This window comes from Kitasatospora sp. NPDC058406 (assembly GCF_042722765.1).
Taxonomy (GTDB): domain Bacteria; phylum Actinomycetota; class Actinomycetes; order Streptomycetales; family Streptomycetaceae; genus Kitasatospora.
In genome coordinates, this window is sequence record NZ_JBHXKE010000004.1 from 1 (window position 1) to 55,447 (window position 55,447).

The following is a 55,447-nucleotide window of genomic DNA, read 5'->3' on the forward strand; positions in this document are numbered from 1 at the left end:
TTCGAACTCGCGACCCTCACCTTGGCAAGGTGATGCTCTACCAACTGAGCCACGTCCGCACGGTACCTGGCCGCCGTGGCGCGGCCCGGCCGGGCCGGTCGGGTGCGCCGCCACTGGCCGAAGCTCGCGCTGGCGGCCTCGGTCGCCGTGGCCGCCACGCTCGGCGGGGTCGCCGTCCACCAGCACGACGAGGCGCGGCAGGCCCGGGCACGGGCCGACCGGCTGGTCGAGCAGCAGGCCGCCCTCGGCTCGCTGTTCACCGCGCCGGACGTCCGGACCACCTCGGCGACGGCGGGGACGGGCAAGGCCACCGTGGTCTGGTCGGAGAGCCGAGGCCGGGCCGGGCTGCTGGCGGCCGGCATGCCCGCGCTGCCGCCGGACCGGACGTACGAGCTCTGGTTCGACGACGCGGGCACCATGCGGCCGGCCGGGCTGTTGCCCGCGGGCACCGGCGCGGTGCTGCTCGACGGTCCGATCGCCGGGGCTGCCGGCGTCGGTGTGACGGTCGAACCCGCCGGTGGCTCGCCGCACCCGACCGGGGCCCCGGTCATGCTGCTGCCGTTCGTCTGACGACGGCCCGGGACCGCCGCCGCCCCGTTCGTCCACGCGGGGCGGCGGCCCTTCACCGCCGCCCGGCGGTCCGGTTCGGCTCCGGTCCCCGGCCGGGCCAATCCGGGCGGGCGGCGGCTCCGAAGCACGGGTGAACCCGACGTCCGGCCGGCCCGGACACGACGGGTGAGCCCGAGAGGACACCAGTGCACATGACCGGAGCAGTCACCCGCAGGACGGCCACCGTGGGACCGCCGCGAACCGGCGACCGCCGGCGGATCGCGGTCGTCGGCGCCGGGGTGGCCGGTCTCACCGCGGCGTACGAGCTCGGGCGCGGCGGCGCCCACGTCGAGCTGTTCGACGCGGCCGACCGGCTCGGCGGCCACGCCCACACCCAGCACGTCAAGGCCCTGGACGGCCGGACCGTGCCGCTCGACACCGGCTTCCTGGTGCACAACCGGCGCACCTACCCCGAGCTGACCCGGCTCTTCGCCGAACTCGGCGTCCGCACGCGCGAGAGCGACATGAGCATGTCCGTCCGGTGCGGGGGCTGCGGCCTGGAGTACGCCGGAGCGCGCGGCCCGGCCGGTCTGCTGGCCCAGCCCGGCAGCCTGCTGCGCGGCCGCTACCTGAGGATGCTCGCCGAGATCCCGCTCTTCCACCGCCGGGCCCGCCGCCTGCTCGCCGGCCCGCCCGGCGACGAGCCGACCCTCGCCGAGTTCCTCCACCGGGGCGGCTTCACCGGCTACTTCGCCGCCCACTTCATGCGCCCGCTGGTCTCGTCGGTCTGGTCCTGCGCCCCGGACCTCGCTGGCGACTACCCGGCCCGCTACCTCTTCACCTTCCTCGACAACCACGGCCTGCTCGGCGTCACCGGCTCCCCGACCTGGCGCACCGTCGTCGGCGGCTCGCACACCTACGTCGACCGGATCGCCGAACGCACCGCCGCCGTCCACCGCGGCGCGCCCGTCCGCGCCGTCCACCGCCACCCCGACGGCGTCACCGTCACCACCGAGGACGGACGCCGCACCGAGGCCGACGCCGTGGTCGTCGCCACCCACGCCGACCAGGCGCTGCGCCTGCTCGGCGACCCGACCCCGGCCGAGAGCCGCGTGCTCGGCGCGTTCCGCTACTCCCGCAACCCCACCGTGCTCCACCGCGACGCCGGGCACCTGCCCCGCGCCGTCTGGGCCCGCGCCTCCTGGAACTACCTGACGCCCGACTGCCACGGCCGCTCCGGGACGGCCCGGGTCAGCTACCACCTCAACCGCCTGCTCGGACTCGACACCCCCGAGGACTACCTGGTCACCCTCAACGAGGACCTGCACCAGCCCGTCCCGGAGGCCCTCGTCGTCTCCCGGACGGTCTACGAGCACCCCCTCTACACGACCGAAACCGTCGCCGCCCAGCGCCGGCTGCCCGAGCTCACCACCGCCCGCACCGCCTACGCCGGCGCCTACCACGGCTGGGGATTCCACGAGGACGGCTGCCGCTCCGGACTCGCCGCGGCCCGCGCCCTGCTCGGGGCGGCGGCGCCGTGACCGGGCCCGCCCGCACCCGCCCGGCGGAGCCCCGCCCCGGTGCCGCCGCCGTCCCGCTGCCCGGGCCCTGGGGCGCCGCCCTGTACGAGTGCCGCATCACCCACGTCCGGACCACCCCGCTCCGGCACGCCTTCCACCACCGGACCCGTCTGTGGCTCACCGACCTCGACCACCCGCCCCGGATCCCCGCACCGCTGCGCCTCCTGGCCGCGATCCGCGCCGCCGACCACCCCGGCGACCCCCGGCACGGCCTGCGCCGCACCCTGGACGCCTACCTCGCCGGCCGGGGGATCCACCTCGACGGCGGGCAGGTACTGATGCTCACCCAGGCCCGCTCGCTCGGCCACGTCTTCAACCCCCTCACCGTCTACTGGTGCCGTGACCGGACCGGCCGCCCGGTCTGCACCGTCGCCGAGGTGCGCAACACCTACGGGCAGGCCCACCGCTACCTGCTGCGCCCCGACCAGGACGGCACCGCGACCGCCGCCAAGGAGTTCCACGTCTCGCCGTTCTTCCCCGTCGACGGCGCCTACCGGCTGCACCTGCCGGAGCCGGACGAACGGCTCCGCCTCACCGTCCACCTCGATCTGCCCGCCGGCCGCGCGTTCACCGCCACCGTGCGGGGCACCCGCGTCCCCGCGACCGCGTGGACGGTCCTGCGCGCCGCCCTCCGGCACCCGCTGGCCACCTACGCGGTCAGCGCGCACATCCGGTTCCAGGGCATCCGGCTGCTGCTGCGGGGACTGCCCGTCCACCCGCGTCCGGACCGCCCCCGGCCGCCCGCCCACCGACCCGACCGACGAGAGGCGCACCTGCCGTGACCGCCCCTGCCCACCCACCCGCCGTCCGGCCCGCGGCCGTCGACCCGCTCCGCTGGCCGGACGTCGCCGCCCGCCCGCACAGCCCGGTGCGAGCCGCCGTCGCCGGCCGGCTGCTCCGCCGGGCCGCCCGGCTGCGCGGCGTGCGCGTCGACCTGCCCGGCGGCCGCCTGCCGGTCCCGGCGCCGCGGGACGCCCCGGTCCTGCGGCTGCACCACCCCGAGGCCTTCCTGCACCGGATCGGTGCCGCCGGGCTGATCGGCTTCGGCGAGTCCTACCAGGCCGGGGAGTGGGACTCGCCCGACCTGGTCCGGCTGCTCACGGCGCTCGCCGCCGACCCCGCCGCCCTGGTCCCGCCCGGCACCGCCCTGCTGCGGCCCCTGGTGTGCCGGCGCCGGCCGGCCCACGACCTCGGCACCGCCGACAACGCGCGGCAGAACGTCCACCGCCACTACGACCTCTCCAACGACCTCTTCGCGCTCTTCCTCGACCCGACCATGACCTACTCCTCGGCGCTCTTCCCCACCGGTCCCGACGGCGCCCCGCACGCCACCCGGCCGGACCTCCCGGCGGCCCAGCACCGGAAGATCGACCGGCTGCTCGACCTGGCGGCCGTCGGGCCGGGCAGCCGGGTCCTGGAGATCGGCACGGGCTGGGGCGAACTGGCCCTGCGCGCCGCCGCCCGCGGCGCCACGGTCGTCAGCCTGACCCTCTCCCGGGAACAGCTGGTGCTCGCCCGCCACCGGATCGCCGCGGCCGGGCTCGCCGACCGGGCCGAGGTGCGGCTGTGCGACTACCGCGAGGCCGAGGGCCGGTACGACGCGGTGGTCAGCGTCGAGATGGTCGAGGCGGTCGGGAGGCGGTTCTGGCCGGACTACTTCCGCGCCCTCGACCGCGCCCTCGTGCCGGGCGGCCGGGCCGCCGTCCAGTCGATCACCATGCCGCACGAGCGGATGACGGCCGCCGCCGACACCTACACCTGGATCCTCAAGTACGTCTTCCCCGGCGGGCTGATCCCCTCGGTCCGGGCCCTGGGCGAGGCGGCGGCCGGCCACAGCAGACTGCTGCTGGCCGACTCCGCGGGCTTCGGCCCGCACTACGCCGAGACGCTGCGGCTCTGGCGCGAGCGGTTCACGGACCGGGCCGCGGAGGTGGCCGACCTCGGCTTCGACGAGGTGTTCCGGCGGACGTGGGAGTTCTACCTGGCCTACTCGGAGGCCGGCTTCCGCAGCGGCTACCTCGACGTGCGGCAGCTGCTCTTCACCCGGCCCGGCGAGGTCCCGCCGCCGCGCCGGGAGGCCGGGGGCGACCGATGAACGCGGCGGCCTCCCAGGGCGCCGCCGGCCTCGGGGACCTGTCGGCCTTCGCGGTCGGTACCGCCGGCGCGGCCGGTGCGGCGCTCGCGGTCATGGCCGTCGCCGCCGCGGTCGGGATCCGGACCGGCCGGCACCGCGTGGTGGACGTCGCCTGGGGCCTCGCCTTCACCGCCGTCGCCCTCACCTGCTTCGGCCTCTCGGCCGGCCACGGCGATCCGGTACGGCGGGCTCTGGCGGCCGGACTCACCACCGTCTGGGGCGTCCGGCTGGCCGTCCACCTCGCCCGCCGCGCCCGTGGCGCACCGGAGGACCCGCGCTACGAGCGGATGCTCGGCCGGGTCCCGGCCGAGCGCCGCACCGGCTACGCGCTGCGCAAGGTCTACCTCCTCCAGGCGGCCCTGGTCTGGTTCGTCTCGTTGCCGGTGCAGGCGGCCGGGTACCTCCCGGGACCACCCGGGCCGGTGGTCTGGGCCGGCGCCGCCCTGTGGGCGGTCGGCCTGGCCTTCGAGGCGGTCGGTGACCACCAGCTCGCCCGGTTCCGCGCGGACCCCGCCAACCGCGGCCGGATCATGGACCGGGGACTGTGGGGCTGGACGAGGCACCCGAACTACTTCGGCGACGCGTGCGTCTGGTGGGGCCTGTTCCTGCTCGGCGCCGACACGGCCGTCGGCTGGGCGTTCACGGGCAGCCCGCTGCTGATGACCTGGCTGCTGGCCTACGGCAGCGGGCGGCCGATGCTGGAGCGCCAGCTCGGCGCCTCGAAGCCGGGCTGGGCCGCGTACGCCGCCCGGACCAGCTCCTTCCTGCCGCGCCCGCCGCGGCGGACCCGCCCGCCCGGACCGGCGCGCTGACGGATCCGGGCCGGAAGCAGGCCCCGCTTCCGGCCCGTTCGGGGTACGTTCGATGGCAGGGCCATTGGTCCCCGGCTGTCAGCCCCTTGGCCCCTGGCGGTTCCCCCTCCCGGGGGAGATGCTCCAGGTGTACCGGCCGGACGTCCGGCTGTCCGGCCGAACGACGCTCGTGGACGAGGTGAACCGGCGTGCACCACGCCAACGTCGCATCAGTGATGACCACCCCCGTGGTCCGGATCGCCCCCGAGACCGGCTTCCGGGAGATCGTCGCGCTGCTGACCGAGTACGACATCACCGGTGTGCCGGTGGTGGACGGGGACGGCCGGCCGCTCGGCATCGTCTCCGAGGCGGACCTGCTGCTCACCCTGGCCGCGCAGGAGGACCAGGGCAGCCTGCTGCCGCCCCCCGGGTTCTCCCGCACCGGTCCCGGCGGCGCGGTGACGGCCGTCGACCTGATGACCGGCCCCGCCGTCTGCACGACCCCCGACACCAGCGTGGTCGCGGCGGCCCGGCTGATGAGCCGGCACGGGGTGAAGCGCCTGCCGGTGCTGGACGAGGACGGCCGGGTCTTCGGGATGGTCAGCCGGGGCGACCTGCTCCGGGTCTTCCTGCGCGAGGACCGGGTGATCCGCCGGGAGATCGTCGAGGAGGTGCTGGGCGTGGTCGAGGGCGTCAGCCCGGCCGAGGTCGGCATCGAGGTGGACCAGGGCCGGGTGGTGCTCAGCGGCACCGTGCCGGAGCCCCACCTCATCCCGATCGTGCTGAACCTGTGCCGCTCGGTCGACGGCGTCGTCTCGGTCACCGACCGGTTGAGCGCCGAGACCTTCGGCGGCGAGCCGACGAACGGTGAATCCGCCGGGGACGAGCCCTCCGGGGAGCCGCCGGTCGGCGACGGGCCCTTCGGTGGCGGATCCGTGTCCGCCGGTAGGGGCGTGCGCGGTGGCAACGCGCGCGGTAGCGGTGCGCCCACGCCCGTCGGCTGATCCCGTGCGCCGGCGCACCCGGCCCGCCCCGCCCCGACCGGGGGGCGCCAGGTCTGGACCCGGAGCCTCCGGTTCGCATACTGCGCTTCGTGCCGGGTAAATCACTCTCCGTGTGCGGCGGTATCCGGCCGCCGCGCCGCCGGGGCACCGGGGAGGCAGCCGTGGCCGTCGTGTTCGACGCCGACTTCACATCGACCAGCCAGTGGATCGCGGGCCGCAGCAGCGCCTATCCCCGGATGGGGCCGACCAACCGGGGCGATCACAAACTCGACTTCCTCAGCCGCGCCCACTGCCCCGGAGGGGTGTTCGCCGCCACCCGGCGGCACGGCGGTGACCTGTGGACCTGCAACCTGCTGACCACCGAGGGGAGTCCGGAGGGTTTCCAGGCCCGCACCGGTGACACCCTCACCGCGCGGGTCACCCTGCCCGTCGAGCTGGGCGCCTGGCCCGCGATCTGGACCTGGCGGGAGGGTGGCAGCGAGGTGGACGTCTTCGAGTACCACCCGAACCACCCCGACCTGCTGGAGATCTCCAACCACGTCCGGGGCGGGTACCGGTACTGGCACGGCGCCGACGCCGGGATAGCCCCCGGCGCGACCTTCGACCTGCGGACCGTCTTCGGCGCCCACTCGGTGGACTGGTTCGTCGACGGCACGCTCATCCACGCCGACCGGCGCGGTGTCGGGCCGAACTGGCACGCCTTCCTGATCGTCAACCTCTCGGTCGCGGACGGGACCTACCACGACCGGCCGCCGGTCCTCGGGCCGGACCGGCTCAGCTGGGTCTGCCACAGCCTCCGCGTCGAGCGCTGAGCGGCGAGGCGGTGAAGCGGCGAGGCGGTGAAGCGGCGAGGCGGTGAAGCGGCGAGGCGGTGAAGCGGCGGGTGTCGAGCCGTGCCTCGAGCCGTCGGGCGGTGCCGTGAGGTGTCGGGAGGCGTCGTCCGCGGGTCAGGACTCGGGCGGGAACATCGCCGTGATCAGGCCGCGCGGGCCCGAGCGCTGGAACCAGACCACCCGGCGGTACGGGCCGATGTACGCCGGGTACGCGACGTACAGATCGTCCCGCGGGGCTCCCTCGTTGCCGGGCGCGAGCGCGGCGTCGACCGCGTCGGCGGCGATGGTGCGCAGCAGTGCGTGCGCCGTCGGGGCCGCCGCGGCGGGCGCGATGGCGAGGGCGGTGAGTTCGAACCAGAGCGCGGTGGAGACGTAGCTGACGGGGGAGTGGCGCAGGGTCGGGTGCGGCTGCGGGTCCTGGTAGCGGAGCAGCACCCCGGCCGCGACCTGGCGCTCGCGGTCGTCGGCCGGTGGGTGGTGGTTCATGGGTTGCCACGCTACCCCTCCGGGCCCAGGCGGGCAGCGCCCCGGCGGTGGCGGTGGCGGTGGGTGACGGGTGACGGCATGCCGACGGGCCCGCCGCACTCGCGTGCGGCGGGCCCGTCCCGTTCCCTGCGTCCCGTTCCCCGCGTCACCGCGTTTCGCGGCGGTGTGCCCCGGGGGCTGCGGCGCCTCTGGGTGTCGGCGCTCCGGGGCCCCGTTGCGGAGGCCCCGCCCGGCTACTCGACGACGAGCTCGACCGGGATGTTGCCGCGGGTGGCGCGGGAGTAGGGGCAGACCTCGTGCGCCTGCTTCACCAGCAGCTCGCCGGTCTCGCCCGCCAGCGAGTCGGGCAGCTCGACCCGGAGGACCACCGAGAGGCCGAACCCGGCGCCGTCCTTGCCGATGGAGACCTCGGCCGTCACCGAGACCTCGCCGGTGTCGACCCGCGACTGCCGGCCGACCAGGCCCAGCGCGCTCGCGAAGCAGGCGGCGTAGCCGGCGGCGAACAGCTGCTCCGGGTTGGTGCCCTCGCCGTTGCCGCCGAGCGCGGGCGGCATCGCCAGGGCGAGGTCCAGCCGGCCGTCGGAGCTGACGGTGCGGCCCTCCCGGCCGTTCGCGGTGGCGGCTGCGGTGTAGAGCGCGTCCATGGTCCGTTCCTTCCGTCCTGCTGTGGTCGGTGTCTTAGGTGTCCCGGTGTCGGGTCGGCTGCCGTTTCCGGGCGTCCCGACGAGGACAAGTAGAGCACGCAATTAAGTTGCGCACAACTCAATGGCGTGGGAGGCATCGCTACCATGGAGGCATGACCACGCTCCCCGACCGGCCGGACGCCGAGTTGCTCCGCCTCGACCAGCAGATCTGCTTCTCGCTGAACGCGGCCTCGCGCGCCTTCGGCGGCGTCTACCGGGTGCTGCTCAAGGACCTCGGGCTCACCTACCCGCAGTACCTGGTCATGCTCGTCCTCTGGGAACAGGGCGAGCTGCCCGTCAAACGGATCGGCGAGCGCCTCCGGCTGGACTCGGGCACCCTGTCCCCGCTCCTCAAGCGGCTGGAGGCGGCCGGCCTGGTGCGCCGCGAGCGCAGCCCGGAGGACGAGCGATCGGTCACCGTCAGCCTCACCGAGGACGGCGCCGCCCTGCGCGAGCAGGCCGGTCAGGTGCCGCGCCGCCTCCTCACCGCGACCGGCCTTCCGGTCGACGACCTCGCCGAACTCCGGGCCCTGCTCGACCGGGTCACCGTCGCCCTCGACGCGGCCGTCCCCGACCTGACCGAGGGGTGACCGAGGGCTGACCGGCACCGACGTCCGACACCGACGTCCGGCAGCGACGTCCGGCAGCGACGTCCGGCAGCGACGTCCGACCGGCCACCGCAGTCCGGCCGGGCTGCGGCGGCCGGTCGCCGCAGCCGGGCGCGGGCGCACGGCAGCGGTCCGCCCGCGGTGAGCTCCGGGCCCCCGCAGAGCGGCGGGGGTGCGGCGGCGGGTCGGCGCCCGGGGTCGCGGGCGCAGGCATGGCGTCCCCGGCCGGGGGGTGTCGGCCGGGGACCGCGGTCGGTGGGGACCCGTCAGGAGGCGGGCATCAGGACGGTGTCCACGATGTAGACCGTCGCGTTGGCGGTCTGCACGTCACCGCAGAGGACCTTGGCCGCGCCGTTGACGGTGAACTCCGGGACGGCGCCGGTCACCGTGACGTCGTGGGTCTCCAGGGTCTTGTGGCCGCCGGTCAGCGCGGTGGGGGCGAGGCGCTGCGGGACCACGTGGTACGTGAGGATCTTGGTGAGCTTCTCCTTGTCGGCGAGGACGGCGTCGAGGTCCTTCTTCGGGAGCTTGGCGAAGGCGTCGTTGGTCGGCGCGAACACGGTGATGTTCTTCGCCGAGTTGAGCGTGTCGACCAGGCCGGCCTGCTTCACCGCCGTGACGAGCGTGGACAGCAGCGGGTTGTTGGAGGCGGCGGTCGCGACCGGGTCCTGTGCCATCCCGTCGAAGGAGCCGGCGCCGTCCTTCGGCACGGCGGAACACGCGGCACCGAACGGCCGGCCGGCCGCCGCCTGGACGGCCGGGGATCCCATCCCCGGGTCGGGGCTGGTGGCGGCGGACGTGGAGCCGGCGGCGGTCGTCGCGGGCGCGGCGGACTTGGCCGTGTCGGACGCCTTGGTGCCGTCGTCGCTGCCGCAGGCGGAGAGGGCCGCGGCGAGGAGGCCGGCGGCGAGCAGGGCGGTGACGGGCTTGCGGCTCAGGATCGGGTTCATCGGACGGACTTTCTGTGAGGTGTGCCGGCCGGTTGCCGGCGACGGTCGAGGTGGTCCCGCAGGGGACCGGGTCCCGCAGGGGACCGGGGTTGGGACGGTGGGGGTCGGGTGGGGCCGCCGTTCGGGCGGCCGGGGAGTGGTTCAGACGACGGTGACGACCGTGCTGTGCCAGCCGGTCGCCCCCGACGGGTAGGGCGGTCGGCGGGCCTCGTCCTGGACGGCGCCGGCGGCGTCGGTGGCGCGCACCTCCAGGCGGTGCGTGCCGGGCGCGGCGCCCGTCCAGCGCAGGCTCCACTGCCGCCACACGTCGGGACCGGCGTCGACGGCGAGTGACGCCTGCCGCCACGGGCCACCGTCGACGCGGACCTCCACGGCGGCGACGCCCCGGTGGGTGGCCCAGGCGGTGCCGGCGACCGTGACGTCCCCGGCCGGGACGCGGGCGAAGGCGGCGGGAACGTCGATCCGCGAGGCCGTGCGCACCTCGCCGGTGCGGTCCCAGCCGCGCCGCACCCAGTACGGGTCGTGGGCGGCGAAGGTGGTGACCTCCAGGTCGACCAGCCACTTGGTGGCCGAGGCGTAGCCGTAGAAGCCCGGCACCACCGTCCGGCAGGGGAAGCCGTGCTCGACGGGCAGCGGCTCGCCGTCCATCGCGACCGCCAGCAGCGCCGTGCGGCCGTCCAGCACCGGGTCCAGCGGGGTGCCGATGGTCATGCCGTCCTTCGAGGTGCCCAGCAGCTGGTCCGCCCCGGCGCGCACACCGGCCCGGCGGAGGAGGCCGGGCAGGGAGGCGCCGAGCCAGCGGGTGGTGCCGACGTACGGGCCGCCCACCTCGTTGGAGACGCAGGACAGCGTGTGGTCGAACTCGTCCAGGGGCAGCGCGAGCAGGTCGTCGAAGTCGAGGAGAAGCGGTCGGTCGACGAGGCCGTGGATGCGCAGGGCCCAGTCGCGCGGGTCGATCCGGGGCAGTGCGAGCGCCGTGTCGACGCGGTAGAAGTCGGCGGTCCCGGTCCGGAAGCCCGGCATTCCGGGGAGCCGGAGGTCGGCGCCGGCCGGGAGCGGCGGCGCGGGGCGGGCCGGTGCCGGGAGCCGGACCGCGCGGCGGGCGGTGGTGACGTCGTTGCGGCGGTCGGACAGCGTCCGGCCCCCGGTTGCGAGTCCTGCGGAGACGGCGATCACGGCGCCGGCGGAGAGGACGGTCCGGCGGGTGGGTGGTGCGGGGTCGGGTCCGGCGGCCGTGGCGGTGTCGCGTGCCCGGTCGGGGCCGTGGCCGTCCGCCCTCTCCCGGTCCGTGTCCTGATCGGGGTCCGGTTCGGAGTCCTGCTCGGCGCCGGACCCCTCACGCGCCGTGCCGGTCCCTTCTCCGCCCCGCTCGCCGCCGCGTCCGTCGGTCCGTCCGTCGTCCGCTGCGTCTCCGCCGTCGTCTGCCCGGCCCTGTCCGTCGCCGGCCCGCGCTTGCGGGACGGACCGGACCGGCGGGGCGGGCCTGCGACGCAGGAGCGCGAGGAGTACGGCGGCCCCGGCCAGTGCGGCGGCCGACGACGGCAGCGCGTCGGCGGGTCCGGCGTCCGGCCGGGCGAGTGCCGCCCAGACCCCCAGGGCGCCGAAGCCGACCGGAAGGAGGATGCCGAGGGCGCGGCGGCGGGCCGCGACCGGTCCGAGCGCGGCGGCGAGCACGGCGAGCACGGTGAGGATCCCGGACAGCAGCACCGTCTTGTCGGCGGTGCCGAAGGACCGCACCGCCCACTCCTTGACCGCCGTGGGGGCGAGGTCGATGGCGGTGGAGCCGATCGCGAGCACGGGCGCCGCCGCCGGCCGGCCGAACGCGGCCACGGCCTCGCCGACCCCGACGGCGGCGGCTGCGGCGGCGAGGCCGCACAGCATCGGAACCGCTGTCCGGCCGGGGCCGCGCGTGCCTCCCTCCGCTCCGCCGGGCGCTCCGCCGTGCACCGCGTCGCGCGCCTCGCCGCTCGCGTCGCGGTCGCGGCCCGGCGGCCGGATCCCTCGGGTGCTCGTCGTGTTGCTCACACCGCGCATTCGGCCCAGCCGCCGTGGCGGATGGGTGAGATCGGCACACTCACCCGATCGGGTGAATCGGGACCTCTGGAGCGACCCCCGGGAACTCTGCGGCCCCAGGGGCCTCCTGAGGCTCCTGCAGCTTCTTGGCGCTGTGTGCCGGGCGGCTTCCGCTTCCGTCGGAGGCGCCGTTCAGGCATAATAAACGAACGTTCATTTACTAATGGTGGAGGTGGCCGGTGGCCGGTCGACCGAGAGGCGTCGACGACGCGGTGATCCTGCGTGCGGCGGTGGAGGTGATGGGCCGGGTCGGCCCCGCCGGGCTGACCCTGGCGGCCGTCGCGGGCGAGGTCGGGCTGGTGCCGGCCACCCTCGTCCAACGGTTCGGCTCCAAGCGCGGCCTGCTGGTCGCGCTGGCCGAGCACTCCGTCCGGGAGGCGGAGGCGCGCTACGGCGAACTGTCGGCCGAGCACACCTCACCGCTGGCCGCGCTGACGGCGCTGGCCGTGGACTCGACGGCCGCCATGGAGACGCCGGACGGCTACGCCAACCACCTGGCGTTCCTCTGTGCGGACCTCACCGACCCGACGCTCCGCGAGCACGCCCTGGCCGTCCACCGGAAGCAGCGCGAGGCGCTGGAGAGGCTCCTGGCCGAGGCCGTCGCCGCGGGCGAACTGCGCGCGGGGACCGACCCGGCGGCGCTGGCCGGATCCGTCCAGGCGGTCGTCGCCGGCGCCGGACTGGCCTGGGCCCTGGACCGCGAAGGCACGCTGCCGCAGCGGATCGAACGGGAGATCGACACCCTGCTGTCGCCCCGCACGCCGTCGTGGGGCGGCACCGAGACGGAGGGATCATGACGCACGACACGCAGCCGCTCGCGGGGAAGGTCGCCCTGGTCGCCGGAGGCACCCGGGGAGGCGGGCGGGGGATCGCCGTCGAACTGGGAGCGGCCGGGGCCACGGTCTACGTCACCGGGCGGTCCAGCTCTGCCGGACGGTCCGAGCTGGACCGCCCGGAGACCATCGAGGAGACCGCCCGCCGGGTCACCGAGGCCGGCGGCACCGGGATCCCGGTCCGCACCGACCACAGCCGCCCCGAGGAGGTCCGGGCCCTGGTCGACCGGATCGCCGCCGAGCAGGACGGTCGGCTCGACCTGCTCGTCAACTCCGTCTGGGGCGGCGATCCACTGACCGACTGGCAGCACCCGCTGTGGGAGCAGGACCTGGACACCGGCCTGCGGCTGGTCCGGCAGGCCGTGGAGACCCACGTCATCACCAGCCGGTACGCGCTCCCGCTGATGGTGGCGCGCGGCAGCGGCCTGGTCGTGGAGGTCACCGACGGCAACACCGCCCGCTACCGCGGCTCGTTCTTCTACGACCTCGCCAAGTCGTCGGTGATCCGGCTCGCCGTCGCCCAGGCGGCCGAGCTGAAGCCGCACGGGGTCGCAGCGGTCGCCCTCACCCCCGGCTTCCTCCGCTCGGAGGCGATGCTGGAGCACTTCGGCGTCCGCGAGGAGAACTGGCGCGACGGGGCCGCCGCCGACCCGGACTTCGCGCACTCCGAGACCCCCGCCTACCTGGGCCGGGCCGTCGTCGCGCTGGCCGCCGACCCGCACGTGATGGCCAGGACCGGCCGTGCCCTGGCCACTTGGGGCCTCTACCGGGAGTACGGGTTCACCGACGCCGACGGGACCACGCCGGACTTCGCCGCCCACTGGGCCGACGCCCTGGAGGCGGAGCACGGCCCGCTCGGCGAGCCGCTGTAGCGCCGGGCGCAGGCGGCGGCGGGGCGCCGGACATCCGGTCCCCCGCCCCCGGCCCGCTTCACCGGGCGGCGTCCCGCCCGTTCACCTCGGCCCGCCCTGCGTCGGCCCGCCCTGCGTCGGCCCGCCCTGCGTCGGCCCGCTTCACGTCCGCTCGTTCACGCAGAGGATGTTTCCTTCGCTGTCCTTGAACCAGGCGGCGCGCATGCCGTCGGCCTCCACCACGCCGTCGACCGTCTTCAGCCCCGGCAGGTCGTACTCCTCGAACGTGACGCCGCGGCTGCGCAGCGTCGACATCTCGGCATCGAGGTCCGCGACCTTGAAACTGGCCAGGGTGTGCGCGGCCTGCCCGGCGGTCGGGGTCTCGTAGAGGCCGAACTCCGTGCCGCCGCACTCGAATGTGACGTCGTGCGAGCCTTCCTCGCTGAGCTTCACGCCGAGGGTTTCGGTGTAGTAGCGCTTCGCCCGGTCCAGGTCGGCCGCCGGGATGATGGGGATCAGCGGTGCGTTTCCAAGCATGTCCATCGCCTCCTACTACCACCAGGCTAGTTCTCCGACCCGGCACGGCCACCCGGTCGTGCGGCGAGGTCCCGGCCGCCCCGGCACCGTGGACGTCCGGCCCCTGCCTCCGCCCCGACCTCCGCCCCCGGCTTCGGCGCGGCCGTGACCCCGGGGCGCGAGCGGTCGACGACCGCCGGTCACGATGCGCCGAGACGCCAGAGGGAGGTCACCTCGGCGGCGCGGGCGGCCCGGAGCGGGTCGCGCGCCCGGGTGCCGCCGGAGCCCCGGGCGGTCCCGGTGGGCTCGGTGGCCCCGGCGGCGCGGGCGGCCTCGACGGCCCGGCGGTGGCGGGGGCGGGTGTCGAGACGGCCGAGGACACGCAGACCGGCCTTGGCGAACGCCGCGTTCAACTCGTCACGGGAGCGCAGGCCCAGGTGCTCGGCGAGGTCGGAGAGGATCAGCCAGCCCTCCCCGCAGGGTACGAGCCGGTCCGCCAGGCCGTCGAGGAATCCGGTCAGCATGCGCCCGTCGGGATCGTAGACACCCTGGTCGAGGGGAGAGCTCTGCCGGGCGGGCAGCCAGGGCGGGTTGCAGACCACCAGGCCGGCCCGTTCACCCCCGGGTGGGTAGAGGCCGGTGCCGACCGGCCGGACGCGGTCGGCGAGCCCGAGCCGGTGCGCGTTGTCGAACGCGCAGGCGAGCGCGCGCGGGTTGACGTCGGTGGCGAGCACCCGGCCGATCCCGCGCCGGGCCAGCACGGCCGCCAGGACCCCGCTGCCGGTACCGAGGTCGAACGCCGTGCCGTGACCGGGGCCCGCAGCACGGACGGCGGAGGGCAGCGGAGCACGGGCGACCAGGTCGACGTACTCGCCGCGGACGGGGGAGAACACGCCGTAGTGCGGGTGGATGCGTGCGCCGAGCGCGGGCACGTCCACGCCCCGCTCGCGCCACTGCTGCGCGCCGAGGACGCCGAGCAGCTCGCGCAGCGCGACGACCCTGGGTCCGTCCGGCGGGCCGTAGGCCTCGCGGCAGGCCCTGCGCACATCCGGCGCGCGTCGCAGACGGAGTGAGTGATCGGCTTCCAGCAGCACCAGGAGCGAGCCGGCCACCCGGGCGGTCCGGGCGCGTTCCTCCCGGTGGAGCCGGAAGGCCTCGGCCGCGGTGGTCGGCGCCGTACCGCCGGGCACCTGCGGGCGGTGCGGGTCGGCGCCGGCCCGGCGAGCCAGGGCGGAACACAGCTGGCGGGCCCCGTGGTAGTCGCCCTGCCAGAGCACGGCGGTACCGCGCACCGCCCACGCGTGGGCGGCGTCGGCCCGCAGCCGGTCGTCGGCGACGATCACTCCGCCGGGCGGCGGCGCACCGTTCTCGGAATGCCAACCGGCGGGCAGGGCGGGCAGGGCGGGCAGGGCGGCGCCGGTGATGACGCCGGGGGTGTCGGTCCGGTCGAGCTCGGACACCGGTACTCCTCGTGGTCGAACGTGCGGATGGGCACGAAGAGCACTTCGACGAGGAGGGGGAGCTGACAGCAGGTCAGGACGGGCGCGGCTCCCCGGTCGAAGTGCGGACCGTGGAGTCGCCGAGCACCATGCCGGGCACCGCGCAGCCTGTCATGAGCAGCCCTTTCCGGAAACGGGTGGATCCCGCCGTGGGTGGGCGGAACGCGGCGAGGCTGTCACGTCGTCGGGCTGCTCCGCAAACGAATTGCCACCCGCCGCACCGGACACGCAGGCGCTCTCCGTCCGCCGGCCGGCCCTCGGGCGGCCGGGTGGAGGGGGCGCGGGGAGGAGAGACACGGTGCTCCACCTCCCCGCGCCCGTTCACCCGTCACGGTCGGCCACGCCCGTCATCCGGCGGTGAGGAAGTCGGCGACCAGGGCGGCGAAGTCCTCGGGCGAGAGGACGCGGATGCCGAGCTCCTCGGCCTTGGCCAGCTTGGAGCCGGCCTTCCCTCCGGCGACCAGCAGCGTGGTGCGCTTGGACACGGACGAGGACGCCTTGCCTCCCGCCCGTTCGATCAACTCGTTCATCTCGTTCCGGGACAGCGCGGTGAGGGGCCCGGTCATGCTTCCCGTCACGACGACGGCCTCGCCCGCCAGCGGTCCTTCGCCCTGCGTCCCCTGCGTCCCCTCGGTTCCCTCCGTTCCCTCCGTCTGCGCCGTGGCCGCGGCGGCCCGCACCGGCTCGGTCGTCGCGGTGCCGACGTTCTGCGCGATCAGCTTGTCCAGGACGGGCGCGAGTTCGACGAGCTCGGCGACGATCACCCGGGCCTTCTCCGGGCCGATGCCGTCGACGGTGGCCAGGGTCTCGGCGTCCGCACTGCGGATGGCGGCCATCGACCCGAAGTGGGCGGCGATGCGCCGGGACATGGTGCGTCCGGTGCCTCTCACTCCCAGGGCGCAGAAGACGCGGTTGAGCGGGCGGGCCCGGGCGGTCTCGATGGCGGCGAGGAGGTTGTCGGTGCTGGTGTCGCCCATGCGTTCCAGACCGAGGAACTGCTCGCGGGTCAGGGCGAACAGGTCCGCCACGTCGGTGACGAGCCCGGCTTCGACGAGCTGGACGGCGCGGGTGCCGCCGAGGCCCTCGATGTCCAGCTGGTCACGGCCTGCGGCGTAGCGGATCGAGGCGACCGCCTGGCAGTTGCGGCCGCGTGCGCAGCGCCAGCGCTGCTCGGTGGTGTCGATCGCGTCGCCGCAGCGCGGGCAGCTCTCCGGGAAGACGATCGGCTTCTCGTCTCCCGTGCGCTCGTCCACGAGCGGCGCCTCGACGCGGGGAATGACGTCGCCCGCGCGGTAGACGAAGACGCGGTCGCCGATCATCAGGTCGCGGCGGGTGATGTCGGCGGGGTTGTGGAGGGTCGCGTAGGTGACGGTGACGCCGTCGATGACGACGGGTTCGAGAACGGCGCGCGGGGCGATGATGCCGGTGCGGCCGACGTTCCACTCGACCTCCAGCAGACGCGTGACGCTGTGCTGGGCGGGGAGTTTGCGGGCGATCGCCCAGCGCGGGGCGCGCGAGCCGGAACCGGCCAGGGCCCGGTCGGCGGGGGAGTCGGCCTTGACCACGATGCCGTCGATGCCGAACGGCAGGGCGGCGCGCAGGGCGGCGATCTCCTCGACGCGCCGCTGGACCTCCTCGATCGTGGCACAGCGGGCGGGGCCGACGGCGGTGGAGGCCGCGGTGTTGGCGCCGAGGGCCGCCAGTCGCTCCAGGAGGGCGCTGTGGGTGAGCTCCTCGCCGAGGCCGGGGCCGAGGGCGTCGTAGGCGAAGAAGGTCAGCTCGACGCGGTAGGGGCGGTCCTTGGCCCGCAGGGTGCCCGCGGCGCCGTTGCGGGGGTTGGCGAACGGCGTCGCGCCGTGTGCGGTCCGGACCGTGTTGGCGTGCTCGAACTGCTCGGCGGTGAGCAGGACCTCACCGCGCAGTTCGACGTCGACGGGGGCCGCGAGTTCGGCGGGCAGACCGAGGATCGCGCCGGCGGCATGGGAGATGTCCTCCCCGGCGAGGCCGTCTCCACGGGTGAGGATCCGGTGCAGGCGGCCGGCGCGGTAGCGGGCGGCGACCGCGAGCCCGTCCAGCTTGGGCTCCACGCACCAGCCGTCGACGGGGTGGCCGAGGCGGCGCTCCAGCCCGGCCGCCCAGTCCGCGAGTTCCTCCGCGGTGAAGACGTTGTCGAGGGACAGCATCGGCACGCTGTGCGGGACGTCGCCGCCGACCGCGCCGCCGGCGACCTTCCCGGTGGGGGACTCCGGCAGGGCCTGGTCGGGGTGTGCGTCCTCGAACGCGGCGACGGCGCGGAGCAGTGCGTCGTACTCGTCGTCGCCGAGCGGTGTCGAGCCGTCCGTGTAGTACGCGGCGGAGGCGTGGAGGGCCGTCCGGACGGCGGTGGCGTAGTCGGCGGGGGAGAGCACTGCGTCTGTCATGTGGCCATCCTGACCTGTGCCACTGACATCGCCGGTCGGCGCCGCGGGCGGCCGTCCGCGCCGTCGGGGCGGGCCGGCGCAGTGCCCGGGACGGTGGCCGGGGACAGCGGCCGAGGGGGCGTCCGAGGAGGCCCGGAAAATTCCTCGCAACCGACCTGCAACCCGGGGCGCCGCCACACGTCTGTACGGATGAGAGGCGGGAAGCCGCCTCGGTGAGGGTTCGGGCCGAGCGCGGGCCCGCACCCGAAGCACCGCCACCCGGGGCCGGCCGGCGCAGCCGCGCACCCGTGGAACACCCACCCGCACCGCCGATCGCTGCTGACGCCTGCCCGCAGCCGGAAACCAGAGGACCCTGCCATGCTCTCCGCCGTCCGTCTCCCGCACCGCCTGCGCCGCTCCGTCGTGCGCACCGCCACCGCCGTCGTCCTGGGAACCGTCCTGGCCGCCGGGCCGGTCCTGCTGTCGGCGCCCGCGGCGTTCGCCGACGCGCCGCCGTCGGCCGTCCTCACCGTTCAGCCCCCGGCCTCGGTCGGCTTCGCGGGCCAGCCGGTCGAGTTCACCGAGACCGTCACCAACACGGGCACCGAGACCACCTCGTACGGCCTGTCCCTGAGCACCACCAGCGAGGCGGGCACGCCGACCCCGGACGCCATCACCATCGACTACCGGGACCCGGCCGACGGCGCCTGGAAGCCCGTACCGCTGGAGACCGGCACCACGGGCGGGCGGGTCGGCTACCAGGGCACGCTCCCCGGCGACCTGACCGTCGCGCCCGGGGCCACCGCCACCGTCCGGCTGCGCATCGGGGCCCCCATGGGCCGGCCCCACAACGGGTACAGCAACGGCGGGTTCCGGTCGATGGACCTGCGTTCCGCGGTGGCCGCCCTCGACGGGTCCTGGGTCGCGCTGGCCCAGGAGACCCGGACGATCGGCGTCGACTCGATCTCCGCCTCGCTGGGCCCGGCGGCGGCCACGGCCGTCGCGGGCGGCGAGCCGATCGAGTTCGACGCCGTCCTGGCCAACCCCACCCCCTCCGCGTACGCCAACCTCGGCCGCGTCCTGTTCACCGACCCGCACGCCACCGTCCAGGTCCGCCGGGCCGACGGTTCCTGGAACACCCTGGCGCCGGTCCGCGGGAGCGACCCCGACGGGAAGCCGGGTGTCTACCTGGAGGGCCGTGACTCCGGTATCGGCGCGGGTGCCACGACGACCACCCGCGTCCGGGTGTCCTACGACGCGACCACCCCGGTCGGTGCGACCCCGCTGACCCCCTGCACCTTCGTCAACGAGCCTGCGGCCCAGCCGTTCCAGGGGACGACCATGTGCGTCCGGGGCGCCGTCGTGGAGATCACCGCCCCGAAGGCGACCGCCTCACCCGAGCCGACCGCCACCGCCACGGCCACGGCCACGGCCACGGCCACCGCCACTGCGACGGCCACGCCCGTGCCGACCAAGCCCGTGCCGACCAAGCCCGTGCCGACCGCTCCGGCCCCGGCGACCAGCAGCGCCACTCCTGCGGCGGCCGTCCCGTCCGCCACGAGTTCCCCGGCCCCGGTCCGTGCTGTCGCCCCGGCCCCGGCGGTCCCGGTGGCGGTGGCCCCGGTGGCGGTGGCCGCCCCGGTCGGAGGTGAGCTCGCCAGCACCGGTTCCGACGGGTCCGCGGCTCTCCTGGGCACGGCCGGCGGCCTGTCCGTGATCGGCGGCGGCGCCCTCTGGCTGGCCCGCCGCCGACGCGCCTGAACCCCGGCGACACGGGGAGCGCCGGAACACGGCTCCCCGGTGGCCGGGCCCGCTGACGGCGCGCTCGGTCACCGGGGCCTCCCGGCGGTGGGCGCGGGCGGCTCCGCTGCCGATCGGTCGGGCGTGCCGCCGGATTCACCGGTTCCGTCCGTCAACCAGCCCACTTAATAGCCGAGTTGGCACCCGGTGTGCCGGTTCGGCCGGGCGCGGACACCATGGCGGCCAGGTGTTCGACGAACTCCTCCCGGCCGAAGAAGCAGTCACAGTCCTCGGACCGGAGGGATTCCTTGCCGGGATAGGAGGAGCCTGCCTCGTCGACCGGGCGCGCCTCCGGCCCCGTCGACCGGCTTGCCGTGCGAGGTCCGGGGTCCGCCGCTCGCGGCCTGCGGTCCGCCCTCAGGCGTCGATCCGCCGGACGACGACCTCGTACTGGTCGACCGAGCCGTCCCAGCGGGCCACCAACGGCCCGCCGTCCTGCTCCTCCTCCATCTCGTAGAGGCAGAGGGCGAGGTCGTGCGACTCCGGGTCGCAGAAGGCCGCCAGGTAGTCGCGCAGGCGGTCGTCCTCGACGGCCGCGATCCGGTCGTGGGCCTCGCCGTCCACCTCGTCGGCTGAGTCGCCGAGACCGGCGGGCACGTCGCCCGGGCCGGTGACGCCCAGGAGGCCCGTGGCGGCGCGCAGCGCGTCGAGGAGGGTGTCGGCGGAGGCTATCCGGCCCTCCCACAGCCTCCACGCCCCGCCTGGCAGGTCGGCCGAGGCGAGGTCGAGCCCGTGACGGTCCGCCAGCCGACCCAGGTCGGCTCCCAGGACCGCGCCGGTCCAGGACGGCGACAACGCGACGAGGTCGTCGGCGAAGGCGTCGGGAAACTTCGTCGGCTCGACCAGGAAATAGGAGCGGCTCGCGTCGAAGACCAGCTCCGTGGCGTCGAGGTCGCCGGGCGGGGTGAGCAGCAGGTGCGCCGTGACGACGGGTTCCCTCCCCGCCAGCGCGGCCCCGCCCACCCAGACCGGATCCCGGTCCAGCTCGCTCTCCAGGATGAAGTTGCCGCTGAAGTAGGCGCCGTAGCGGGCGGCGGGGTCGTGCGCGGAGAGCGGTCGGCCGAGGACCTGGCCGAAGGAGTGGGCGAGTACGGCCTCCCAGTCGTCGGGGGCGTCGGGGCGGGTGGTGTCCTGCGTCATGGTCGGGGCTCCAGGGGCAAGGCGGGGTAGCGGTGCGTCGGAGGAATTGAACCGCACGGGTCCGACAATCGGGCCGAGGAACCGGACGGGCCAACCGGCGTGCGGACGGGCGGCTTTGGATGATGTCCGGCACGGCAGGGGCTCGCCGGGAACCGGCGCGCGGACGGTCTCCTCGCGCCGAGAGAAGGGCGTTGTCGTCGACCGACGCACTGTGAGCGCGGCCCGGTGGGTGGTTGACTGGACCGTATGGACCACGCGCGAGCGCTTCCTGGACGCACCGCCCTCGTTCGACGGGGCGCCGCGTCATGACCGCCGGTGGTGTGCCGTCCCGTTCCGGCCCTGCTCCCGAGGCCGGCGGCGCTCCCCCTTTCGATCCCGAACTGAGCGCGGCCCTGGCGGCTTTGGGAGCCGGGGTGAAGGATCCGTTGACCCCGGAGAACCTGACGGCCCGGCAGGAGGCGGACGTGGCGGCGCGGCCCGCGCCGACGGACCGGGAGCTCGGCGCCGGCGGCCGCTTCGAGGTGGACGAGCTGCGTGTGCCGGGCGCGCCGGGCGGCCCGGACATCACGCTCGTGCGTGTGCGGCCCACCGGGGTCGCCGGGCCGCTGCCGTTCCTGTACTACATGCACGGCGGCGGGATGGTCATGGGCAACGCCCGGTCCGTGCTTCCTCCGCTGCTCGGTGAAGGGGCCCTCCCGCCGGAGCTGGCCGTCGTCTCGGTCGAGTACCGGCTGGCCCCGCGGACGCCGTACCCCGGGCCGGTGGAGGACTGTTACGCCGGATTCGCCTGGACGGTCGAGCACGCGGCCGAACTGGGCCTCGACGCGGACCGCGTGGTCGTCGGGGGCAAGAGCGCCGGCGGCGGGCTGGCTGCCGCGCTCGCCCTCCTCGCGCGCGACCGGGGCGGGCCCGTACCGATCGGGCAACTGCTGCTGTGCCCGATGCTGGACGACCGCAACGACACCTTCTCCGGCCACCAGATGGCCGGCATCGACACCTGGGACCGAACCTCCAACGCGACCGGGTGGCAGGCGCTGCTGGGGGACCGGTGCGGCGCCGCCGACGTGCCGCCCTACGCGGCTCCCGCCCGCGCCACCGATCTCTCCGGGCTGCCCCCGGCCTACCTCGAGGTCGGGTCGGCCGAGACCTTCAGGGACGAGGGCGTCGCCTACGCCGATGCCATCTGGCGGGCCGGCGGCCAGGCCGAACTCCACGTCTGGCCCGGTGCGTTCCACGGCTTCGACACCCTCGCTCCGCAGGCGGCGCTCAGCCAGGACGCCCGGAACGCCCGCGCCCGCTGGCTCCGGCGCATCCTGGCGCAGCCCCGTCCGGGCGGCGGATCCGGCGGCTGAGCAGGGTGGACGGCGGCCGGGCGGCCCGCCCCCGGAGGCCCCGACGGGCACCACCGGCCTCCTCCGCCGGAGGAGTGGACGTGACGGTGCAGGACCCGGCGCCCCGACCCGCGGAGGGCTCCGACCCGGCGGTCCGGCACGCGGCCGCCCTGGGGCGTTCCGTCGGGGAGGACGCGGTGCTGTCCGGCGAGCCCCGGCGGCCCGGGGTGTCCGGCGAACTCCCCCGGCCGACCGGTTGACGAGGCCGGCGGGCGGGCCGCGGTCACCAGCCGTGCGGCACGCGTTCCAGGACGCCGCCCGCGAACACGTCGTACAGCGGCAGGGTCTCCAGGTGCACGTATCCGATGTGGCAGTCGCAGACCGGGAGCGGGCAGGCGCGGGGGCCGAGCCGGGCCCGGTAGGAGTCGTCGTAGAGGTTGCCGAGCTCCTCACGGACGAAGTGGCAGCGGCGGACGGTGCCGTCGCCGTCCACCGAGAGGACGGACTCGCCGGTGCGGCAGGGGCGGCCGGCGCTGGGGTGGGCGTGCCGGCTGTAGCCGAAGTGCGGATCGACGGCGGCCCAGCGGGCGGCCTCGGCGTCGGTGTAGGTCAGGCCCTCGGCGGCGTTGATCCACAGGTAGACGGCCGGCGACAGCTCGGCGCGCAGCCGCCGGGCCGCCTCCAGGTGCTCGGGCTGCCCGACCACGCCGACGCTGTAGCGCACGCCCAGCGCGTCCAGTTCACGGCACTTGCCGAGGAAGCGGTCGTGGTCCGTCTGCCCGGGGTGGTAGGTGACCCAGAGTGCCAGGGTGGCGAGGTCGGCCTCGGCCAGCCAGCCGGTGCGGCAGCTGAGGTTGGTCTGGATCGCGACCCGTCGGACGTGCGGCAACCGGCTCAGCTCGACCAGCGTCCGCCGGTACCAGGACCGGACCAGCCCCTCGCCCCAGGGGGTGAACAGTACGGAGAGGGTGTCGCCGGTGCCGGCCCGGCCGGTGGCCCAGGCGCTGAACCGCTCCAACGCGGCGAGGTCGGAGCGCAGCTGTCCGGGGGTGTCGCGCCGCTTGGCGAACGGGCAGTAGGGGCAGTCGTAGTCGCAGGAGGAGAGCGGGCCGCGGTAGAGGAGGGTGAGGTCGAGCCCGGTCGCCGGCCCTGCTGAACTCCCGGCCGCCGGCTCGGGCTTGGGGCCGGTCGTCGGGCCGGTCGCCGGGCGGGCGGAGGGCATGCCGAGGAAGGTCATTTCGCCTCGTACGCGGCCATCAGCGTGCGGACCTCGGGCGAGAAGAGCATCGGACCGACCGCGTCCGAGTGCGCCAGCCCCTCGGGGGAGAGCGCCAGCCGGCCGGGGGCGTCCACGCCGGTGGAGAGCCAGCCGCGGGCCTCGAAGTCGGCCAGCTCGACCGGGAAGTCCTCGGCGGGGGTGCTGCCGAACCGGGCCCGGTACTCGGCCACCGGGAGGCCGTCGGCCTGGAGCAGCGACTGGACGAGGTGCCTCCGCCGTGCCTCGTCCGGGGTCATCGCCCGGCCGACCACGGCGTGCCGGAACTCCTCGGTGGCGACGTAGTCGTCGATGATGCGGCGGACCTCGGTGGCGTCGACCGCGTAGTCGAAGGAGTAGTGCAGCCGGGAGGTGTAGGAGCGGGCCCCGCAGCCGAGGCCGACCATGCCGTCGGTCTGGCAGGCGTACTCGCCGCTGCCGGCCTGCGGGGAGGCGGCGCGGCGGAACATCCGCATCGACACCTGCTGGTAGCCGTGGGCGAGCAGGTGGTCGCGGCCGGCCCGGTAGAGCGCGAGCCGCCGGGCGTCCCACTGGGCCGTGCTCTCCGGCTCCGCGCGTCGGGCCAGACCGGTCAGCGGGCGGACGTAGAGCGGGTAGAGGTACAGCTCCTCCGGCTGCCAGACGAGTGCGGCGTCCAGTGAGTGGAGCCAGCTGGCCTCGGTCTGACCGTCGATGCCGTAGATGAGGTCGATGTTGAGGACGGGGAATCCGGCGGCGCGGATCCGTCCGAGCGCGGCTTCGACGTCGGCGCGCTTCTGCGGGCGGACCGCCGAGCGGGCCTCGGCGTCGACGAAGGACTGCACGCCCAGACTGAGCCGGGTGGCGCCCCGGGCGGCGAGCACCTCCAGGCGGTCGGCGGTGGCGGTCGCGGGTGAGGCCTCCACCGAGAGCGGGATCGCCCGCAGGTCGGCGCCCATCCGGTGCTCGGCGATGTCGCAGAGCCGTTCCAGCTCCGCCGCGTCGAGGTAGGTGGGGGTGCCGCCGCCGAACGCGGCCAGCGCGAACCGGGCCCCGTCGTCGAGCGCCGCGCGGACGGCGTCGGCCTGGCGGTCGAGGGCGTCCAGGTAGGCGGTGGTCAGGCCGTCCGGGCCGCCGATCCGGGTGAAGAGGTTGCAGAAGCCGCAGCGCACCTCGCAGAACGGGATGTGGAGGTAGAGGGAGAGCGCGTGCTGGGGCTCGCCGGCCCACAGGTCACGCAGCGCGGGGCGGTCCGACAGCCTGCGGTACGCGGTCTTGTGCGGGTAGGCGTAGACGTAGGACCGGTACGGCGATTCGGGTGCCACGGGGCTCGAAGGAGTCGCGGGGGAGGCCCGGTGCGACGGTCCGGCGGGCCGGGCGGGGGCGGTGGTCATACGGTCTCCTCGGCGGCGTCGTCGTCGGTGGTGGCGGCCGTGGTGGCGGCGTCGGTGGCGTCGAGGCGGGCGTCGGCTGCCTCGGTGTGCGCGGGGAGCGTGAAGTGCGCGTACGGGACGGTCCAGACCACCTCGTGGCCGATCCGGTGCCCGGTGTAGCCGTCCTCGCCGTAGGCCGTGCCGTGGTCGGAGCAGACGATCGCGAAGCAGGGTCGTCGTGCGCTCATCGCCGCGAAGAGGCGGCCGATGTGGGCGTCCACGTAGGTGAGGGCGGCGGCGTGGCTCTCCCGGCTGTCGCCGTGTTCGCGCGTGGCGCCGGGCAGGTGGAACCAGTTCGGCTGGTGCAGTGCCGACACGTTGAGGAAGAGGAAGAGCGGCCGGTCGGCGGGCTGTTCGGCGGCCACCTGCTCGGCGCGGGCGACCTGTGCCTCGAAGGAGGTGGGCGAGGGGACTCCCATCTCCGGTGCCCAGTGGCTCTCCTGGAAGAGGCCGGGCAGTACCGAACCCAGCGGTCCCTGTTTGTTGAAGAAGCCGACCCCGCCGATGCAGACCGTCCGGTACCCGGCGGCGCCGAGCGCACCCGGAAGGTCCGCGGCGTCGAACACCCAGGTGAGCGGCGCGGTGGTCTCGGAGCCGGCGAACCGGGCGGCGAACAGACGCGGGTGCGGCCCGTCCGGCGAGGCCGGGGTCGGCAGGAACCCGGCCAGGATCGCCTGGTGGGAGGCGTAGGTGAAGCTGCCGGGGGAGTGCCGCTTCTCCCAGCGCCCCCCGGGGAGGTGGGCGGCCAGGTTCGGGAGCCGCCCCGCGGCGGCCAACTCCTCGGCGACGTCGAACCGCAGGGTGTCCAGGGTGACGAGGAGCAGGTCGTGGCTGCCCACGACGGCGTTCATGTCCGGGCCGCCCGCCGGAGCGTCTCCGGGCACGACGACGGGCGCGGGGGCGACGGGCGCGGGCATGGTGGGCGTGGGCGCGGTGGGCCGGGTGGTCCGGTGGTTCATCGGGGCTGTTCCGTACCTGGGTGGTGCGTCGGATCCTGCCCGGGGCCGGGCAGGAGGAGGGCGGCGAGCTGGGCGGCGTAGGTGTCCAGGCCCTCGGCCGGGCCGCCGGGCAGACCGGTGAGGTTGGGCAGCAGGTCACCGAAGGCGTTGACCTCGCCCACCAGTGCCCGCCGCCAGTCGGCGACGGGAAGCACGTCGACACCGACCATCGGGGAGTTCGGGAAGCACCGGGCCGCCCGCTCCGCCGTCTCCAGGAGCGCGGGCCACGCCGGTCCGGCGGCCTCCCGGGCCAGCGCCAGGCTGCCGCGGGAACCGCCGAGGTGCAGGTTGGTCATCGGCTGCGGGCTGGTGCGGACCACCACGTGGGTGGCCCGTCCGGCGATCACGACGACCCGGAGGTCGGCGGAGCGGCCCGACTGGGCGGCCTTCGGGACCCACTGCTCGACGTGCAGTCCGTCCGGGGCGAGCCGGTCGACCAGCTCGGCCACCACGGGCTCGTCCCGGTAGCGTCGGACCTGTAGCGAGTTGTGGAGCTCCCCGCCGGCCAGCTCCACCGAGGTGGTCGCCTGCACCTGGCCGCGGGGGCCGAACTCCAGCGCCACCACCCCCGAGGCGGAGGAGCCGTGGGAGGGCTTGAGGAAGACCCGCCGCAGCCCGGCGACCGCCAGCCGCTCGCGCAGGTCCTCCCAGCCGGTGACGGCGGCGCCGCCGAGCGCCCGGGGCACCGGTACGCCGGCCGCCGACAGCAGCGCGTGCGTGCGCCGCTTGTCGAACATCACGGCGATCTCCGCAGGGTCGCCGAGCAGCCGGACACCGGGTGCCTGCTCCAGCGCGCGCAGTGCGGTCGTCACCCGCGCGTACCAGGCCGCTCCGCCCTCGACCCTGGTCGGTGCGTAGCCGTCGCCGAGGGCAGGCCCGCGCAGCAGCGCGTCCACGGCCTCGTCCTCGCCGGGCGACTCGATCCGCACCAGGCTCCCCCCGGGCAGCCGGTGGGTACCGTGCAGCACGTCGATCCAGGGCAGCACGATGGGTTCCGGCAGCCCGGCGGCACGTGCGGCGGCGGCGAACAGCGTCACCCGGCGGTGGCCCGGGTTGCCGAGCACGGTCAGTCGCCCGGACGCCGGGAGCCGGTGGCCGCCCCGGGCGGGGCCGGTGGTGCCAGCCGGGCGGGTAGCCGTGGCGTCGATGCCCGTGCCCGTGGCGATGCCGCCGCCCGTGGCGGTGTCCGTGTGCGCGGTGGGGGCCGCGGCCGGAGGCGGGGGCCCGGGGCGGGAGGTCGTCATCGCCGCCCGCCTACTCGGCCACCGCGACGTAGCGCCACTCGCTGTCCGGATCCTCCGGCTCGGAGAGGTCGATCGCCACGCCGGGCAGGGAAGCGCGAATCCGTTCCTGCATCGCGTCGGTGAGGTAGTGGTGGTGCAGGTCGAGCGTCCTGAGGTGGGTGAGCGGCTGGCCGTCCAGGAGCGCGGCCGCGCCCTCGTCGGTCAGCGTCCCCATCGAGAGGCCGAGCGTCCTCAACCGGGCCACCACGGGGGCGTGGGCGACGGCGGCGGCGATCTCGTCCTGGAACATGCTGTTCTGCAGCCGGAGGTGGCGCAGCGCCGGCAGCCGGGTGCCGTCGAGGAACGGCGTCAGGTCGTCGACGTCGGAGCTGCCGCCGTGGTCGTCGACACCGAGCCAGAGCTCCAGCCCCTCCAGGGCCGGCAGCTCGCTCGCCGCGACCCCCCGGACCAGCTCGGCCGACAGGCCGCCGGCCTCGAAGCGGAGGTCCACCAGGCGGTCGTGCCGGACGGGGCTGAGCCGCAGCCCGTTGCCGCCGCGCACCACCAGCTCGGTCAGCTGCGGGAACGCCGTCACCACCGGAGTGATGTCCGACATCTCCAACCAGGAGATCTCGCAGTCCTCGTACGTCACGTCGGCGATGAAGAGCGCCTCCAGCGCGCTGAGCCGCGTGGCGTCACCGACCAGGGCGGCGAGCATCTGCTCAGCCGGTTCGTGGTCGTGCGGCCACCACGTACCGATGACCAGTGCGCGCACGGAGGCCGGGTCGACGGTGGCCAGGAAGTCCGCCCAGAGCGCGTCGAACCCGCCCTCCGCGGCGTACTCCACCGACAGCCGCCACGCGACGGCGCCGGGCTCCGGGAGGGCGTCCGGGCCGCTCCGGTCGGTGGGGAACCCGACGACCGGCAGACCGTGGAACTGCTCGTTGGTAGAGGTGATCATGGTGCCCCCCTGGGCTGTACGACTGACGGGTGGTGGGGAGGTGGTCCTTCCGCGGCCGGGCTACTCGGAGACCGCCACGTAACGCCACTGGTCGTCGGGCTTGCCGCCCCCGGAGAGGTCGACCGACACCCCGTGCAGCGCCTCGCGCAGCCGCTGCTGCATCGCGTCGGTGAGGTAGTGGTGGTGGAGGTCGAGCGTCTTGAGGTGGGTGAGCGGCTGGCCGTCCAGGAGCGCGGTGGCGCCCTGGTCGGTGAGCACGCCCATCGAGAGGTCGAGCGACTCCAACCGGGCCACCACGGGGGCGTGGGCGACGGCGGCGGCGATCTCGTCCTGGATCGCGCTGTTCTGGAGGCCGAGGTGGCGCAGCGCCGGGAACCGGGTGCCGTCGAGGAACGGCGCGAGGTCGTCGAGGGCGGTGTCGCCGCCGTAGTTCGGCACGCCGAGCCAGAACGCCAGCCGCTCCAGCGCGGGCAGCTCGCTCGCCGCCACCGCCCGCGGCACCCCGACCGGGAGCCCGCCCGACTCGAAGCGCAGCGCTCGCAGGTGCTCGTGGCGCACCGGCTTCAGCGACACCCCGTCCCCGTCGACGCTCTCCCCGGAGGCGCCGCGCACCACCAGCTCGGTGAGCAGCGGGAACGTCGTCAGCAGCGGCGTGACGTCGACCATGTCGATCCAGGAGATCTCGTTCTCCTCGTACGTGATGTCCCCGACGAACAGGCCGCGCAGCGCCGGCAGCCGGTCGGCGGCGCCCAGGATCGCGGCCAGCGGCTCGGCGAAGCTCTCCGGTCCGTCCTTCGACCACTCGCCCACCACCACCGCGCCGACCCGGCCCGTGTCGACGGCGTCCAGGAACTGCTGCCAGCGCTCGACCCAGCCCGTGGAGGCGTCGAACTCGACGGCGACCTTCCAGGCCACCGCGCCGGGCTCCGGCAGCTCGCCGCCCTCGTCGACGGCCGCGACGAAGTCGAAGACCGGCAGGCCGTGGAACTCCTCGATGTGCTTGTTGACCGTCATGCGCTGCTCCTGGAGGTGTCGGTGCGGGCCGAACAAGTGTCTACCAGGCGGGTCGGACAATCCGGTGGCCGGGGCGGAAACCGGGCGCGTCACGGCGGCGGCGCCGGCTGCCGGCGGGCCCCGCGCCCGGCCCGGACCGGCCGTTGTCAGTCCCCTGTCCTAAGGTCCGGGGCGTGGGATTCCGATGGTCCGTCGGACCGGTCGAGGAGGACTGATGTACCGCCAGGGTGACGTGCTGATCGTGCCGGTGGAGGAGTCGGCGGTGCCGACACGGGTGGGCTCGCTGGCCCCGCAGCCCCGGGACGCGCGGGGCAGGCTGGTCCTCGCGCTGGGCGAGGTGACGGGCCATGCCCACGCCGTGGTCGGCCCGGGGGAGCTGCGTCGCGAGGCGGGGCCGTTCGGCGCGGCCTGGCTGCACCTCGTCGAGGGCGGCCGGGTCGTGCACGAGGAGCACGCGGCGATACCGCTGCCCAAGGGCTGGTACCGGGTGGTCCGCCAGCGCGAGTACGTGCCGGGATCGGTCCGCGTCGTCGCGGACTGACGGCCGTCGGGCGACCGGGCCGCCGGGTCCACGGTGCCCGCGACCTCGGCGGGGCCCGGGGTGCACGGCGGTACAGGGCGCTGAACGCAACGGAACGACGGAACGGAACGGAACGGACGTGGGGTGCCCGGGTCGGGTGCCCGGCCCGGGATCGGAGTGTGTGATGACGGCGGCGGAAGCGGTGGAGACGGTGCGGACGGCAGTGGACCGCGGGGTGGCCGGACCGGCCGAGGTGACGGCCCGTTGGCGGGCGGGAGCGGCGGCCACCGGCCCGGCCGACCGGGACGGGGTCGAGCGGGCCGTGCGGGCCGCGTACCGGGCCGTGGGGCTGGCGGAACCGGCCGACATCCGGTGGTTCGGCTCGCCGCTGGCGGCTGCGGCGACGGCGCTGGAGCTGCACGGCTCCGGCGCGGTCACCGTGCGCGAGACGGTCCGGACCAGGCCGTGGGACGCGGTCCGGGGCCGCGCGGTCGAGCGGGTCGGCGCGGGCGGCTGGGCACCGCTCTGGGCGCTGACCGGCGGTGAGCTCGGCCCGGTGACGAACGCGCTGGCCGACCGGATCCGCAACGCCGTGCTCGACCGGCTCGCCCCCGAACCCGACACGGAGGAGGAGCCGGACGAGGTGGTCGATGCGGCCCTGCAGCGCCGCACGGCCGCCCGGCTCGCCCTGCTGGAGGCCGTCCGCGGCCAGCACGACGCACCGTGGTTCGCCGCGTTCGAAGCGGCCGGTGTCCTGGGACCGGCTCCGGCCGATTCGAGCGATTCGGGTGATTCGGGTGATCCGAGCGGTGCGGCGGACCGGGACGGCGCCGGTGGGGCGATCGCCGCGCTGGCCGAGGTGGCGCTCGGTGTCGGCTGGTGGTGGCCGTACGAGGACGTGGTGCTGATCAGCGAGCGGCCGGTCGAACTGCACCGTGACGAGGCCGGCCGCCTGGACCGGGCCGACGGACCCGCCGTCGCGTACGCCGACGGCTTCGCCCTGCACGCGTGGCGCGGCATGCCCGTCCCGGCCGAGTTCCTGGCGGGTCTCGGCTCCGTCACCGTCGAGCGGATCCGCACCGAGGAGAACGCCGAGCTGCGCCGCGTCCTGCTGGAGCACTACGGCTACGAGCGGTACCTCGCGGACTCCGGCGCCGAGCCGCTGCACCGTGACGGGACCGGGGTGCTCTGGCGGATCCAGCTGCCCGACGACGAGCCGGTGGTGATGGTGGAGGTGGTCAACTCGACCGCCGAGCCCGACGGCACCTTCCGGACGTACTGGCTGCGGGTCCCGCCCGGCACCCGCACCGCCCGGGCCGGGGTGGCGTGGACCTTCGGGGTGCCCGAGGAGGAGTACCACCCGCAGCGCGAGACCTGATCGGGCTGGAGGAGGGACTTCAGGTCGGCCGAGTACCGGCGCGAGGCCCTGCGGACGCTCCACCGGCTCCGGAAGCCGGTGCCGGCCGCGTGAGGTCCCGGCGCACGCGACACCGCCCGCGCCGGAGGGGGCGCGGGCGGTGTCGTAGGTCAGAGTGGGGGAGTCAGGAAACGTTGTTGGCGTTGAAGGCGCCGATGATGGCGTCGCCGCCGGTGTTGTAGATGTCGCCGCCGGCGAGCTGGTTGCCGGTGCCGATGACGGTGATGGTGGTGACGGTGACGGTGTCGCCGCCGTCGGCGAAGGCCTGGGTCGGGACGGCAACGGCGCCGACGGCGGCGAGGAGAACGGCGAAGGTGCGGACGGTGCGGTACATGGTGGTATCCCTTCGTAGACCAACTGTGTGGTGAACACTAGGGACCCGGGTCGGGCCACCGGAGGGAATGTCACTCGAATGGGGTGAGCTGCGTGTCGTCCAGGCCCTTCCGGCGTTGTCGGCGGCGCAGCGCCGCCGCACGCGGGCCGGGTGCGGGCCGGGTGCGGGGCCGCTGCGACGGTTCCCGACTCAGTCCAGGGCCGGCCGGTACACGGTGAGCGCCTGGCGGGCCTTGGCCAGCCGCAGCGCACCGGCCGCGGGGACGGACTCGCCGTCGACCGCGATCCGGTCGGCGCTCCCCAGCGCGTCGAGGTCGAGGGCGCCGAGACGGGCGGAGTGGTAGACCCGGGAGCGGGAGAGGGTCCCGGAGAGGAAGGCGGCGGCGAGCCTGGTCCGGCCGAACGGGCTACCGCCGTCCACGATCCGGATGTCCAGCAGGCCGTCGGCGAGACCGGTCCGGTGGGTGGGGGCGAAGCCCGGCGGGTCGTACGCGCCGTTGCCCGCGAACAGCAGCCAGAGCCGCCGGTCGCGGCCGCCCGCCCGGACGGTGACCGGTTCGGCGGCGGCCAGCACCCGGACCACCGCCACCGCGAGCGCCGGCCACTTGCCCAGCCGCCCCTCCAACGACTCCCGCACCCTGACCAGCTCGGGGTAGACGCCCAGACTGAAGGTGTTGAGGAAGTGCCGCCGCTCGGTGTCGTCGGCGGCGATACCCAGGTCCACCCCGCAGGCGGTCCCGGCGGCCACGGCCGCCGCGGTCGCCTCCGGCCCGTCGATGCCGAGGTCCAGGGCGAAGTGGTTGAGCGTGCCACCGGGGAACACCGCGAGCGGGAGGTTCCGCTCGACCGCGAGCCCGGCGGCCAGGTTCACGCTGCCGTCGCCGCCGCAGACCCCGAGCGCCCCGCCGGCCGCTGCGGCGCGGTCGGCCGCCTCGGTCAGCAGCGTGGGAAGGTCGTCGTCGGGTCCGCAGACCCGGACGTCGGCCCGCGTCAGGAGCGTGCGCAGCAGCTCCGCGGTCTCCTCCGGTCCGGCGGGCGTCAGGGCGCCGCTGCCGGAGCCGCTGTTGACCACGACCGACAGCCCGGCTCCCTCGGGCAGCGCCGGGGCCGCGCGGCGGGGCGGGCCCGCGGGCGGCGGCACGTCGGACGACCTGGGCCACCATCGCAGGGTGAGCGCGGCGAGCGCGGAGCCGAGCGCGAACCCGGCCAGCACGTCGCCCGGGTAGTGCGCACCGGTGTAGACCCGGGACGCCCCGACGGCCAGCGCCACCGGCACCACCACGGCCGCGGCCGCCGGGGACTCGATCGCGACCGCGGTGGCGAAGGCGGCGGCGGAGGCCGAGTGGCCCGAGGGGAACGAGGTGGTGATCGGCTGGCGCAGCAGGCGGCGGGCGGCCGGCACCGGGTCCAGCTGCGGGCGCGGACGCCGGGTCAGCTGTTTGGCGGCGATGTTGGCCACCGTGGAGGCGAGCGCCAGCGAGCCCACCCCGCGCAGGGCCGCCCGCCGGCCGGCCCGTCCGCCGACGGCCCCCAGCACGGCGGCGGTGCCGAACCAGAGCACGCCGTGGTTGGCGGCCCGGCTCAGTCCGCGCATCCACGGCGCGGTCCGCCGCCCGGTGCCGCGCGAGCGGGCCGTGGCGATCCGCGTGAACAGGGCTTGGTCGAGTACGTCCAGTCGCCTCATCCACGTGAGCCTAGACAGGGTCGGCCCGGAATGCGAGGTCGGGACCTGCTCCGGAGCGTCTCGCAACCGGCGACGGCCGGTCGGATCCGTCCCGGTCGAAGCTGAGTACGGGTACTCAGGCGCACCGCAGCGGGCTCCCGCAGACTGGCCGACAACACTGCGAAACCGTCACAAGGACCACGCCACCGCCATGATCAGTCGCACCGCAGCGTTCCTCGTCCCCGCTCTCGGCCGTCTCCAGGTCACCGCCGAAGGCTCCGAACTCCCCGCCCCCGGCAGCATCGTCGCGGCCAACCACACCTCGCTCGCCGACCCGGTCGTCGTGTTCGCCGCCCTGCACCGTCTCGGCATCCGGCCGGTCGTGCTGGCGACGGCCGGGCTCTGGCGGATCCCGGCGCTCGGGCAGCTGCTGCGCCGCGAGGGGCACATCGCCGTCCACCGGGGTACCGCGCGGGCCTCCGAGGCCCTCGACGCAGCCGCGGAGGCACTCGCCGCCGGGCGGGTCGTCCTGATCTACGGAGAGGGCGGGCTGCCCCGCCGCCGGGACTCCGGTGAGCAGCCGCCGGGGCCCTTCCGCAGCGGCCTGGCGCGGCTCGCCCGCGCCGCCGACGCTCCGGTGGTCCCGCTCGGGCAGGCGGGCTCCCGGCGGCTCACGTCGGGCGGCTCGTTCAAGCAACTGGCGGGCCTGGCCACCGCACCGGTCCGCCGTCCGACCCTCCACGTCCACCTCGGTGCGCCGGTCCGGCTGGCCGGCGACGCCGTCGAGGCGACGGCCGCGGCCCACCGTGCCGTCACGGCGGCCTGGACCGTTGCCGCGCGCCGGGCCGAGGCCGCCTGAGCCGGCGGGGTCCGGGGGCGGTTCCGGGCGGTTCCGGTCGGGCGGGTGACGGGCCGTCGACGGCCGGGGACCGGCGCGGGAGCGGCAGTGTCAGTGTCGGTGCCCTACGGTCGCGGCACGGCCGGGGGGCGCAAGGAGACGAACGGACTGTTCTCGGCGATCGCCCGCACGGTGGTGGTGGTGGTGGTCGACGACACGGAGGCGGCGCCGACCTTCTACCGCGACCTACCGCGACGGGCTGGGCCTCACGGTGCTCCTCGACGGTGCGGCGGCGGGGCGGCAGACCGGCGGGCTGCCGTTGCCGGTCCTCCACACCGCGGACCTCGACCGGGTGGAGGCCCGGCTCGCCGAGCTCGGGGTGTCCACCACACCCGGGGTACCGGAGACGGTGGCCCGGACCGTTCACTGCACTTCCGGGACCTCTCCGGCAACGAGCGGGTCGCCGCCCGGCTCGCCTGAGCCGGAGGCGGCCGGTCGGGAACCCTGCGGTCCGGAACTCCGCCGTCGGGAGCCGCGCGGGCGGTGACGATCCGGCGGCAACGATCCGGCGGCGACGATCCGAGGCCGGGGCGGGGTCGGACGCGGCCGGGGGAAGCAGGGCGGACCGGAGCGGGGCAGGATGGGCCCATGGAGCGGACGTTCGAGGAACTGGTGGCCGAGGCCGAGGCGGTGTCGGTCGACGGGTGGGACTTCTCCTGGCTGGACGGCCGGGCGACCGAGGACCGCCCGTCGTGGGGGTACCAGCGGCTTGTGGGGGAACGGCTGGCCCGGGTGTCGGCGGCCCTGGACGTGCAGACCGGCGGCGGTGAGGTGCTGGCGGGTGTGGCCGGGAGCTTCCCGGCCACGATGGTGGCCACCGAGTCCTGGCCGCCGAACGTGGCCCGCGCGACCGGGCTGCTGCACCCGCTGGGCGCCGTCCTGGTCGCCGATCCGGACGAGCCGCCGCTGCCGTTCGCCGACGGCGCCTTCGACCTGGTGACCTGCCGGCACCCGGTGACGGTCTGGTGGGAGGAGATCGCCCGGGTCCTGCGTCCGGGCGGCAGCTACCTGGCCCAGCACGTCGGGCCGGCCTCGGTGTTCGAACTGGTCGAGTACTTCCTCGGGCCGCAGCCCGAGGCACGCCGGGCCCGGCGACCGGAGGACGAGGCCGGGGCCGCCCGGGCCGCCGGACTGGAGGTCGTCGACCTGCGCTCGGAGCGGCTGCGGACGGAGTTCCGCGACATCGGTGCGGTGGTCTACTTCCTGCGCAAGGTGGTCTGGATGGTTCCGGGCTTCACGGTCGGCGCGTACCGGGATCGGCTTCGTGAGCTGGACGCCCGGATCCGGGCGGAGGGGCCGTTCGTCGCCCACTCCGCCCGGTTCCTGATCGAGGCCCGGAAGCCCCGGGACCCCGGCCGGCCGAGTGCCCCGGACGACCGGGGCGGGCCGGTCAGCCTGCCGTGACCAGGTCGAGGTAGCCGTCGTTCCACAGGTCCTCGTCGCCGTCCGGCAGCAGCAGGACCCGGTCCGGGCGCAGCGCCTCGACGGCCCCGGGGTCGTGGGTGACCAGCACGATCGCGCCGGGGTACGTGCCGACCGCGGCCAGGACCTCGGCGCGGGAGGCGGGGTCGAGGTTGTTGGTGGGCTCGTCCAGCAGCAGGACGTTGGCGCCGGAGTGGACCAGTCCGGCCAGGGCGAGCCTGGTCTTCTCGCCGCCGGAGAGGACTCCGGCGGGCTTGTCGGCGTCGTCGCCGCGGAAGAGGAACGCGCCGAGCACGTGCCGCAGTTCGCCGTCGGTGAGGTCGGGCGCGGCCCGGGAGAGGTTCTCCCGGACGCTGCGGGCCGGGTCGAGGGTGTCGTGTTCCTGGGCGAAGTAGCCGAGTCTCAGCCCCGGGCCGGGGACGACCCGGCCGCCGTCGGGGTGCTCGTGGCCGGCCAGGATCCGCAACAGGGTGGTTTTGCCGGCGCCGTTGTGGCCGAGCACGACCAGCCGGGTGCCCCGGTCGACGGCGAGGTCGAGGCCGGCGAGCACGCGCCGCCCGTCGTAGGACTTGGCGAGGCTGACGGCGCCGAGCGGCATCCGGCCGCAGGGCGCCGGGTCGGGCAGCCGGATCCGGGCCGTGCGCTCGGCCCGCCGGGCCGGTTCGAGGGCGGCGAGCATCCGGTCGGCGCGGCGGGCCATGGAACGGGCGCCGACGGCGGTCGCGACGTTGGCCCGCATCCGGTCGGCCTGGGCGTGCAGCGCGGTGGCCTTCCGCTCGGCGTTGGCGCGTTCGCGGACGCGGCGGCGTTCGTCGGCGTCGCGTTGGACGAGGTAGGCGGCCCACCCGGTGTTGTGGACGTCCACGGCGGCACGCTGCGGGTCGAGGTGGAAGACCCGGTTGACGGTGGCGGCGATCAGCGGCACGTCGTGGCTGATCAGCGCCACGCCGCCCGGGTAGCCGGCCAGGAAGTCCCGGAGCCAGGCGACGGCGTCGGCGTCCAGGTGGTTGGTGGGCTCGTCGAGGAGCAGGGTGTCGTGGCCGGCGAAGAGGATCCTGGCCAGCTCGACCCGGCGGCGCTGACCGCCGGAGAGCGCGCCGAGCGGGCCGTCGAGGACTCGGCCGGGCAGGCCCAGGCCTGCCGCGACCCGGGCGGCCTCGGCCTCCGCCGCGTAGCCGCCTCGAGCCTGGAACTCGGCCTCGGCCGTGGTGTAGGCGGCCATGGCCCGGCGTTGGGCCCGTTCGGGAGCGGCGGTCCCGGTCGCGGGATTCCTCGCTGAACGGCCCGTCGCCGCGACCACGGCGGTGGCGGCCTCGGCCAGCGCGGTCTCGGCGGCGCGCAGGGCGCGGACGGCGGAGTCCAGACCGCGCGCGGACAGGATCCGGTCCGTGACGGTGACGGCCGGGTCGGCGGCCCTGGAGTCCTGCGCCAGGTAGCCGACCGGGCCGGTGCGGGTGACGGTCCCGGCGGCGGGCCGGATCCGGCCCGCCAGGGTGGAGAGCAGGGTGGTCTTGCCGGCGCCGTTGCGGCCGACGAGGCCGATACGGTCGCCGGGCGCGATGTGGAGGGTGACGTCGGACAGCAGCAGGCGGGCGGCGACGCGCACGTCGACACCACGGGTGGTGATCATGGGATGACGCTCCGGAACAGCGGACGGACACACGGGTGGCGTGGAGGCGGGTCCGTCAGCTAGGAGATGCGGGGCGTCGACATGGGGCCGACGGTAGCGCGGGAGGCCGGTGCTTCGCATCCGGATTTCCGTCCGGCCGGGGCGGAGGGGGGCGTGCGTGCGGGACACGGTCTTGCCTGACCATGTCCGCGACATGTTCCATGGCTCCATGGGGCGCAGCGAGCTCGTTCTGATGACCGATCACAGTTCGTCCGAGGGCAGTCGGGAGGCGCTGGCCTCCGCCGTGCACAGGCTCACCGGCCGGGCACCCGTGCTGCTCGACGCACGGCACTTCATGGCCGGCGGTCCCGGCCTGGTGCGCGGCGTCGACGGCGGGGTCAGCCTTGAGGTGCCCGGCGAGGGCCTGGCCGTGGCCGCCACGGCGGTGCTCCTCTACGAGATACCGCCGCACCGGCGGACGGAGCTCGCCGACTGCCAGCGCGCGCTGCGCGAGCACGGTGTGCGCTCGCTGGGCACCGCCGTGGACGGCTGGCGGGTGGCCACCGACAAGCGCCTCGCGGTGGAGCGGTTCGCCCGGGACGGCGTCCGCCAGATGGCCACCCTCACCCTCTCCCGGCCCACGCCCGAGGAGGCGGCCGAGGTCTTCGACCGGCTCGGCGGCGACGTCTGGGCGAGGCCGGCCGTCGGGATGAGCGGCCAGGACGTGTTCCACGTCACCACCCGGGCCCAGCTCGCCGACGCCGCCCGGTGCTACGCCGAGGCCGGCACCGACTGGCTGCTCGCGAGTGACGCCGGCAACTTCACCGCCGACGGACGGCGTCACCAGTTCCGGGTGACGGTGCTGAACGGGCGGGCGATCCGCGCGGTCGAGCACGTGCAGGCAGACCCGGACGCACCGTGCAACCTCGCCCGGGGTGCCGTCTCCACCCCGCTTCCGGTCGACGACCTGCCCGCCGGACTGGCGGAGCTGGCGGTCGAGGCGACCGGAGCGGTGGGGCTGCCGTTCGCCGCCGTGGACCTGGCGGCCCAGAGCGGCGGTGTGGTCTTCGAGGTCAACGTCCACCCGGCGTTCGGTTCGCCGGGCGCGCTGGAGGCGGTCGCGGTCCCGTACGTCGCCGCCCACCTCGAACCGTCCCACTGAACCGTCCCTCTGAACGGTCGCACTGAACGGTCGCACCGAAGTCCCGGTCGAACGGTCCCACCGAGCCGCCGTACCGAGCAGCCGCGGACGGCTGCCGTCCGGTCGGCATCCCCGCCGGCCCGTCGCCGATCACCGCCGTCGTGCCCCGTTCGGCGGTCGTCCGGGGGTCGTCCGGGGTCGTGCCGAAGGGAGCCGCACTACCGAGCGTAGTCGACCGAGCGTGGATCCACTTCGGCGTCACGAGGTTCGCCGATCGTCTCAAAACTCCTTCAACACAGAGGTGCTGACGGTTCGAAAGGTGTGAACGGAGGGTCGCGCGGAAGGGCTTTCGCCGCCGTCGCGCGCCCCTTCGGGCGTGTTCCGCCGGATCGGGCGCGGGCCCCCTGGTCGAAGGGAGTCCCCGGTGGGTACTAGACTCATTGAAGTTGTGAAGGCACCTCGTTCGGTGAGGCGTCGCCACGGACACAGGCCACTGACCCCACGACGTCGAGAGACGCCCAGGGTCAGGACAGGTCTCCCCGGCCTAAGGGGTGACCCCAAGTGGCTGCACCCCCGGGTGCTACGCCGTGGCGTGCCAAAGCTCTGACGAGATCAGGGGTGCCCACCCGTTTCTGTCGCGGGCACGTGTGCGTGCGGCCGGACGGTGTGGATCCTCCTGGTGGCCCGGTCACGGTGACCCTGCGTGGGCGCCCCGACGGCGAGGAGGTGAGATCGGTGGAGAGCAGTAGCCCGGGTCGAAGTCGGCCCTGCCCCAGGACGTCCCCCCCATCTCCTGGCCCCCGGCACTTCTCCTCCCGCACCGCTTCCGGCTCCCGTCGTCGCACCGCCCGCCGCTGATCCCGGCAGGCGGCACCGCGCGGCCGGGCGCCGTGCGTGGTGGAGGGCGGCCGGGCGTCTCCCGCCTGCCCCGCCCCGAGCCTTCCGGCCGGGTGCGGTGGCCCCCGAACAGCGGAGGTACCCCGCCATGTCCGACTGGCGTGTGCGCGCCGTGCGCGCAAGCAAGCGTCCGTTCTCCCGTTCCGCCGTCCCGACCCGCTCCACCGACACCCAGCCCGCCCCCGAGCACTCGATGGACCCGCGCCCGGACCAGCCGGCCGAGGACGTCAGCCTGGAGCGTTCGGTCGTCGACGCCGCCGTCTACCGCGAGGGCCGCCGGATGCCGACGCCGGCCAACCTGGCGGACGTCTACCGCGAACTGCCCGGCAAGCCCGGCACGATGGCCTGGATCGGGCTCTACCGCCCGGCCGAGGCACAGCTGCTGGAGGTCGCGGAGCGGTTCAACCTGCACGAGCTGGCGGTCGAGGACGCCATCGTCGCCCACCAGCGGCCGAAGCTGGAGCGCTACGGCGACACGCTGTTCGTCGTGCTGAGGGCCGCCCGGTACCTCGACGACGTGGAGGAGGTGGACTTCGGCGAGATCCACCTCTTCGTCGGCCCCGACTTCGTGTTCACCGTCCGCCACTCGCAGGCCCCCGACCTCTCGGCGGTGCGGCGGCGCCTGGAGGCCGACCCGGAGCTGCTCGCGCTGGGCCCGGAGGCCGTCCTGTACGCGGTACTGGACGCGGTCGTCGACGGCTACGCGCCGGTCATCGCGGGCCTCCAGCACGACATCGACGAGATCGAGACCGAGGTGTTCGGCGGGGACCCGCAGGTGTCCCGGCGCATCTACGAACTCTCGCGCGAGGTCATCGAGTTCCAGCGCGCCACCCGACCGCTGCTGGAGATCATGAAGAGCCTGGAGGCCGGCTTCGGCAAGTACGGCACCGACGACGAGCTCCAGCGCTACCTGCGGGACGTCGCCGACCACGCGACCTACGCCGCCGAGCGGGTCGACGGCTTCCGGCAGATGCTGCAGAACATCCTCACCGTCAACGCGACCCTGGTGTCGCAGCGGCAGAACGAGGAGATGAAGCAGCTCGCGGAGGCCGGGCACGCGCAGAACGACGAGATCAAGAAGATCTCCTCCTGGGCGGCCATCCTCTTCGCCCCGACGCTGATCGGCACCGTCTACGGCATGAACTTCGACTCGATGCCCGAACTCAAGTGGGCCTTCGGCTATCCGTTCGCGATCGCCCTGATGGCGTTGGTCTGCACGAGCCTCTACCTGGTCTTCAAGCGCCGCAACTGGCTCTGACGGCCGCGGCGCAGGCTCTTCGTCCCGCGCGCGTCCGCCCCTGCGCCGTCCGCCGCGTCGCTGCCCGCCTCGGCGTCGTCCGCCGTGCCGCCGTCCGCCGCGTCGCTGCTCGTCCGGCCGTCGGCCGGTGGGCGGAGCCAGAGGAGGACGGCCAGGGTCAGGGCGGCGACGCCGAGGAGCCAGCGGGGCGGTCCGGCCGGGAGCACCCCGAGGGCGAGGCCGGCCAGGGCGCCGACCAGTTGCAGGGCGAGCGACTGGACGGAGAGCGCGGTGGCCCGGGCGTCCGCCGTGACGGCCCGGTGGAGCAGGGCGCCCTGGCTCGGTCCGGCCGTGCCCAGCCCCAGGTAGGCCAGGCCGTACCCGATCACGGCGGACGCGGCGGCGGCCGGGCCCGCGGTGTTCGCGGTGACGGCGAGCAGCAGGAGGCCGGTGGCGCAGAGCACGAGGCCGACCGGAACGGCGCGGGCGTCGCCGAACCGTTCGGCGGCGCCCGGGGCGATCCTGGCGCCGAGCGCGGAGCAGAGGAAGCCGGCGCAGGCCAGCCCGCCGACCAGGACCGCGCCGGACTCCACGGTCCCGGTGAGGTCGGCGGCCCGCCCGGGGGTGAGCAGTTCGACCACCGCCAGGCCGGCCCCGGTGGCGGCGGCGGTGAGCACCACGCGCCGGACCACGGCGTTCCGCCTGCCCAGCCGCAGGCCGGTGGCGATGGTGGTGGGGACGTCGGCGACCACCGTGCGCAGCGTCGCCGGCGGCCGTGGGGGTTCGGCGAGGGCGGCCAGGACGTAGCCGGAGAAGACGGCCGCGACGACGGCGCCCAGGAGGACCGGTACCGCGAGCGGCAGGACCAGGCCGCCGGTCGCCAGGGTGAGGCGGTCGCCGAGGTCACCGGAGAGCAGCCACGGCACGGCCCCGCCGACCAGGGTGCCGACGGCCAGGGCGACGGAACCGGTGGCGCTGCCCCGGGCCAGCCCGGGGCGGAGGTCGCCGTCGGCGCCGGTCCGGGCGTGCACGGCGTCGACGTACCAGGCTTCGGCCGGGCCGCTCGCCAGCGCGCGCGAGGCACCGAGCAGCACCATGCCGGGGAACAGCAGCGCGGGGGAGTCGCCCAGGGCGAGCAGGGTGAAGGCGGCGATGCCGACCAGACCGGCGGCGGCCAGGACGGGTCGGCGGCCGAGGACGTCGGAGAGCCCGCCGGTGGGCAGCTCCAGGGCGGCGGTGGTGAGCGAGTGGGCGGCGAACAGCCCTGCGACGGTGCCGAGCGGGAGGCCGCGTGCGGTGAGCAGCAGCACCAGGGGGGCGGTGGCCAGGCCGAGCGGTAGCCAGTAGAGCAGGCAGGTCGTCAGGTACCGGCGGCGGGCCGCGTGTTCGTCCGGCGGAACGGTCATGCGGGATCGTCCTGGCCGGTGGATGCGGGCGCGGGTGCGGCCGTGGGCGCGGCCACGGACACGGGCGCGGATGCGCGGGCGGCCGTGGGGACGCCCCCGTCGGTGGGTGCCGGGGCGGGTGCCGGGGCCGGGGCGAGCGGCCCGGCGGCGGTGATCGACGCGACCATGGGAGGAGGGTAGACCGCTCCGGGCACTCTGCAGAAGGAGTTCCGCAGCCTCGGTTCCCTCCCGTCAGGGTCACAACTCGGCCGCACCACAGGTGATCTGACGGTCCGGAGGGAATGGGTGCGAGGGACTGTTCGGAACGAGGGGGCGGGCCGTGGGCGGGCGGGGGCGGCTGCTGTGGCGGCTGGTCGGGGCGGCGGTGCTGTTCGGAGTCCTGGCGGGACTCGCGGCATCGCTGGTGGTGCTGGCGCTGACGGGGCCGGTCGACGGGATCCGGGAATACACGAGAGAGCACTGCGTCGTGATCTGGGGGAGAAACTGCTGACGCTCCCTCAGGGGCGGTCGAACAGCGGGGCGCCGCCGGCCAGACGGGACCATTCGGCGTCCGGATCGCGCTGGGTGCGGTAGACGAGGTGCAGCCGCACCGCGCCGTCGGGGGAGGCGAAGCGTGCGAGCGGCCCGTCGGCACCGGGCAGCGCGCGCGGCTCGGCCCACTGCTGGGCGAGAACGGCCAGGGGCGCGCCTCCGTCCACGGTCAGCACCCAGGTGGCGCGGCCGCCGGAGACGGACGCGGGGTAGCGGGCCGCGAGCAGCGCGAGGCCGGCCTCGTGCACCGTCGCGCCCTCCCGGAGGGCGAGTTCGGCGGCGTGCGGGGCATCGGTGTCGTCGCCCATCGCGACGCTGTCCCGGGTGAGTCGGACCATCACGAGGATGAGAATACGCTGCTCCGACCCCTCCCAGAGGCGGATGCCGAACCCTCCGTCAGGCGCATGGGAGGGTGGTGGGTATGCATGCTAGCTTCCGGCGCATGGGATCACGTGGGGCACGTGGAGCAGCGGCACAGCAGGCGATCGAGGGGCTGAAGGAGCTGGTCGGGGAGGGTCTGGCGGTCGAGGAGCTGTTCCGCCGGGCGGACGAACTCCTGCGCGGCGTGCTGGAGTACGACGCCGTCTGCTGGCACTCGGCGGACCCGGCGACGGGCCTGGTGACGTCCGTGCTGAGCGACGACCTCAGCCTGGCGACCTTCGAGGACGCCGTCCGGCTGGAGGTGTGGGAGGACGACTACGCGACCTTCCCCAAGATCCGTCTCAGCGGTGTCCGGGCGGAGACGCTCAGCCGGGCCACGCGGGGGGAGCTGAGCGAGAGCATCCGGTTCCGCGAGCTGATCAGCCCCGCCGGGTTCGGCGACGAACTGCGTGCGGTGTTCGACGCGCACGGCGGGATGTGGGGCTGCGCGGCTTTTATGCGGGGCGCCGACCGGGGGCCGTACCTCGGCCAGCAAAGGGAGTTGGCCGACCTCGCGGCGCGGCACCTGGGCAACGCGCTGCGCGCGTGTCACCTCCCGGCCGTCGGCGAGGCAGGTCCGGGGGCCGGCCCGGGAGAGGGGGAGCCCGGTCCGGCCGTGGTCGTGCTCGGCCCGTCCAACCGGCTCCTCGCGATGGCGGGACCGGCCGAGGACCTGCTGCTCCGGCTCGCGGACCCGAGCCGGACGTCGCTCGGCGTCCCGACCGCCTTCGCGATCGCGGCCGAGCAGGCGCGTCGGACCGCCTGCGGGCTGCCGGTGCCGCAGACGAAGATACGGGTGCAGGACCGGGACGGTCAGTGGTACGTGCTGCACGGGTCGGCGCTGAAGGGCGGCGCGGCCGGCGAGGTGACGGTGGTGGCGGCCCCGGCGACACCCGCCGACGCCATGCCGCTCTACCTCTCCGCCTACGGGCTGACGGTGCGGGAGCAGGAGGTCGCGCTGCTGCTGGTGCGCGGGTGCGACACCCGGGACGTCTCGCGGCTGCTCGCGATGACGCCGTACACGGTGCAGGACCATCTCAAGTCGGTGTTCGCGAAGGCGGGCGTGGCCAGCCGCCGCGAACTCGTCGCCCGGATCATGCTCGGAGGCGGGGCCCCGTAGGGGCGTGAACGGGTGTACGTTCTGACGGGTCGGCAGGCGCCGGACCGGTGACCGTGACGGGAACCACCGTTCGTTAGCTGACCATGGGGGGTTCCGCACCGGGCCCGCCGGGCCGTCCGGAGGGGGCCAGGAATGAGCATGGACGAGACCGCAGGTCCGGCGGGAACCGGTGGTGGCGGCGGAAGCGCCGGAGGCGTCGGGGGAGACGGCACCTCCACCACGCCCGGAACGGCGACCGCCGTCGACGGCCCGGGCGGCCCGGGCACGCCGGAGCAACCGGGCGGTGACGGTACGGGCGGTGACGGCGGCCCGGGCGGAGGCGACGTCGGTGACGGCGGGGCCGGCCGCCGGGCGGGGAAGGAACGGCGGAAACGTCCGCTCTGGCAGGAACTGCCGCTCCTGATCGGCATCGCGATCCTGCTCTCCCTGGGCATCAAGACCTTCTTCGTCCAGGCCTTCTCCATCCCCTCGGGCTCGATGCAGCACACCCTGGAGAAGGGTGACCGCGTCCTGGTCGACAAGCTCACCCCGTGGTTCGGCGCCGAGCCGGAACGCGGCGAGGTGGTGGTCTTCAGGGACCCGGGCGGCTGGCTGGGCCCGGTGCCCAGGTCCGAGGGCAACGGCTTCGTCGAGGGCATCCGTACGGCGCTCAGCACCGTCGGCCTGCTGCCGTCGGACGACGAGCAGGACCTGATCAAGCGCGTCATCGCGGTCGGCGGCGACACCGTCGAGTGCAAGGAGGGCAGTCCGGTCAGGGTCAACGACGTGGCGCTGGACGAGCCCTACCTCTTCCCCGGGGCGACACCCTGCGGGGACGCGCCCGTCGGCACCGTCACCGTCCCCAAGGACCACCTGTGGGTGATGGGGGACCACCGGAACGACTCGCGCGACTCGCGTTTCCACGTCAACGAGCCGAGCGGCGGCTTCGTCCCGGTGAAGAACGTGATCGGCCGGGCGTTCGTGATCGCCTGGCCCCTGACGCGCTGGGACACCCTGCCCGTGCCGGACACCTTCGACCAGCAGGGCCTCGCCGCCGGCAGCACGTTGGGCGGGTCGGCGGGTGACCCGCTCGGAGGGCCTCCGGCGCCGGAGGCCGCCGTGACGGCCGTCGCCGTTCCCCTCGCCCTGTGGGCGCGCCGGCGCACCGCCCGCAGGGGGCGCTGACCCCCTCGCACCGCCGGCCCGTCCGGCTCGCCCCGGTCAGGCGCGGCGGGCGCCGTAGCGGGCGAGGAAGAGGTCGATCCCCGCCTCGATCACCACGGCGAGCTCCGCGTCGTCGACCGGGGTTTCGGGGGCGAAGGTGTGCGTCAGCTGCGGGATGCCGACGGTGATGGCCACCAGTTGCTGGACGGCGAGTCCGGGATCGGGCACGTCCAGCTCGCCCCTGGCGGTCAGCTCGGTGAGCGCCTCGACCAGGGGGCCGTTGTTCATGTCGTAGGTGACCTGGTACCAGAGCCGGCCGAGCTGGGGGAACCGGTCGATCTCGCCGATCACCAGGCGGCGCAGCGACATGATCTCGGGGCGCAGCAGGATCCGGGCCAGCTCGGTGGCGTGCCGGACCAGCGCGCCGCGCAGGTCCGGGGAGTCGGTGACGGCGCGGCCGGCCGGCGCCAGATCGGCGTAGGTCCTGGGCAGGACGCCGCCGACGACGGCCAGGAACAGGCGTTCCTTGCTGCCGAAGTGCTTGTAGATGGTGGCCTTCGAGACGCCGGACCGGCCGGTGATGGTGTCCATCGAGGCCGCCGAGTAGCCCTCGGCGAGGAACTCGGCGAGCGCGGCGTCGATGATCGCCCGACGCTTGCGGGAGGCGGCGTCGGAGGGGTCCGGGATGATCGGGATGCCGTACTGGTCGGTCGCGTCCTGGGGGTCGGCTCCCATGGCTGTCCTTCGCGCGGTGGTGGGGGGTGCGGGGCGGGGTGGCGGCGTCGGTCCGCCGGTGGCGTCCGGTACCGGGCACCGAGGCCGGAATCAGGAGGAACCGGGCACCGGGAACGGGCGCCCAGTATATGAACTGAACCGTTCGGTCGGCAAAGGAGGGCGCCGGTCGTACCGGTGGCGACGCGGGCCGGGAGGGCCGGGTGCCGTCACGTCCCGAATGAACTACACCGCCCGGTGCACTGTCAATACTGAACTGTTCAGTTGACACTCTGAACTGATCGGTTTAGTTTTCTCGGTGTCGGCAACGACGAGCACGAAACGACCACCTCCACCGAAGGAGCCCGCCATGACCGCCTCCAGGATCTTCGCCATCTCCGGCTCGCTGCGTGCCGACTCGCACAACACCCGACTGCTGCGCGCCGCACAGAAGTTCAACCCGGGCGGCCAGGAGATCGAGATCTACGAGGGCCTGCGCGACATCCCTCCGTACGACCTGGACCTCGACACCCCCGAGCTGCGGCCCGCCGTCGTCCAGGACCTGCGCCGCCGGGTCCAGGAGGCCGACGGCCTGCTGATCGCCACGCCGGAGTTCAACTACTCCATCCCCGGCGTGCTCAAGAACGCCATCGACTGGCTGAGCACCGACTGGACCCGCACCGAGGGCCTGCCCCTGCACCGCAAGCCGACCGCCATCCTCGGGGCCGCCCCGACCAACTTCGGCACCGTCCGCGCCCAGCTGGCCCTCCGTCAGGTGTTCGTCTGGACCGAGACCGACGTCGTCGTGAAGCCCGAGGTCATCGTCTTCCGGGCGCACGAGCGCTTCGACGGGGACGGCAACCTCACCGACGAGACCACCGTCGGACTGCTCCAGGGCCTGCTCGCCGCGCTCCAGGAGAAGATCGACGCCCGCGCCGCCCGCCCGGCGAGCTGACCACCGGCGCCGACGACGGCAACGGGACCGGCGCCGAAGACGGTTCGCAGCAGGATCCGTCCCTCATACCGTCGGCGCGGGCGCCGGGTTGCCCTGGTGGGTGAAGGCGGCCCAGTGGTGGAGGTGGTGGAGGTCCGACCGGGTGGCCTCGTGGCGGAGGGGACCGTCGAGGGCGGGCGGGAACGCGCGGCCGGGGTCGATCATCCACATCTGGGCGGCGCGCAGGGCGTCGGGCGGAGCCAGTCCGCAGGCGGTGAGGTGGTGGTGGAAGACGGCCGTCATCACGGCGGTCGGACCGTCGCGCACCGCCCAGCGGGATCCCACGACGTCCGCGGCGCCACCCGTGACCAGCGCGGTGGAGAGGGTCAGCGCCTCGTCGTGGTGGCGCGTACTCAGATCGGTCTCGCAGGCGCTCAGCACGACCAGCGGGCCGGCGTCGCCCGGCCGGCGGCGGGCGGCGCAGTCGAGGATGCCGGCCACGGTGAGCCGGCCTGATCCCGGGGCCGCACCGGGAGGGTCGGCCAGCCACAGCGCGGAGTCGGTGGGGCGCGGTGCGGCCAGGGCGTGGCAGGACAGGTGGACCACGGAGGCCGGTAGGTCGCCTCCGGGCAGCGCCGCGAGGATCTCCGCCGGTGTGCCCGCGGCGTCCGGTGCCTCGTCGGCGGAGAAGAACTCGCCGTAGCGGAGCGCGTCGGGGTAGCAGGCGGCGCGCAGCGCGGCCGTCTCGATCTCGGCCCACGGGAGGCTCAGCCCCGGGTCGGCGACCAGTACCTGCCGGCCGGCGGCCGGGGGCATCCGGCGCCGGGTGGTCGCGGCCAGGAACCGGGCGCCGGACGGGGCGTAACTGAGGACGGCCTCCTGGCAGGCGTACCGGTGACCGTGCTCGCCGTGCCCCCGGACGTACGCGGCGTGCCACGGCACGGCGCCGAGCCGCTCGCAGGGCACCAGCACGATCCTGGGCGGCTGGGGCGCCGTACCCTCGGGCACCGGCCCCCGGGGCTCCGGCGGAGGGGGCACCGCCGCGAGGACCGGGCCCATCACGGCCCGCCCGGCCCACTCGCACAGCGCGCGCAGCGCGTCCTGCCACCGTCCCTCGCAGGCCGCCCGCGACGACGCGTCCGCCGCCGGATCGGCGAGCGCGCGGGAGCGCTCTGCCGCGGCGTCGAGGTAGCGTTCCAGCGGCGGGCTGCCCGTGGCCAGCAGCTCCGGCAGGGGGAGCAGGACGGGACCGGTGGAGGGCCGCAGGATCAGTGCGAAGCCCGGCAGCGTGCGGTCGGGCAGCGGCATGCCGGGCACCAGGTAGACCAACGCGTCCGTGTCCGTGGCCGCGAGGCCGGCGACCAGATCGGCGACGTCGGCGGTGTCCGCCGGCTGCCCGGTGCGGGGGGCGTCGGGGGTTGCGCGACGGACGAGGCCGAGCACGGCCAGCGCCTGGCGCCGCAGGCTGCCGGGGATCGGCGGGCCGTCGGTCGCTGTCGACGGCCCGCCGGCGTCCTCCGGCCGCAGCGGGCCCGCGGTGACCTGGGCGCGCCACCGCCGGGCCAGGTCGGGACGGCCTGCGGCGTCAAGGCGTTCGGGGATGCCCCGGGACGCGTCGGCGGCCTGGAGCACCAGGGTGCGCCCCTTCTCCAGGTCGGCCACCGCGTCGGCGGGCCGCCGGGTGAGGAAGGCGGCGAACGCCAGCCGCCGGGCCAGCACGGCACCGGCGAGGGCCGCCGACAGGCCGTGGTCGGCGCCGATCTGGAGCAGGACGTCGGCGGCCAGCTCGTCCAGCGCCTCGCGGGTGATCTCCACGAACGCCCGGGCGTCCTCGCGCCCGCCCGGGCCGCCCCGGGCGGCGCGCATCATGTGGGCCTCGGCCAGCTTCGTCAGGACGTCCACGCGATGCGTCCCGCCGCGCCCCTCGGCGAGCAGCGCGCGGGCACCGGACAACTCCGTGACGGCCTCGTCCAGGAGCGCCGGATCGTTCTCGCCGCGCATGACGCCGAACAGCAGACGCAGGCCGAGCGTGGCACGGCGGCCGTACTCGTGATCGTGATACCGCTCCGGTTCGTCGAGTGCCCGGCGGAACGCGGCGAGTGTGCGGTCCAGGGCGGTGCGGTCCTCGGGCCCGGCGAGCCCGGGCACCCCGGGCGTGCCGGCCTGCCCGGGGTCGGCGAGCAGGTCGTCGATCCGGCCGAGCCGCTGCGTCAGTTCGCCGCGCAGGCCGCTGTCCGGTGGCAGCGCGTCGTACCGGCCGCGGAGCTCCTCGACCAGGCGCGGCAGGGCCTCGTGGTCGCCGGTGCGCTGCGCGTACTGCAGCTCACGGTCCGCGGTGGAGAGCGCGATGTCGACGGCGAACGGTGAGTCGGGCGGCACCGAGCCGTCGCGTTCCAGCGCGGCGCCCAGCCCGCGCAGGGTGACCAGCGAGGCGTCGGCGTCCTGGAGACTCCCGCCGTACGTGGCGGCCTGCTCCAGCACCGCGACCAGGTCCGCCTTCAGGACCAGGGACCACCAGGACCCTGCGGCGGCTGCCCCCACTGCCTCCCCGAGCAGGGTGGCGGCGTCCTCCAGATAGCCGGGATCGCCGGTCCGATAGGCCAGCAGCCGGTCGAGAAGGGCGGCCTGGCGCCGCTCGCGCAGCCCGACATGGGTGACGAAGTCCATGACGTGGCCGGGGAGATGGGCTGCCAGGCCGGGCTCCGGGGTGACGCCGGCCGGCCACTCCGTCAGACGGATGCGGTCGTCGTCCGGATCCGGTGCGGGCCGTTCCGTGGTGCCGAAGTCGACCGATCCGGGTTCCCGGATCTCCGCGGCCAGGAGCAGGTAGGCATGGAGTCTGGCGACCCGGGCCCGCTCGGGTGCGTTCGACGGCAGCGCGCGGAGCGCCCGCAGCGCTACGTCGGCGACCCGGCGAACCCCGGCGGCGCCGGTGCCCCCGCCCGTGGCGGCCAGGCACAGCAGCGACGAGGCCTCCGCGTCGATCCCCAGCTCCGTGTGCGACCCGCCGTTCGCTCGGGTGTGCGTCGCGACGGGCAGCCAGCACAGGAGACGGGTGAACTGCGGCGTGCTGCGCGCACCGGCCAGGGTCACCAGGCCGCGGACGGCCTTGAGCAGCGCGTGCTCGGCGCGGTCGACGTCGTCGGCCGCGCCGCCGGTGTCCCGCTCCCGGTCCCGGTCGGATGCGGCAGCGTCCGCGGCCCCACCGCCCGCCGACGGTTTGGCGTCCGCCGCGCCGGCGGTGAGCATCCGCTCGACTTTCCCCTTGATCCTTGCGTACATCCGTTCGAGCTCCGGGTCTGGCGACGCCGCCGTGATGCGGTCGACCACGTCCCGGGCTTCGACGAGGTCCCGGCGCGCCGCATCGGTCAGCACCCGTCCGTCCGTCGCGTCGAGCAGCGCGTGCAGCAGGGCGGTGCGGGTGCCGTCGGTGCGGAGCAGGGCCCAGGGCGTGAGCAGGAGGAACAGCACCATGCGGGCCTCTGCGGCGAGCATGCCGGTCGGCGGCCCGTCGCGGTCCACGAGCCGCAGGCGCCGCAGCGCCTCCGCCCGTTCCGCGGAACTCGCGGGCGAGGCACGGGACGTTCCGCACCCGGTCGTGTTCAGCCAGCGGATGCCGAGCAACATGCCCAGGTGTACGAAGACGATGGCGAAGTCCGCCCCGTCCTGCGCCAACGCGACCTCGACGCGGGCCAGACGGTCGATCACCGGCCCCAGGGTCTCGGCGGTCTGCCCGTCTCGCGACCGGTGCAACAGCCGTCGGGCCTCCAGGACGGCGTCTGCCGCGATCTCCGGCAGTCCCGCCGACCCGGTGCCGTCGTCGTCCCGTACGTCCTCGCCGACCATCGGTTCCCCTACCGTTGCGCGCGCCCCGTCCCCGTTCTCCAGGGGCCGGTGTGCCGCGCGCGTCGGCCGACGCTCCGACGGTATCGGGCGGGCCGTGGCTCCTGGTCGAACGGGCAGATCCGCATCATGCACGTCACGCGGCCGGTTGACCACCGTGGCCGCGCGTCGGGGCGGCGCGGTGTCGGTGACGGCGGCCGGTCGTCGGTCTGCGGTCCGCGGCCGGACGTCTCAGCCGGCGAAGCGCGGGACGACCAGGCCGGACTCGTACGCGATCACCACCGCGTGGGTGCGGTTCTGGGCGCCGAGCTTGCTCAGCACGTTCCCGACGTGGGTCTTGACCGTCTCCAGGCTCACCGTGAGCGAGTCGGCGATCTCCGGGTTGGACAGGCCCGTGGCCATCGACCGCAGCACCTCCTCCTCCCGGCCGGTCAGCGCCGCCCCGGGCAGCGCCTCAGAGGAGTCCAGCGGGCGCGCGGCGACCATCCGGCGCAGCGCCGCCGGGAAGAGGATCGCCTCGCCCGCCGCCACGACCCGCACCGCTTCGGCGATCTGCCGCACCGGGAGCCGCTTGAGCACGAAGCCGCTGGCGCCCGCACTGAGCGCGGCGGTGACGTAGTCGTCGTTCTCGAAGGTGGTGATCACCACGACCTTCGGGGGTTCGGCCGACTCGGCGAGCAGCTGCCGGGTGGCGTCGATCCCGTTGCGGCGGGGCATCCGCACGTCCATCAGGACCACGTCCGGCCGCAGCCGCTGCGCCAGCTCGACCGCCTCGACGCCGTCGGCGGCCTCCCCGATCACCGAGATCCCCGGTTGTACCGACAGCAGCGTGCGCAGTCCGCTGCGGGTCACCTCGTCGTCGTCCGCGATCAGGAGCGTGACGGCGGTGACGGCGGTGACGGCGGTGACGGCAGTGACGGCGGTGTCGGTGGGGCCGGCCGGGCCGGTGGTTCCGGTGGCTCCGGTAGTGGAGGAGGGGGAGGCGGTGCCGTGGCCCGCGTCGGCCGCCCCGGCCGGGTGTGGGGCGGGGCCGGTCGGGCCGGCCGCGCTCGCGTCGGAGCCGATCATGCGGACAACCGTACCGGCAGCCGGACCGCCAGCCGCCAGTGCTGCGGACCGTCCGGGCCGGCCTCGATCTCACCGTGCAGCAGCCGAACGCGCTCGGCCAGTCCCGGCAGGCCGTGTCCGGAGGTGGGGAAGGAGCCCGGGCTCCGGCCGTTGCCGGCCCCGGTCCCCACGGCGGTCCGGTTGACCACGCTGAGCTCCAGGCCATCCGGAGCGGCCGCCACCCGGACCTCGATCGGGCCGCCGGTCCCGTGCCGCAACGCGTTCGTCAGACCCTCCTGGAGGATCCGGTACGCCGCCCGGGAGAGCGTCCCCTGCACCTGCGTCAGCTCGCCGGACAGCTCCGGCTCCACCAGGGCGCCGGCGTGCCGGATCCGGTCCAGGAGCTCGGGCAGGTCGGCCAGGGTCCGGGTCGGCGCGGTGCCCGCCTTCTCCTCGCGCAGCACGCCCAGCACGTAGTCCAGGTCCTCCAGGGCGGCCCGGGTCGACTCCTCGATGCTGCGCATGGCGGCCCGCGCCGCCACCGGGTCCGCGGCCAGTACCTCGCCCGCCACCGCCGCCTGGACGGTGGCGGCCGTCAGGGTGTGCCCGATCGAGTCGTGCAACTCGTGGGCCAGTCGGTTGCGTTCGGCGAGTCGAAGTTCGCGCTCGGCCGCCAGCGCGAGTCGCTCGGCCGACGACGGACCGAGCAGCCTCGGCGCCGACCACCGCAGAGCGCTCGTCACGGCCCCGCACACGACCGCCGCCAGGAGCAGGCAGACGGCCGCCAGCACCCAGCTCCAGACACCCGTCACGCGTATCGACCGGTCGAACAGTGTCAGCTTCGCGTCGGTGCCGGTCCAGTTCTCCGGCATGGCCACGGCGGCGGCGACCAGCACGGTGCTCGCCAGGCCGCCCGTCCACCCCAGCGTGACGTGCAGCAGCAGCCAGGCCGGAGTCCGCCAGCGGTCGGCCCGCGACGGTGCGGCGGGGGCCGGTGCGGGAGAGGGCTGTGCGGCGGACGTCGGCGCGGTGCCGGCCGGGCGCGCGGGCCGGGGGGCGGCCACGGGATCGGGCAACGGCACCTTCAGGAGCCGGCGGGCACCCGCGATCAGCGCCCGCCGCGTGGTGCGGAGCAGCCCGACGGCACCGACCAGGACCGCCCAGACCAGCAGGCAGAGAGCGGCCTGCACGCCGAAGGGCGCGGACGGCCAGGCCAGCGCCGGCAGGATTGCGAAGGGCAGCAGGGGGAGGCTCGCCAGCGCGCCGCAGTAGGCGAACAGCACACCCGAGTACGTGGAGCCGCGCAGGAGCGGCCGGAGTCCTTTGATCATGGTCGTCAGTATGGCCGCGCAGCTCACAGGGGACCTCCCCCGATCGGGGGAGCGCTCTCTCCCACCCTCCCGGGGCCTGTCGTCCCGACCTCCCGCCGTCCGGCGGTGTGCGACCGCGACCGCGACCTCGGGGATCGGGATCGTGTCCCGACCGACCGTCGGATCGCCGGCCCGCCACGTGCGTCGGAGTCGGGGTCGGAGTCGGAGGGGGCGGGGACGGGGGCGGGGGTGGCCGTCCGAACCGCGTCGATTATATTTCTACACGCCTGTAGAAGTTTGTCGAGGGGGCGGCCCGTGGGTCGACGACGTGACGCTCCCGCGCCTGGATCGAGGAGCACGATGACGCACCGGATCGCCCGTTGGACCGCCGGATTCCTGGTGGCGCTCGTCGCCGCCGCCGGACCGACCGCCCTGGCCGCCGGCACGGCGGAGGCCGCGCCCCGGAGCTCCGCGCCGGTGGCGTCGGTGACGGACCCGGCTGCCGGATCGGACCGGCTGCCGCAGTCGACGCACGTGACCCTGGCGGATCGGGCGGCGCGGACGGATCCGGCGGACCAGGGGGATCGGACGGTTCGCGCGGCCGGGGTGTCGCAGGCGGGCCCGGTGACGGCCGAGAAGGAGAAGAAGAAAGGTTTCTTCGCCAAGCTGGGCAAGTTCCTGCTGGTCGTGGTCATCCTGGTGATCCTCTTCTTCGTCCTGCTCGTCGTCGCGATCGTCTACGCCGCCAAGCGGATCCTCGGTCGCCGCCGCTGACGGGCCGTAGCGCCCGCGCCACCGGCGGCGGGCCGGCCGGGGACGACCCCGGTCCGGCCCGCGACCGTCCGGCCCGCGACCGTACGGACCGCGGCCGTTTCGCGCCGCCGCCGTTTCGGGCCACCGGGGTCGAATTGGCCCTGGCCGGGCCCGTGCCCGCCCGGTGAGGATGGGCGGCATGAGCGACTTCCACCACGCGCTGCACCCCGAGAGCCGGATCGTCCACCCGCCCGTCGAGGAGGTGACCGGCAGCCGGCCGCTGGGGGTGCCGCTGCACCAGGGCCACGTCTTCGCCTTCCCCGACAGCGACGCGCTGGCGCACGCGTTCACCGGCCCCGGTCAGGCCTTCCTCTACAACCGCTACGGCAACCCGACGGTCCGCTCGCTGGAGAACGCGGTGGCCGACCTGGAAGGCGGTGCCGGCGCGCTGGCCACCGCCTCCGGGATGGGCGTGATCAACACCGTGCTGCTTGCGCTGCTCCGCTCCGGCGACCACGTGATCGCCCAGCGGAGCCTGTACGGCGGCACGTTCGCCACGCTCGCCGACCTGGCGGAGCGCTGGGGTGTGGAGGTCACCCACGTCGGGGGCGACGACCCGGAGGAGGTACGCGCCGCCCTGCGGCCCACCACCCGGCTGCTGCACCTGGAGACCGTCTCCAACCCGACCACGCGGGTCACCGACCTTCCCGCGCTGATCGGCGTCGCCCGGGAGGCGGGCGTGCTGAGCGTGGTGGACAACACCTTCGCCACCCCGCTGATCTGCCGGCCGATCGAGCACGGCGCCGACATCGTGGTGCACTCGGCCACCAAGTACCTGGGCGGTCACTCCGACGTACTGGCCGGTGTCGCCGTCTTCGCCGACGCCGAGCTGCACCGGCGGGTCTGGCAGCACGCGATCGAACTGGGCTCCTCCCTCGACCCGTTCGCCGCCTGGCTGACGCTGCGCGGGATGCAGACCCTCGGTCTGCGGCTGCGCCGGCACTGCGAGACGGCGTCCGACCTGGCCGGCCGGCTCGCCGCGCACCCGGCCGTCACCACCGTCCACTACCCGGGCCTGCCCGCCCACCCCGACCACGAGCTCGCCCGCCGGCTGCTGCCCGACGGACAGGGCGGCGTGCTCGGCGGCGGGGTGCTGGCCTTCGACCTGGCCGGTGGACGGGACGCCGCCCGCACCTTCACCGAGTCGGTCCGGCTGGCGGCGCTCGCGCCGTCGCTCGGCGGGGTGCACACGCTGGTCATGCACCCGGCGAGCACCTCGCACCGCCAGCTCGACGACGCCGAGCTGGCCGCCGCGGGGATCAGCCCGGGCACCGTCCGGGTGGCCGTCGGCATCGAGCACCCCGAGGACCTCTGGGCCGACCTGGAGCAGGCGCTGGCCAAGCTCTGAGGTCCGCCACCGGCCGGGCCCGGCGCGGCGGTCGGGACGATGGGAGGGGCGGCGGACGGGGCGGTGGGTGAAGCGGCGCGGGGTCCGGCCGGGCACACCCCTGGAGCGGGGTCACGGCCGGGCCCGGGGCCGCGCGGCCAGGACGGCGACGTCGTCCTCGGCCGGGCCGGCGCCGGGGGAGTAGGGGCCGAGCGCGTGCAGCACCGCGTCCAGCAGGTCGTCCAGGTCCCCGGCGGTGGGAAGCCGTAGTGCGGCGAGCCGGGCGAGCGAGACGTCGATGTCCTCGCCGCGCCGCTCCACCAGGCCGTCCGTGTAGAGCAGGAGGGTCTCGTCGGGCAGGAGCTCCCGGCCGACCTGTTCGTAGCCGCCGACGCCGGTCCCGAGCGGTGGACCGGTCGGGATCCGCAGTAGTTCGGTCGGCCGGTCCGGAGCGATCAGGGCCGGCGGCAGGTGGCCCGCACTGGAGAAGGTCCAGCGGCGCCGGCCGGGGTCGGCCAGCGCGAGCAGGCAGGTGGCGGGGCGGGCGGACTCGTTGGCGGCGATGACGGTGTCGAGCTGGCGCAGGATCCGGTGCGGCGGCAGGTCCGTGCCCGCCACGTCGCGCAGCGTGGAGCGGTAGTTGCTCATGTCGACGGCGGCCTCGACGCCGTGGCCCATCACGTCGCCCATCACCAGCAGGGTCCGGCCGAACGGCAGCCGGACCGTCTCGTACCAGTCGCCGCCGACCACCGAGCTGGTGCCGGACGGCAGGTAGCGGGAGG

At 75.2% G+C, this 55,447-nt stretch carries 49 protein-coding genes and 1 riboswitch (1 of these 50 cut by a window edge); of the genes, 24 read left to right on the top strand and 25 right to left on the bottom strand.

Annotated features, from left to right (window positions below; all coding sequences use genetic code 11):
- Nucleotides 1-75 precede the first annotated feature (75 nt).
- The 7 genes from ACFWOG_RS01575 (at nt 76) to ACFWOG_RS01605 (ending at nt 6,870) form a co-directional block, all read left to right on the top strand.
- Nucleotides 76-570: an anti-sigma factor domain-containing protein gene (locus ACFWOG_RS01575; protein ID WP_380353648.1), complete on the top strand. Its 495-nt coding sequence runs from the start codon at nt 76-78 to the stop codon at nt 568-570.
- 191 nt (nt 571-761) lie between these two features.
- Nucleotides 762-2,090 (top strand): FAD-dependent oxidoreductase, encoded by a 1,329-nt coding sequence (locus ACFWOG_RS01580; RefSeq protein ID WP_329952814.1) that lies wholly within the window; start codon nt 762-764, stop codon nt 2,088-2,090.
- A gap of 56 nt (nt 2,091-2,146) precedes the next feature.
- A complete protein-coding gene (locus ACFWOG_RS01585) occupies nt 2,147-2,911 on the top strand; it encodes a DUF1365 domain-containing protein (RefSeq protein WP_380353795.1) in 765 nt (254 codons plus the stop codon).
- Nucleotides 2,908-4,224 carry a cyclopropane-fatty-acyl-phospholipid synthase family protein gene (locus ACFWOG_RS01590; RefSeq protein ID WP_329952813.1) on the top strand — a complete coding sequence of 439 codons (1,317 nt, stop codon included), beginning with the start codon at nt 2,908-2,910 and terminating at the stop codon, nt 4,222-4,224. Before ACFWOG_RS01585 ends, ACFWOG_RS01590 begins: the two co-directional genes overlap by 4 nt.
- Nucleotides 4,221-5,075 carry a DUF1295 domain-containing protein gene (locus ACFWOG_RS01595; RefSeq protein ID WP_380353653.1) on the top strand — a complete coding sequence of 285 codons (855 nt, stop codon included), beginning with the start codon at nt 4,221-4,223 and terminating at the stop codon, nt 5,073-5,075. The genes ACFWOG_RS01590 and ACFWOG_RS01595 overlap by 4 nt, the downstream gene beginning before the upstream one ends.
- A gap of 188 nt (nt 5,076-5,263) precedes the next feature.
- Nucleotides 5,264-6,058 (top strand): CBS domain-containing protein, encoded by a 795-nt coding sequence (locus tag ACFWOG_RS01600; RefSeq protein ID WP_380353656.1) that lies wholly within the window; start codon nt 5,264-5,266, stop codon nt 6,056-6,058.
- A 161-nt stretch (nt 6,059-6,219) separates the two neighbouring features.
- Nucleotides 6,220-6,870 (top strand): beta-glucanase, encoded by a 651-nt coding sequence (locus ACFWOG_RS01605; RefSeq protein WP_329952810.1) that lies wholly within the window; start codon nt 6,220-6,222, stop codon nt 6,868-6,870.
- A gap of 135 nt (nt 6,871-7,005) precedes the next feature.
- Here ACFWOG_RS01605 and ACFWOG_RS01610 read toward each other — a convergent pair whose 3' ends face one another.
- Together ACFWOG_RS01610 and ACFWOG_RS01615 are read right to left on the bottom strand one after the other, a co-directional pair.
- Nucleotides 7,006-7,377 (bottom strand): hypothetical protein, encoded by a 372-nt coding sequence (locus tag ACFWOG_RS01610; protein ID WP_329881139.1) that lies wholly within the window; start codon nt 7,375-7,377, stop codon nt 7,006-7,008.
- A gap of 233 nt (nt 7,378-7,610) precedes the next feature.
- Complete coding sequence (locus ACFWOG_RS01615; protein WP_329881137.1) at nt 7,611-8,021, bottom strand: organic hydroperoxide resistance protein; 411 nt, start codon at nt 8,019-8,021, stop codon at nt 7,611-7,613.
- A gap of 152 nt (nt 8,022-8,173) precedes the next feature.
- Here ACFWOG_RS01615 and ACFWOG_RS01620 point away from each other — a divergent pair, with 152 nt between their 5' ends.
- Nucleotides 8,174-8,650, top strand: a complete 477-nt coding sequence (locus ACFWOG_RS01620; protein ID WP_380353660.1) for a MarR family winged helix-turn-helix transcriptional regulator — start codon at nt 8,174-8,176, stop codon at nt 8,648-8,650.
- 284 nt (nt 8,651-8,934) lie between these two features.
- Here ACFWOG_RS01620 and ACFWOG_RS01625 read toward each other — a convergent pair whose 3' ends face one another.
- On the bottom strand, nt 8,935-9,618 hold the full coding sequence (locus ACFWOG_RS01625; RefSeq protein WP_329952809.1) for a fasciclin domain-containing protein: 684 nt from the start codon (nt 9,616-9,618) through the stop codon (nt 8,935-8,937).
- A 141-nt stretch (nt 9,619-9,759) separates the two neighbouring features.
- Nucleotides 9,760-11,499 (bottom strand): molybdopterin-dependent oxidoreductase, encoded by a 1,740-nt coding sequence (locus tag ACFWOG_RS01630; RefSeq protein WP_380353663.1) that lies wholly within the window; start codon nt 11,497-11,499, stop codon nt 9,760-9,762.
- 371 nt (nt 11,500-11,870) lie between these two features.
- On the opposite strand from ACFWOG_RS01630, the gene ACFWOG_RS01635 reads away from it, so the two are divergent.
- Both ACFWOG_RS01635 and ACFWOG_RS01640 read left to right on the top strand, forming a co-directional pair.
- Nucleotides 11,871-12,488 (top strand): TetR/AcrR family transcriptional regulator, encoded by a 618-nt coding sequence (locus tag ACFWOG_RS01635; RefSeq protein WP_380353666.1) that lies wholly within the window; start codon nt 11,871-11,873, stop codon nt 12,486-12,488.
- Nucleotides 12,485-13,396, top strand: coding sequence for an SDR family oxidoreductase (locus tag ACFWOG_RS01640; RefSeq protein WP_329881128.1), 912 nt, complete (start codon nt 12,485-12,487; stop codon nt 13,394-13,396). Before ACFWOG_RS01635 ends, ACFWOG_RS01640 begins: the two co-directional genes overlap by 4 nt.
- Before the next feature lie 141 nt (nt 13,397-13,537).
- Here ACFWOG_RS01640 and ACFWOG_RS01645 read toward each other — a convergent pair whose 3' ends face one another.
- From ACFWOG_RS01645 to ligA, 3 genes are all read right to left on the bottom strand, one after another.
- A complete protein-coding gene (locus ACFWOG_RS01645) occupies nt 13,538-13,912 on the bottom strand; it encodes a VOC family protein (protein ID WP_329881126.1) in 375 nt (124 codons plus the stop codon).
- 179 nt (nt 13,913-14,091) lie between these two features.
- Nucleotides 14,092-15,315: a methyltransferase gene (locus ACFWOG_RS01650; protein WP_380353798.1), complete on the bottom strand. Its 1,224-nt coding sequence runs from the start codon at nt 15,313-15,315 to the stop codon at nt 14,092-14,094.
- A gap of 422 nt (nt 15,316-15,737) precedes the next feature.
- A complete protein-coding gene (ligA, locus tag ACFWOG_RS01655; protein ID WP_380353670.1) occupies nt 15,738-17,810 on the bottom strand; it encodes an NAD-dependent DNA ligase LigA in 2,073 nt (690 codons plus the stop codon).
- A 357-nt stretch (nt 17,811-18,167) separates the two neighbouring features.
- On the opposite strand from ligA, the gene ACFWOG_RS01660 reads away from it, so the two are divergent.
- Nucleotides 18,168-19,550: an LPXTG cell wall anchor domain-containing protein gene (locus ACFWOG_RS01660; RefSeq protein ID WP_380353673.1), complete on the top strand. Its 1,383-nt coding sequence runs from the start codon at nt 18,168-18,170 to the stop codon at nt 19,548-19,550.
- A 396-nt stretch (nt 19,551-19,946) separates the two neighbouring features.
- Here the strand turns inward: ACFWOG_RS01660 and ACFWOG_RS01665 are convergent, their stop codons facing one another.
- Nucleotides 19,947-20,729, bottom strand: coding sequence for a hypothetical protein (locus tag ACFWOG_RS01665; RefSeq protein ID WP_380353676.1), 783 nt, complete (start codon nt 20,727-20,729; stop codon nt 19,947-19,949).
- 305 nt (nt 20,730-21,034) lie between these two features.
- On the opposite strand from ACFWOG_RS01665, the gene ACFWOG_RS01670 reads away from it, so the two are divergent.
- On the top strand, nt 21,035-22,081 hold the full coding sequence (locus ACFWOG_RS01670; RefSeq protein ID WP_380353679.1) for an alpha/beta hydrolase: 1,047 nt from the start codon (nt 21,035-21,037) through the stop codon (nt 22,079-22,081).
- A gap of 80 nt (nt 22,082-22,161) precedes the next feature.
- Nucleotides 22,162-22,320 carry a hypothetical protein gene (locus ACFWOG_RS01675; RefSeq protein WP_380353681.1) on the top strand — a complete coding sequence of 53 codons (159 nt, stop codon included), beginning with the start codon at nt 22,162-22,164 and terminating at the stop codon, nt 22,318-22,320.
- A 23-nt stretch (nt 22,321-22,343) separates the two neighbouring features.
- Here the strand turns inward: ACFWOG_RS01675 and ACFWOG_RS01680 are convergent, their stop codons facing one another.
- The 6 genes from ACFWOG_RS01680 to ACFWOG_RS01705 all read right to left on the bottom strand — a co-directional run bounded on the left by ACFWOG_RS01680 (nt 22,344) and on the right by ACFWOG_RS01705 (nt 28,923).
- On the bottom strand, nt 22,344-23,282 hold the full coding sequence (locus tag ACFWOG_RS01680) for an STM4011 family radical SAM protein (RefSeq protein WP_380353684.1): 939 nt from the start codon (nt 23,280-23,282) through the stop codon (nt 22,344-22,346).
- Between the two features lie 11 nt (nt 23,283-23,293).
- Nucleotides 23,294-24,688: an STM4012 family radical SAM protein gene (locus tag ACFWOG_RS01685; RefSeq protein ID WP_380353687.1), complete on the bottom strand. Its 1,395-nt coding sequence runs from the start codon at nt 24,686-24,688 to the stop codon at nt 23,294-23,296.
- A complete protein-coding gene (locus ACFWOG_RS01690; RefSeq protein WP_380353801.1) occupies nt 24,685-25,578 on the bottom strand; it encodes an STM4013/SEN3800 family hydrolase in 894 nt (297 codons plus the stop codon). The genes ACFWOG_RS01685 and ACFWOG_RS01690 overlap by 4 nt, the downstream gene beginning before the upstream one ends.
- Nucleotides 25,579-25,682: 104 nt before the next feature.
- Nucleotides 25,683-26,969 carry an STM4014 family protein gene (locus ACFWOG_RS01695; RefSeq protein ID WP_380353690.1) on the bottom strand — a complete coding sequence of 429 codons (1,287 nt, stop codon included), beginning with the start codon at nt 26,967-26,969 and terminating at the stop codon, nt 25,683-25,685.
- A 10-nt stretch (nt 26,970-26,979) separates the two neighbouring features.
- Nucleotides 26,980-27,909, bottom strand: a complete 930-nt coding sequence (locus ACFWOG_RS01700) for an STM4015 family protein (RefSeq protein WP_380353691.1) — start codon at nt 27,907-27,909, stop codon at nt 26,980-26,982.
- A 60-nt stretch (nt 27,910-27,969) separates the two neighbouring features.
- Complete coding sequence (locus tag ACFWOG_RS01705) at nt 27,970-28,923, bottom strand: STM4015 family protein (protein WP_380353694.1); 954 nt, start codon at nt 28,921-28,923, stop codon at nt 27,970-27,972.
- 214 nt (nt 28,924-29,137) lie between these two features.
- On the opposite strand from ACFWOG_RS01705, the gene ACFWOG_RS01710 reads away from it, so the two are divergent.
- Together ACFWOG_RS01710 and ACFWOG_RS01715 are read left to right on the top strand one after the other, a co-directional pair.
- Nucleotides 29,138-29,464 (top strand): hypothetical protein, encoded by a 327-nt coding sequence (locus tag ACFWOG_RS01710; protein ID WP_329881116.1) that lies wholly within the window; start codon nt 29,138-29,140, stop codon nt 29,462-29,464.
- Nucleotides 29,465-29,627: 163 nt separating this feature from the next.
- Complete coding sequence (locus tag ACFWOG_RS01715) at nt 29,628-30,821, top strand: DUF6745 domain-containing protein (RefSeq protein WP_380353697.1); 1,194 nt, start codon at nt 29,628-29,630, stop codon at nt 30,819-30,821.
- A gap of 163 nt (nt 30,822-30,984) precedes the next feature.
- On the opposite strand, the gene ACFWOG_RS01720 is transcribed toward ACFWOG_RS01715, so the two are convergent.
- Nucleotides 30,985-31,194, bottom strand: coding sequence for a hypothetical protein (locus ACFWOG_RS01720; RefSeq protein ID WP_329881113.1), 210 nt, complete (start codon nt 31,192-31,194; stop codon nt 30,985-30,987).
- A 189-nt stretch (nt 31,195-31,383) separates the two neighbouring features.
- Nucleotides 31,384-32,877, bottom strand: coding sequence for a phosphatase PAP2 family protein (locus ACFWOG_RS01725; protein WP_329952795.1), 1,494 nt, complete (start codon nt 32,875-32,877; stop codon nt 31,384-31,386).
- 190 nt (nt 32,878-33,067) lie between these two features.
- On the opposite strand from ACFWOG_RS01725, the gene ACFWOG_RS01730 reads away from it, so the two are divergent.
- Together ACFWOG_RS01730 and ACFWOG_RS01735 are read left to right on the top strand one after the other, a co-directional pair.
- A complete protein-coding gene (locus ACFWOG_RS01730) occupies nt 33,068-33,715 on the top strand; it encodes a lysophospholipid acyltransferase family protein (RefSeq protein ID WP_329881110.1) in 648 nt (215 codons plus the stop codon).
- A gap of 627 nt (nt 33,716-34,342) precedes the next feature.
- On the top strand, nt 34,343-35,158 hold the full coding sequence (locus ACFWOG_RS01735) for a class I SAM-dependent methyltransferase (protein WP_380353701.1): 816 nt from the start codon (nt 34,343-34,345) through the stop codon (nt 35,156-35,158).
- Here ACFWOG_RS01735 and ACFWOG_RS01740 read toward each other — a convergent pair.
- Nucleotides 35,145-36,806, bottom strand: a complete 1,662-nt coding sequence (locus tag ACFWOG_RS01740; protein WP_380353703.1) for an ABC-F family ATP-binding cassette domain-containing protein — start codon at nt 36,804-36,806, stop codon at nt 35,145-35,147. The genes ACFWOG_RS01735 and ACFWOG_RS01740 overlap by 14 nt on opposite strands.
- Before the next feature lie 232 nt (nt 36,807-37,038).
- Here ACFWOG_RS01740 and ACFWOG_RS01745 point away from each other — a divergent pair, with 232 nt between their 5' ends.
- A complete protein-coding gene (locus ACFWOG_RS01745; RefSeq protein WP_380353704.1) occupies nt 37,039-37,947 on the top strand; it encodes a RimK family alpha-L-glutamate ligase in 909 nt (302 codons plus the stop codon).
- A gap of 430 nt (nt 37,948-38,377) precedes the next feature.
- Nucleotides 38,378-38,551: riboswitch (M-box (ykoK) riboswitch) on the top strand.
- A gap of 360 nt (nt 38,552-38,911) precedes the next feature.
- On the top strand, nt 38,912-40,081 hold the full coding sequence (locus tag ACFWOG_RS01750; RefSeq protein WP_329952791.1) for a magnesium and cobalt transport protein CorA: 1,170 nt from the start codon (nt 38,912-38,914) through the stop codon (nt 40,079-40,081).
- Here the strand turns inward: ACFWOG_RS01750 and ACFWOG_RS01755 are convergent.
- The 3 genes from ACFWOG_RS01755 to ACFWOG_RS01765 form a co-directional block, all read right to left on the bottom strand.
- Nucleotides 40,048-41,466, bottom strand: coding sequence for an MFS transporter (locus tag ACFWOG_RS01755; RefSeq protein ID WP_380353707.1), 1,419 nt, complete (start codon nt 41,464-41,466; stop codon nt 40,048-40,050). The two genes, ACFWOG_RS01750 and ACFWOG_RS01755, sit on opposite strands and share 34 nt — an antisense overlap.
- Nucleotides 41,463-41,633: a hypothetical protein gene (locus ACFWOG_RS01760; protein WP_380353710.1), complete on the bottom strand. Its 171-nt coding sequence runs from the start codon at nt 41,631-41,633 to the stop codon at nt 41,463-41,465. Before ACFWOG_RS01760 ends, ACFWOG_RS01755 begins: the two co-directional genes overlap by 4 nt.
- Nucleotides 41,634-41,963: 330 nt before the next feature.
- On the bottom strand, nt 41,964-42,338 hold the full coding sequence (locus tag ACFWOG_RS01765; protein WP_380353711.1) for a hypothetical protein: 375 nt from the start codon (nt 42,336-42,338) through the stop codon (nt 41,964-41,966).
- Between the two features lie 101 nt (nt 42,339-42,439).
- Between ACFWOG_RS01765 and ACFWOG_RS01770 the strand changes: the two genes are divergently transcribed.
- The gene (locus tag ACFWOG_RS01770; protein WP_355403938.1) at nt 42,440-43,537 is read left to right on the top strand and encodes a helix-turn-helix transcriptional regulator; all 1,098 of its coding nucleotides are present in this window, start codon (nt 42,440-42,442) and stop codon (nt 43,535-43,537) included.
- A gap of 138 nt (nt 43,538-43,675) precedes the next feature.
- Nucleotides 43,676-44,701 carry a signal peptidase I gene (gene lepB, locus ACFWOG_RS01775; RefSeq protein ID WP_380353714.1) on the top strand — a complete coding sequence of 342 codons (1,026 nt, stop codon included), beginning with the start codon at nt 43,676-43,678 and terminating at the stop codon, nt 44,699-44,701.
- Between the two features lie 36 nt (nt 44,702-44,737).
- Here the strand turns inward: lepB and ACFWOG_RS01780 are convergent, their stop codons facing one another.
- Nucleotides 44,738-45,415: a TetR/AcrR family transcriptional regulator gene (locus ACFWOG_RS01780; RefSeq protein ID WP_380353716.1), complete on the bottom strand. Its 678-nt coding sequence runs from the start codon at nt 45,413-45,415 to the stop codon at nt 44,738-44,740.
- Between the two features lie 346 nt (nt 45,416-45,761).
- Here ACFWOG_RS01780 and ACFWOG_RS01785 point away from each other — a divergent pair, with 346 nt between their 5' ends.
- Entirely contained in the window at nt 45,762-46,346 is a 585-nt protein-coding gene (locus ACFWOG_RS01785) for an NADPH-dependent FMN reductase (protein WP_329881097.1), read from the top strand.
- A 63-nt stretch (nt 46,347-46,409) separates the two neighbouring features.
- On the opposite strand, the gene ACFWOG_RS01790 is transcribed toward ACFWOG_RS01785, so the two are convergent.
- The 3 genes from ACFWOG_RS01790 to ACFWOG_RS01800 all read right to left on the bottom strand — a co-directional run bounded on the left by ACFWOG_RS01790 (nt 46,410) and on the right by ACFWOG_RS01800 (nt 52,546).
- Nucleotides 46,410-50,171: a CHAT domain-containing protein gene (locus ACFWOG_RS01790; RefSeq protein WP_380353719.1), complete on the bottom strand. Its 3,762-nt coding sequence runs from the start codon at nt 50,169-50,171 to the stop codon at nt 46,410-46,412.
- A 228-nt stretch (nt 50,172-50,399) separates the two neighbouring features.
- Nucleotides 50,400-51,041 carry a response regulator gene (locus ACFWOG_RS01795; protein WP_380353804.1) on the bottom strand — a complete coding sequence of 214 codons (642 nt, stop codon included), beginning with the start codon at nt 51,039-51,041 and terminating at the stop codon, nt 50,400-50,402.
- 191 nt (nt 51,042-51,232) lie between these two features.
- On the bottom strand, nt 51,233-52,546 hold the full coding sequence (locus ACFWOG_RS01800; RefSeq protein ID WP_380353722.1) for a sensor histidine kinase: 1,314 nt from the start codon (nt 52,544-52,546) through the stop codon (nt 51,233-51,235).
- A gap of 339 nt (nt 52,547-52,885) precedes the next feature.
- Between ACFWOG_RS01800 and ACFWOG_RS01805 the strand changes: the two genes are divergently transcribed.
- Together ACFWOG_RS01805 and ACFWOG_RS01810 are read left to right on the top strand one after the other, a co-directional pair.
- The gene (locus ACFWOG_RS01805; protein WP_380353725.1) at nt 52,886-53,299 is read left to right on the top strand and encodes a hypothetical protein; all 414 of its coding nucleotides are present in this window, start codon (nt 52,886-52,888) and stop codon (nt 53,297-53,299) included.
- Nucleotides 53,300-53,477: 178 nt separating this feature from the next.
- Nucleotides 53,478-54,686 (top strand): aminotransferase class I/II-fold pyridoxal phosphate-dependent enzyme, encoded by a 1,209-nt coding sequence (locus ACFWOG_RS01810; protein WP_329952780.1) that lies wholly within the window; start codon nt 53,478-53,480, stop codon nt 54,684-54,686.
- A gap of 111 nt (nt 54,687-54,797) precedes the next feature.
- On the opposite strand, the gene ACFWOG_RS01815 is transcribed toward ACFWOG_RS01810, so the two are convergent.
- Nucleotides 54,798-55,447, bottom strand: the 3' portion of a protein-coding gene (locus tag ACFWOG_RS01815) for a SpoIIE family protein phosphatase (protein ID WP_380353728.1). 1,174 nt of this gene lie beyond the right edge of the window; only the last 650 of its 1,824 coding nucleotides appear in the window; its start codon lies off the right edge, out of view — the gene reads right to left on this strand; the stop codon is at nt 54,798-54,800.

Coding starts and splice junctions, on each gene's coding strand:
- ACFWOG_RS01670 (WP_380353679.1), top strand. CDS start 21,035: ATGACCGCCGGTGGTGTGCCGTCCCGTTCCGGCCCTGCTCCCGAGGCC.
- ACFWOG_RS01680 (WP_380353684.1), bottom strand. CDS start 23,282: ATGCCCTCCGCCCGCCCGGCGACCGGCCCGACGACCGGCCCCAAGCCC.
- ACFWOG_RS01800 (WP_380353722.1), bottom strand. CDS start 52,546: ATGATCAAAGGACTCCGGCCGCTCCTGCGCGGCTCCACGTACTCGGGT.
- ACFWOG_RS01700 (WP_380353691.1), bottom strand. CDS start 27,909: ATGATCACCTCTACCAACGAGCAGTTCCACGGTCTGCCGGTCGTCGGG.
- ACFWOG_RS01615 (WP_329881137.1), bottom strand. CDS start 8,021: ATGGACGCGCTCTACACCGCAGCCGCCACCGCGAACGGCCGGGAGGGC.
- ACFWOG_RS01755 (WP_380353707.1), bottom strand. CDS start 41,466: ATGACCGTTCCGCCGGACGAACACGCGGCCCGCCGCCGGTACCTGACG.
- ACFWOG_RS01730 (WP_329881110.1), top strand. CDS start 33,068: ATGATCAGTCGCACCGCAGCGTTCCTCGTCCCCGCTCTCGGCCGTCTC.
- ACFWOG_RS01810 (WP_329952780.1), top strand. CDS start 53,478: ATGAGCGACTTCCACCACGCGCTGCACCCCGAGAGCCGGATCGTCCAC.
- ACFWOG_RS01630 (WP_380353663.1), bottom strand. CDS start 11,499: ATGCTGTGCGGCCTCGCCGCCGCAGCCGCCGCCGTCGGGGTCGGCGAG.
- ACFWOG_RS01715 (WP_380353697.1), top strand. CDS start 29,628: ATGACGGCGGCGGAAGCGGTGGAGACGGTGCGGACGGCAGTGGACCGC.
- ACFWOG_RS01725 (WP_329952795.1), bottom strand. CDS start 32,877: ATGAGGCGACTGGACGTACTCGACCAAGCCCTGTTCACGCGGATCGCC.
- ACFWOG_RS01665 (WP_380353676.1), bottom strand. CDS start 20,729: ATGACGCAGGACACCACCCGCCCCGACGCCCCCGACGACTGGGAGGCC.
- ACFWOG_RS01710 (WP_329881116.1), top strand. CDS start 29,138: ATGTACCGCCAGGGTGACGTGCTGATCGTGCCGGTGGAGGAGTCGGCG.
- ACFWOG_RS01805 (WP_380353725.1), top strand. CDS start 52,886: ATGACGCACCGGATCGCCCGTTGGACCGCCGGATTCCTGGTGGCGCTC.
- lepB (WP_380353714.1), top strand. CDS start 43,676: ATGGACGAGACCGCAGGTCCGGCGGGAACCGGTGGTGGCGGCGGAAGC.
- ACFWOG_RS01685 (WP_380353687.1), bottom strand. CDS start 24,688: ATGACCACCGCCCCCGCCCGGCCCGCCGGACCGTCGCACCGGGCCTCC.
- ACFWOG_RS01595 (WP_380353653.1), top strand. CDS start 4,221: ATGAACGCGGCGGCCTCCCAGGGCGCCGCCGGCCTCGGGGACCTGTCG.
- ACFWOG_RS01620 (WP_380353660.1), top strand. CDS start 8,174: ATGACCACGCTCCCCGACCGGCCGGACGCCGAGTTGCTCCGCCTCGAC.
- ACFWOG_RS01735 (WP_380353701.1), top strand. CDS start 34,343: ATGGAGCGGACGTTCGAGGAACTGGTGGCCGAGGCCGAGGCGGTGTCG.
- ACFWOG_RS01780 (WP_380353716.1), bottom strand. CDS start 45,415: ATGGGAGCCGACCCCCAGGACGCGACCGACCAGTACGGCATCCCGATC.
- ACFWOG_RS01625 (WP_329952809.1), bottom strand. CDS start 9,618: ATGAACCCGATCCTGAGCCGCAAGCCCGTCACCGCCCTGCTCGCCGCC.
- ACFWOG_RS01740 (WP_380353703.1), bottom strand. CDS start 36,806: ATGATCACCACCCGTGGTGTCGACGTGCGCGTCGCCGCCCGCCTGCTG.
- ACFWOG_RS01660 (WP_380353673.1), top strand. CDS start 18,168: ATGCTCTCCGCCGTCCGTCTCCCGCACCGCCTGCGCCGCTCCGTCGTG.
- ACFWOG_RS01770 (WP_355403938.1), top strand. CDS start 42,440: ATGGGATCACGTGGGGCACGTGGAGCAGCGGCACAGCAGGCGATCGAG.
- ligA (WP_380353670.1), bottom strand. CDS start 17,810: ATGACAGACGCAGTGCTCTCCCCCGCCGACTACGCCACCGCCGTCCGG.
- ACFWOG_RS01760 (WP_380353710.1), bottom strand. CDS start 41,633: ATGGTCGCGTCGATCACCGCCGCCGGGCCGCTCGCCCCGGCCCCGGCA.
- ACFWOG_RS01580 (WP_329952814.1), top strand. CDS start 762: ATGACCGGAGCAGTCACCCGCAGGACGGCCACCGTGGGACCGCCGCGA.
- ACFWOG_RS01745 (WP_380353704.1), top strand. CDS start 37,039: ATGACCGATCACAGTTCGTCCGAGGGCAGTCGGGAGGCGCTGGCCTCC.
- ACFWOG_RS01645 (WP_329881126.1), bottom strand. CDS start 13,912: ATGCTTGGAAACGCACCGCTGATCCCCATCATCCCGGCGGCCGACCTG.
- ACFWOG_RS01640 (WP_329881128.1), top strand. CDS start 12,485: ATGACGCACGACACGCAGCCGCTCGCGGGGAAGGTCGCCCTGGTCGCC.
- ACFWOG_RS01695 (WP_380353690.1), bottom strand. CDS start 26,969: ATGACGACCTCCCGCCCCGGGCCCCCGCCTCCGGCCGCGGCCCCCACC.
- ACFWOG_RS01785 (WP_329881097.1), top strand. CDS start 45,762: ATGACCGCCTCCAGGATCTTCGCCATCTCCGGCTCGCTGCGTGCCGAC.
- ACFWOG_RS01720 (WP_329881113.1), bottom strand. CDS start 31,194: ATGTACCGCACCGTCCGCACCTTCGCCGTTCTCCTCGCCGCCGTCGGC.
- ACFWOG_RS01790 (WP_380353719.1), bottom strand. CDS start 50,171: ATGGTCGGCGAGGACGTACGGGACGACGACGGCACCGGGTCGGCGGGA.
- ACFWOG_RS01750 (WP_329952791.1), top strand. CDS start 38,912: ATGTCCGACTGGCGTGTGCGCGCCGTGCGCGCAAGCAAGCGTCCGTTC.
- ACFWOG_RS01705 (WP_380353694.1), bottom strand. CDS start 28,923: ATGACGGTCAACAAGCACATCGAGGAGTTCCACGGCCTGCCGGTCTTC.
- ACFWOG_RS01610 (WP_329881139.1), bottom strand. CDS start 7,377: ATGAACCACCACCCACCGGCCGACGACCGCGAGCGCCAGGTCGCGGCC.
- ACFWOG_RS01690 (WP_380353801.1), bottom strand. CDS start 25,578: ATGAACGCCGTCGTGGGCAGCCACGACCTGCTCCTCGTCACCCTGGAC.